Source organism: Nocardia jejuensis NBRC 103114 (assembly GCF_001613145.1).
Taxonomy (GTDB): Bacteria; Actinomycetota; Actinomycetes; order Mycobacteriales; family Mycobacteriaceae; genus Nocardia; species Nocardia jejuensis.
This window is the reverse complement of sequence record NZ_BDBU01000006.1, coordinates 1-57,671: the sequence shown is the minus strand read 5'-3', so window position 1 is coordinate 57,671 and position 57,671 is coordinate 1. Positions and strand designations below refer to the sequence as shown.

46 protein-coding genes, 3 pseudogenes and 1 riboswitch are annotated in these 57,671 nt (G+C 68.6%); of the genes and pseudogenes, 27 read left to right on the top strand and 22 right to left on the bottom strand.

Annotated elements, in window-relative coordinates; translation table 11 throughout:
- Window positions 1-111 precede the first annotated feature (111 nt).
- The 4 genes from NJ1_RS05195 to NJ1_RS05180 all read left to right on the top strand — a co-directional run bounded on the left by NJ1_RS05195 (window position 112) and on the right by NJ1_RS05180 (window position 7,153).
- Window positions 112-1,956, top strand: coding sequence for a serine/threonine protein kinase (locus NJ1_RS05195; RefSeq protein ID WP_067688052.1), 1,845 nt, complete (start codon window positions 112-114; stop codon window positions 1,954-1,956).
- A 65-nt stretch (window positions 1,957-2,021) separates the two neighbouring features.
- Window positions 2,022-3,620: a serine/threonine-protein kinase gene (locus NJ1_RS40120; RefSeq protein ID WP_067688049.1), complete on the top strand. Its 1,599-nt coding sequence runs from the start codon at window positions 2,022-2,024 to the stop codon at window positions 3,618-3,620.
- 141 nt (window positions 3,621-3,761) lie between these two features.
- Complete coding sequence (locus NJ1_RS05185) at window positions 3,762-4,535, top strand: ABC transporter ATP-binding protein (RefSeq protein WP_067688046.1); 774 nt, start codon at window positions 3,762-3,764, stop codon at window positions 4,533-4,535.
- Window positions 4,535-7,153, top strand: a complete 2,619-nt coding sequence (locus NJ1_RS05180) for an ABC transporter permease (RefSeq protein ID WP_067688043.1) — start codon at window positions 4,535-4,537, stop codon at window positions 7,151-7,153. The genes NJ1_RS05185 and NJ1_RS05180 overlap by 1 nt, the downstream gene beginning before the upstream one ends.
- 57 nt (window positions 7,154-7,210) lie before the next feature.
- On the opposite strand, the gene NJ1_RS37805 is transcribed toward NJ1_RS05180, so the two are convergent.
- From NJ1_RS37805 to NJ1_RS05155, 5 genes are all read right to left on the bottom strand, one after another.
- Window positions 7,211-8,857 (bottom strand): serine/threonine-protein kinase, encoded by a 1,647-nt coding sequence (locus tag NJ1_RS37805; protein WP_245717224.1) that lies wholly within the window; start codon window positions 8,855-8,857, stop codon window positions 7,211-7,213.
- Between the two features lie 111 nt (window positions 8,858-8,968).
- Complete coding sequence (locus tag NJ1_RS05170; protein ID WP_067688041.1) at window positions 8,969-10,141, bottom strand: VWA domain-containing protein; 1,173 nt, start codon at window positions 10,139-10,141, stop codon at window positions 8,969-8,971.
- A 196-nt stretch (window positions 10,142-10,337) separates the two neighbouring features.
- A complete protein-coding gene (locus tag NJ1_RS05165; protein ID WP_245717223.1) occupies window positions 10,338-13,055 on the bottom strand; it encodes a DUF5682 family protein in 2,718 nt (905 codons plus the stop codon).
- The gene (locus tag NJ1_RS05160) at window positions 13,055-14,152 is read right to left on the bottom strand and encodes an ATP-binding protein (protein ID WP_067688038.1); all 1,098 of its coding nucleotides are present in this window, start codon (window positions 14,150-14,152) and stop codon (window positions 13,055-13,057) included. Before NJ1_RS05160 ends, NJ1_RS05165 begins: the two co-directional genes overlap by 1 nt.
- A complete protein-coding gene (locus NJ1_RS05155; protein WP_067688035.1) occupies window positions 14,149-17,082 on the bottom strand; it encodes a DUF5691 domain-containing protein in 2,934 nt (977 codons plus the stop codon). Before NJ1_RS05155 ends, NJ1_RS05160 begins: the two co-directional genes overlap by 4 nt.
- Before the next feature lie 81 nt (window positions 17,083-17,163).
- Between NJ1_RS05155 and NJ1_RS05150 the strand changes: the two genes are divergently transcribed.
- Window positions 17,164-17,451 carry an Rdx family protein gene (locus tag NJ1_RS05150; RefSeq protein ID WP_067688032.1) on the top strand — a complete coding sequence of 96 codons (288 nt, stop codon included), beginning with the start codon at window positions 17,164-17,166 and terminating at the stop codon, window positions 17,449-17,451.
- A 32-nt stretch (window positions 17,452-17,483) separates the two neighbouring features.
- Here the strand turns inward: NJ1_RS05150 and NJ1_RS05145 are convergent, their stop codons facing one another.
- Window positions 17,484-17,708, bottom strand: coding sequence for an FmdB family zinc ribbon protein (locus tag NJ1_RS05145; RefSeq protein WP_067688029.1), 225 nt, complete (start codon window positions 17,706-17,708; stop codon window positions 17,484-17,486).
- A 98-nt stretch (window positions 17,709-17,806) separates the two neighbouring features.
- Here NJ1_RS05145 and NJ1_RS05140 point away from each other — a divergent pair, with 98 nt between their 5' ends.
- On the top strand, window positions 17,807-19,369 hold the full coding sequence (locus tag NJ1_RS05140) for a carboxylesterase/lipase family protein (RefSeq protein ID WP_067688026.1): 1,563 nt from the start codon (window positions 17,807-17,809) through the stop codon (window positions 19,367-19,369).
- 13 nt (window positions 19,370-19,382) lie between these two features.
- Here the strand turns inward: NJ1_RS05140 and NJ1_RS05135 are convergent, their stop codons facing one another.
- The 3 genes from NJ1_RS05135 to NJ1_RS05125 all read right to left on the bottom strand — a co-directional run bounded on the left by NJ1_RS05135 (window position 19,383) and on the right by NJ1_RS05125 (window position 23,006).
- Window positions 19,383-20,678, bottom strand: a complete 1,296-nt coding sequence (locus NJ1_RS05135) for a cytochrome P450 (RefSeq protein WP_422615735.1) — start codon at window positions 20,676-20,678, stop codon at window positions 19,383-19,385.
- 100 nt (window positions 20,679-20,778) lie between these two features.
- Entirely contained in the window at window positions 20,779-21,495 is a 717-nt protein-coding gene (locus NJ1_RS05130; protein ID WP_067688020.1) for a TIGR03089 family protein, read from the bottom strand.
- Window positions 21,483-23,006, bottom strand: a complete 1,524-nt coding sequence (locus NJ1_RS05125; RefSeq protein WP_439957666.1) for an LCP family protein — start codon at window positions 23,004-23,006, stop codon at window positions 21,483-21,485. Before NJ1_RS05125 ends, NJ1_RS05130 begins: the two co-directional genes overlap by 13 nt.
- Before the next feature lie 220 nt (window positions 23,007-23,226).
- Here NJ1_RS05125 and rfbD point away from each other — a divergent pair, with 220 nt between their 5' ends.
- The 3 genes and pseudogenes from rfbD (at window position 23,227) to manB (ending at window position 25,755) form a co-directional block, all read left to right on the top strand.
- Window positions 23,227-24,123 carry a dTDP-4-dehydrorhamnose reductase gene (gene rfbD / locus NJ1_RS05120; protein WP_245717222.1) on the top strand — a complete coding sequence of 299 codons (897 nt, stop codon included), beginning with the start codon at window positions 23,227-23,229 and terminating at the stop codon, window positions 24,121-24,123.
- A gap of 17 nt (window positions 24,124-24,140) precedes the next feature.
- A pseudogene (locus NJ1_RS05115) lies at window positions 24,141-24,643 on the top strand (glycosyltransferase); the annotation flags it as partial.
- Between the two features lie 20 nt (window positions 24,644-24,663).
- Window positions 24,664-25,755 carry a mannose-1-phosphate guanylyltransferase gene (manB, locus tag NJ1_RS05110; RefSeq protein ID WP_067688017.1) on the top strand — a complete coding sequence of 364 codons (1,092 nt, stop codon included), beginning with the start codon at window positions 24,664-24,666 and terminating at the stop codon, window positions 25,753-25,755.
- A gap of 127 nt (window positions 25,756-25,882) precedes the next feature.
- Here manB and NJ1_RS05105 read toward each other — a convergent pair whose 3' ends face one another.
- Together NJ1_RS05105 and NJ1_RS05100 are read right to left on the bottom strand one after the other, a co-directional pair.
- Entirely contained in the window at window positions 25,883-26,101 is a 219-nt protein-coding gene (locus tag NJ1_RS05105; RefSeq protein ID WP_067688015.1) for a DUF4287 domain-containing protein, read from the bottom strand.
- 53 nt (window positions 26,102-26,154) lie between these two features.
- Window positions 26,155-26,598, bottom strand: coding sequence for a DUF4267 domain-containing protein (locus tag NJ1_RS05100; protein ID WP_067688012.1), 444 nt, complete (start codon window positions 26,596-26,598; stop codon window positions 26,155-26,157).
- 88 nt (window positions 26,599-26,686) lie between these two features.
- Between NJ1_RS05100 and NJ1_RS05095 the strand changes: the two genes are divergently transcribed.
- Window positions 26,687-27,265: a TetR/AcrR family transcriptional regulator gene (locus tag NJ1_RS05095; protein WP_067688009.1), complete on the top strand. Its 579-nt coding sequence runs from the start codon at window positions 26,687-26,689 to the stop codon at window positions 27,263-27,265.
- A 248-nt stretch (window positions 27,266-27,513) separates the two neighbouring features.
- The gene (locus tag NJ1_RS05090; RefSeq protein WP_067688485.1) at window positions 27,514-28,962 is read left to right on the top strand and encodes a phytoene desaturase family protein; all 1,449 of its coding nucleotides are present in this window, start codon (window positions 27,514-27,516) and stop codon (window positions 28,960-28,962) included.
- Here the strand turns inward: NJ1_RS05090 and NJ1_RS05085 are convergent, their stop codons facing one another.
- From NJ1_RS05085 to NJ1_RS05055, 7 genes are all read right to left on the bottom strand, one after another.
- Window positions 28,963-29,637 carry a hypothetical protein gene (locus tag NJ1_RS05085; protein WP_067688006.1) on the bottom strand — a complete coding sequence of 225 codons (675 nt, stop codon included), beginning with the start codon at window positions 29,635-29,637 and terminating at the stop codon, window positions 28,963-28,965.
- Between the two features lie 297 nt (window positions 29,638-29,934).
- Window positions 29,935-30,855 carry a cation diffusion facilitator family transporter gene (locus NJ1_RS05080; RefSeq protein ID WP_067688003.1) on the bottom strand — a complete coding sequence of 307 codons (921 nt, stop codon included), beginning with the start codon at window positions 30,853-30,855 and terminating at the stop codon, window positions 29,935-29,937.
- A 116-nt stretch (window positions 30,856-30,971) separates the two neighbouring features.
- Window positions 30,972-31,892, bottom strand: a complete 921-nt coding sequence (locus NJ1_RS05075) for a cation diffusion facilitator family transporter (RefSeq protein ID WP_067688000.1) — start codon at window positions 31,890-31,892, stop codon at window positions 30,972-30,974.
- Between the two features lie 57 nt (window positions 31,893-31,949).
- Complete coding sequence (manA, locus tag NJ1_RS05070) at window positions 31,950-33,185, bottom strand: mannose-6-phosphate isomerase, class I (RefSeq protein ID WP_067687998.1); 1,236 nt, start codon at window positions 33,183-33,185, stop codon at window positions 31,950-31,952.
- Entirely contained in the window at window positions 33,185-34,357 is a 1,173-nt protein-coding gene (locus tag NJ1_RS05065; RefSeq protein ID WP_067687996.1) for a tobH protein, read from the bottom strand. Before NJ1_RS05065 ends, manA begins: the two co-directional genes overlap by 1 nt.
- A 73-nt stretch (window positions 34,358-34,430) precedes the next feature.
- Window positions 34,431-35,807, bottom strand: a complete 1,377-nt coding sequence (locus NJ1_RS05060; protein ID WP_067687993.1) for a phosphomannomutase/phosphoglucomutase — start codon at window positions 35,805-35,807, stop codon at window positions 34,431-34,433.
- Between the two features lie 68 nt (window positions 35,808-35,875).
- The gene (locus tag NJ1_RS05055; protein WP_067688482.1) at window positions 35,876-36,271 is read right to left on the bottom strand and encodes a DUF3499 domain-containing protein; all 396 of its coding nucleotides are present in this window, start codon (window positions 36,269-36,271) and stop codon (window positions 35,876-35,878) included.
- A gap of 117 nt (window positions 36,272-36,388) precedes the next feature.
- Here NJ1_RS05055 and NJ1_RS05050 point away from each other — a divergent pair, with 117 nt between their 5' ends.
- The gene (locus NJ1_RS05050; RefSeq protein ID WP_169813086.1) at window positions 36,389-36,868 is read left to right on the top strand and encodes a metallopeptidase family protein; all 480 of its coding nucleotides are present in this window, start codon (window positions 36,389-36,391) and stop codon (window positions 36,866-36,868) included.
- A gap of 170 nt (window positions 36,869-37,038) precedes the next feature.
- Here the strand turns inward: NJ1_RS05050 and NJ1_RS05045 are convergent, their stop codons facing one another.
- Window positions 37,039-37,296 carry a WhiB family transcriptional regulator gene (locus NJ1_RS05045; RefSeq protein WP_169813093.1) on the bottom strand — a complete coding sequence of 86 codons (258 nt, stop codon included), beginning with the start codon at window positions 37,294-37,296 and terminating at the stop codon, window positions 37,039-37,041.
- Window positions 37,297-37,914: 618 nt separating this feature from the next.
- On the opposite strand from NJ1_RS05045, the gene cofD reads away from it, so the two are divergent.
- The 4 genes from cofD (at window position 37,915) to NJ1_RS05025 (ending at window position 41,966) form a co-directional block, all read left to right on the top strand.
- A complete protein-coding gene (cofD, locus tag NJ1_RS05040) occupies window positions 37,915-38,874 on the top strand; it encodes a 2-phospho-L-lactate transferase (protein WP_067688479.1) in 960 nt (319 codons plus the stop codon).
- Between the two features lie 73 nt (window positions 38,875-38,947).
- Window positions 38,948-40,333, top strand: a complete 1,386-nt coding sequence (locus tag NJ1_RS05035) for a coenzyme F420-0:L-glutamate ligase (RefSeq protein ID WP_067687987.1) — start codon at window positions 38,948-38,950, stop codon at window positions 40,331-40,333.
- A 148-nt stretch (window positions 40,334-40,481) separates the two neighbouring features.
- The gene (locus NJ1_RS05030; RefSeq protein WP_067687984.1) at window positions 40,482-41,000 is read left to right on the top strand and encodes an NUDIX hydrolase; all 519 of its coding nucleotides are present in this window, start codon (window positions 40,482-40,484) and stop codon (window positions 40,998-41,000) included.
- Between the two features lie 271 nt (window positions 41,001-41,271).
- A riboswitch (FMN riboswitch) is annotated at window positions 41,272-41,439 on the top strand.
- A gap of 80 nt (window positions 41,440-41,519) precedes the next feature.
- Window positions 41,520-41,966, top strand: a complete 447-nt coding sequence (locus NJ1_RS05025) for a 6,7-dimethyl-8-ribityllumazine synthase (protein WP_067687983.1) — start codon at window positions 41,520-41,522, stop codon at window positions 41,964-41,966.
- A 228-nt stretch (window positions 41,967-42,194) separates the two neighbouring features.
- On the opposite strand, the gene NJ1_RS05020 is transcribed toward NJ1_RS05025, so the two are convergent.
- Window positions 42,195-43,586, bottom strand: a complete 1,392-nt coding sequence (locus NJ1_RS05020; RefSeq protein WP_067687981.1) for a cation:dicarboxylate symporter family transporter — start codon at window positions 43,584-43,586, stop codon at window positions 42,195-42,197.
- A 150-nt stretch (window positions 43,587-43,736) separates the two neighbouring features.
- Here NJ1_RS05020 and NJ1_RS05015 point away from each other — a divergent pair, with 150 nt between their 5' ends.
- The 6 genes and pseudogenes from NJ1_RS05015 (at window position 43,737) to NJ1_RS40365 (ending at window position 50,368) form a co-directional block, all read left to right on the top strand.
- Entirely contained in the window at window positions 43,737-45,338 is a 1,602-nt protein-coding gene (locus NJ1_RS05015) for a sensor histidine kinase (RefSeq protein WP_067687979.1), read from the top strand.
- Window positions 45,335-46,027: a response regulator gene (locus NJ1_RS05010; protein ID WP_067687977.1), complete on the top strand. Its 693-nt coding sequence runs from the start codon at window positions 45,335-45,337 to the stop codon at window positions 46,025-46,027. Before NJ1_RS05015 ends, NJ1_RS05010 begins: the two co-directional genes overlap by 4 nt.
- A 159-nt stretch (window positions 46,028-46,186) precedes the next feature.
- On the top strand, window positions 46,187-47,377 hold the full coding sequence (locus NJ1_RS05005) for an alkane 1-monooxygenase (RefSeq protein ID WP_067687975.1): 1,191 nt from the start codon (window positions 46,187-46,189) through the stop codon (window positions 47,375-47,377).
- 137 nt (window positions 47,378-47,514) lie between these two features.
- Window positions 47,515-48,987, top strand: a complete 1,473-nt coding sequence (gene ahcY, locus NJ1_RS05000; protein WP_067688476.1) for an adenosylhomocysteinase — start codon at window positions 47,515-47,517, stop codon at window positions 48,985-48,987.
- Window positions 48,988-49,120: 133 nt separating this feature from the next.
- Window positions 49,121-49,519 (top strand): annotated as a pseudogene (locus tag NJ1_RS40940) (IS1096 element passenger TnpR family protein); the annotation flags it as partial.
- A 168-nt stretch (window positions 49,520-49,687) separates the two neighbouring features.
- Window positions 49,688-50,368, top strand: a complete 681-nt coding sequence (locus NJ1_RS40365) for a hypothetical protein (RefSeq protein ID WP_245717221.1) — start codon at window positions 49,688-49,690, stop codon at window positions 50,366-50,368.
- Window positions 50,369-50,452: 84 nt separating this feature from the next.
- Here the strand turns inward: NJ1_RS40365 and NJ1_RS04990 are convergent, their stop codons facing one another.
- Together NJ1_RS04990 and NJ1_RS04985 are read right to left on the bottom strand one after the other, a co-directional pair.
- Window positions 50,453-50,746: a hypothetical protein gene (locus tag NJ1_RS04990; protein ID WP_157573762.1), complete on the bottom strand. Its 294-nt coding sequence runs from the start codon at window positions 50,744-50,746 to the stop codon at window positions 50,453-50,455.
- Window positions 50,747-51,015: 269 nt separating this feature from the next.
- On the bottom strand, window positions 51,016-52,089 hold the full coding sequence (locus tag NJ1_RS04985) for a glycerophosphodiester phosphodiesterase (RefSeq protein ID WP_067687969.1): 1,074 nt from the start codon (window positions 52,087-52,089) through the stop codon (window positions 51,016-51,018).
- A gap of 155 nt (window positions 52,090-52,244) precedes the next feature.
- On the opposite strand from NJ1_RS04985, the gene NJ1_RS04980 reads away from it, so the two are divergent.
- The 5 genes and pseudogenes from NJ1_RS04980 to NJ1_RS40115 form a co-directional block, all read left to right on the top strand.
- Window positions 52,245-52,892, top strand: coding sequence for a dTMP kinase (locus tag NJ1_RS04980; protein ID WP_067688473.1), 648 nt, complete (start codon window positions 52,245-52,247; stop codon window positions 52,890-52,892).
- A gap of 78 nt (window positions 52,893-52,970) precedes the next feature.
- A complete protein-coding gene (mtrA, locus tag NJ1_RS04975) occupies window positions 52,971-53,648 on the top strand; it encodes an MtrAB system response regulator MtrA (RefSeq protein ID WP_067687963.1) in 678 nt (225 codons plus the stop codon).
- Window positions 53,649-53,692: 44 nt separating this feature from the next.
- The gene (gene mtrB / locus NJ1_RS04970) at window positions 53,693-55,633 is read left to right on the top strand and encodes an MtrAB system histidine kinase MtrB (protein ID WP_084477761.1); all 1,941 of its coding nucleotides are present in this window, start codon (window positions 53,693-53,695) and stop codon (window positions 55,631-55,633) included.
- Entirely contained in the window at window positions 55,630-57,450 is a 1,821-nt protein-coding gene (lpqB, locus tag NJ1_RS04965) for an MtrAB system accessory lipoprotein LpqB (protein ID WP_084477760.1), read from the top strand. The genes mtrB and lpqB overlap by 4 nt, the downstream gene beginning before the upstream one ends.
- A 17-nt stretch (window positions 57,451-57,467) precedes the next feature.
- A pseudogene (locus NJ1_RS40115) lies at window positions 57,468-57,671 on the top strand (ComF family protein); the annotation flags it as partial.

Sequence of the window (57,671 nt, the reverse complement as noted above, 5' to 3'; positions counted from 1 at the left end):
GCTATGGTTTCGGTGTTTTCCGGATCGGCCCGAGCATTTTCACGCCGATCGATCGCGGTATGCCGCACGCTGGTGGGTCCCGGCGTGCGATGTGGGAAGTGGGAGCCAGTCATGCTGTCCAACGGTGATATTTTCGCCGGCTATGTCATCGAGCGACAGCTCGGCCGCGGTGGCATGGGGTCGGTATATCTGGCCAAACACCCACGCCTGCCCCGGATGACCGCCATCAAGCTCCTGAACCGGGAAATGGTGTTCGACAAGGAGGTCCGCGCGCGTTTCGAACGTGAGGCCGACCTGGTCGCCCAGCTCGATCACCACAATATCGTCACCGTCTACGACCGCGGCCTCGAAGACGGCCAGCTCTGGATCTCCATGCAGTACATCGACGGTGTCGATGCCGCGAGCGTGAATCCGCAGACGCTGCCGCCCGAGCGCGCCGTGCAGATCGTCTCGGAGATCGGCGACGCCCTGGACTACGCGCACCGCAACGAGGTGTTGCACCGCGACGTCAAGCCCGCCAATATCCTGCTGGCCCGGTCCACCGGCGGCAAGGGCGAGCGCGTCTACCTCACCGACTTCGGCATCGCGCGCCTGCGCGACGAGAGTCAGCACCTGACCCAGACCGGCACCTTCACCGCGACCCTGGCCTACGCCTCACCCGAGCAGCTGACCGGCTCCGCGCTGGACGGACGCTCGGACCAGTACTCGCTGGCGTGCACCCTGTTCTGGCTGCTGACCGGGGTCGGCCCGTTCCAGGCCACCAATCCGGCGGCCGTCATCCAGGGCCACCTGCAGAATCCGCCGCCGCCGCTGAGCAACTCGCGGGCCGGGCTGCCTCCCGGCTTGGACCAGGTGCTCGCCACCGCGATGGCCAAGCGGCCCGAGGATCGCTTCGCCAGCTGCAGCGACTTCGTGGCCGCCGCCCGTCGCTCGCTCACCTCGCCGAGCGCGCCGGCCATGCCGCTGGTGGGTCAGCGCACCGCGCCGCCCACGCCGGTGATGGGCCAGTACACCGGCGGGCAGAATCCGGTCACCGGGCAGATGACCGGCGGACCGGCGCAGGTCTCGGGTGCGCGTGCGTACACCGCGCCGCCGCAGGCGTATCAGACCGCCAATTCCGCGACCCCGCCTCCGCAGCCGGTGACGAACAATTTCACCGGGCAGCGGCCGACGAACCAGTACACCGCGCAGCAGCCGAGTCAGTTCAGCGGGCAGCAGCCGAATTACACGCAGCCGCCGGCGTACGCCTACAACAATTCGGGCGGGCAGCTGCCGCCCGGCGGTCCCGGCGGTCCCGGCGGCCCGGGTGGCCAGCGGCCGCCGATGCCGCCCAAGAAGTCCAACACCGGTCTCATCGTGGGGTCGATCCTCGGTGTGCTGCTGCTGTTCATCGTGGGCGCCGTGGTCCTGGTGGGCATGAGCGATTCCGGTAGTGACACCGCGGGCACGACGACCGCGAGCAGCACCGCGCCGAGCTCGGCCGCGTCCGGTCAGGACAAAGCGGTCGACTGGTCCAGCGTGAGCAAGGAGTTCCCGCGCCTGGTCCCGGCCTCCAAGACCGGCGACACCGGCTACAACGGTGCGACCTGCTGGCTGGCCGACACCAGCAGCCCGCCGGACAAGTCCGAGGGCGAGCCCGATTTCGGGGACTGGGCGGTGCAGTGGCGTTGCTTCGGCGGCGGCAACAACGCGGATCCGTTCTACCGGATCTACGCGTACTCCTCCTCGGCCGAACTGCAGTCGGTGCTGAGCGGACTGAAGCCGGACAAGAAGTCGCAGGACTCCAACGGCGGAAAGACCTACAGCAACTACCAGTTCAGCGACAGCAGCCGCCCGCGTATGGTGACCGCGTTCACCGGCGACTCGAAGCGGACCCAGTACCTGATGTACACCGACGGCGTGGTCGGCAGTCTGGACGAGGTCCTGACCTGGTGGCGTTCGGCACCTCTGAACTGACGTTATGGCATTCGACCCGGTAGGCGGTTAGGGTCCGGCTTCAGGAATCGGATGAAGGGGACGGCTTGCTGCGCAGCGGAGACGACTTCGCGGGCTACCTGATCGAACGCGAACTCGGCCGCGGCGGCATGGGATCGGTCTACCTGGCCAAACACCCACGCCTGCCGCGGTTGATCGCGTTGAAATTGCTGAACCGCGAGCTGTTCGGCGATATCGAGGTGCGCAAGCGCTTCGAGCGGGAGGGCGATGTCGTCGCCCGGCTGGATCATCCCAATATCGTGCCGGTGTTCGACCGCGGTTTCGACGACGACCGGCTCTGGATCGCCATGCGCTGGATCGACGGCGGCGACGCGGCCGGACTCGAGGCGGCGAGCCTGGAACCGCGGCAGGCGATCCACATCATCGCCGAGACCGGGCGGGCGCTGGACTACGCGCATCGCAAGGGCATCCTGCACCGGGATGTGAAGCCCGCCAACATCCTGATCGAGCGCGCCGAAGGCGAGGAGCGGGTCTTCTTGGCGGACTTCGGCATCGCCCGCATTCGCGAGGAGTCCACCAAGCTCACCCAGACCGGTTCCTTCACCGCCACCCTCGCGTACGCGGCCCCGGAACAGCTCGCGGGGCATCAGCTCGATCATCGCTGCGATCAGTATTCACTGGCCTGCACGCTGTTCCGATTGCTCACCGGCACAGTGCCTTTCACCGCCGAGCATCCGATCGCGGTGATGCAGGGGCATCTGAACACTCCGCCGCCGCCGGTGAGCTCGCTGCGGGCGGGGCTGCCGCCCGCGCTGGACGCGGTGATGGCGCGGGCGCTGGCCAAACATCCTGGGGCGCGGTTCGATTCGTGCACCGAGTTCGCGACGGCGGCGCAGCAGGCACTGACCGCTCCCGCCGGGCCGCCGCCGGGGTATCGGTATCCGCCGGGGACTGCGGCGCCACGATTCTCAGGCGCTCCGGTCGGTGGATCGGGGCAGATCGGCAAGGCCGGTCAGGGCAATGGAACCGGCCCCGGCGCACCGGGATTCGGCGACGCGCGGCCGGCGACGCCGGTGCGCGGCGGGACCGCGCAGTACACCGGAGCCGCACCTGCGCAACCCTTCGCCTCGAGCGCGCCGGGGCAGCCGCTGCACTCGGGCAACAGTGCCGGACATGCGGCACAGTCGGGCGGCAACCCGGGCCGGCCGCCGCGCTCGGGGGTATTCACCTCGGCCCCAAGGCAATCCGGGACCGGCGCACCGGTCCGGCAGCCGGCGCCCGCCGCGCCTGTTGCGCCCGCCGCTCCGATGCGCGCACCCGCACCGCGTCCGGACGCGTCGTCGGCGCCGGGTCGCGTCGCGGTTCCGGCGGCCCGCAAGAGCAGTCCGCGTGCGTTCGCCCCGCGGCGGAAGCGCAAATCGCGGCTGCGGGGTTGTCTGCTCTGGCTGCTGGTGATCATCGCGATACCGTTGCTGGTGGTCGCCGGAATCGTCATCGCCTATCTCGATCGGTCGGGCGGAACCGGACCGTCGGTGGGGACCACTCCGGAGTTTCCGGTGGAGACCACGGTGCAGGAGTACGCGCCGCCCACCGAGGAGGAGACCTACGCGCCGACCGCGACGCCGGAGCCCACCGAGAGCAGTGCGAATGCGAGGCCGCAGTACGTGACTGGGCCGGTGCACTGAAAGACCCGTCGGTTTCATGGGCTGGCGCCGGACCGATTCGGACTGATCCCGAGGTCAGCCTTTGTGTGGACTCTATGAGGGTGCGCGCATCGGGGTGATTCCGGATGGCGAACGGACGCCAACCTCTACACACTGGACACCATGACTTCGAACGTCTCGGATTCCGCCACCCTGGACCAGGGCACGGCCACGGTCGCCGCCAGTGCGACCGCGCTAGTCAAGCTCTACGGAGCGGGCGATACGCAGGTCCGCGCCCTGGACGGGGTGACAGCCGAGTTCGCGAAGGGTGAGTTCACCGCCATCATGGGCCCCTCGGGCTCGGGCAAGTCCACCCTCATGCACTGCCTGGCGGGTCTGGACGCCGCCACCGGCGGGGCGGTCCACATCGGCGACACCGATCTGACCCAGCTCTCGGACAAGCAGATGACCCAGTTGCGGCGTGACCGCATCGGCTTCGTGTTCCAGGCCTTCAATCTCGTCCCCACCCTGACCGCGCTCGAGAACATCACGCTCCCGCTCGATATCGCGGGTCGCAAGCCCGATGAGGAATGGCTCTCCACCGTCGTCAAGCGGCTCGGTCTGGGTGACCGGCTCACCCACCGTCCCAGCGAACTGTCCGGCGGTCAGCAGCAGCGCGTGGCGTGCGCCCGCGCCCTGGTCGGCAAGCCGGAGATCATCTTCGGGGACGAGCCGACCGGCAATCTGGACTCGCATTCCTCCGGCGAGGTGCTCTCCATCCTGCGTGCCGCGGTCGACGAATTCGGTCAGACCGTCGTGATCGTCACCCACGATCCCAGAGCCGCCTCCTACGCGGACCGGGTGGTGTTCCTCGCCGACGGACACATCGTGGACGAATTGCGTTCGCCCACAGCAGATTCCGTGCTCGACAAGATGAAGTCGCTGGAGACCCGCTGATGTCCGGAAGTCCGATGCGCAAGGTCGCCTTGCGCAACCTCGCCGCGCACAAGGTGCGACTGGCGCTCACCCTGCTCTCGGTGGTGCTCGGAACCGCCTTCATCGCAGGGTCTTTCGTGTTCACCGACTCACTGCAGAAGACCTTCGACGGAATCTTCGCCAATCAGGCCAAGGGGGTGGACGTTCGGGTCAGCCCGAAAGAGCGCCAGTCCCTGGGTATTCCGAACGACGACGTGGTCAAGATCTCGGCCATGGACGGGGTGCGGTCCGTCGCGCCGAGCGTGACCGGCCCGGTGGTGCTGCTCAAGGACGGCAAGGCCGTGCAGACCGGTGGCGCGCCGACCTTCGGCACCTCCTACCTGCCGCCGGACCGGGCCGTGGGTGATCCGGTCAAGTTCGTGCAGGGCAGTGCGCCCAGCGAGACCGGGCAGGTGGCAATCAACTCCGGCGGCGCCGATCACGCGGGGCTGCATCTGGGTGACAAGACCAAGGTGCTGGTCCCGGCCAAGGGCAATATCGACGTCACCATCAGCGGCATCTACGACATGGGCACCACCAACACCGGTGGTTTCATCAATCTGCTGTTCGACGACGCGCAGGCGCGGGATCTGTTCACCGACGGCAAGTACGTCGCGTACGTCGACATCGCCGCGAAATCCGGTGTGCAGGCCGACACGCTGCGTGATCAGATCTCGACGGCCCTGCCGGACTACAAGGTGCAGAACGGCGATCAGGTCCGCGCCGATCTGAAGCAGGAGATGAGCGACAACCTCAAGTTCATCAACTACTTCCTGCTCGCGTTCGGCGCGATCGCGGTCATCGTCGGCACCTTCATCATCTACAACACCTTCAGCATGCTGGTGGCGCAACGACTTCGGGAGTTGGCGCTGCTGCGCGCGGTCGGCGCGAGCAGGCAGCAGGTCGGCGGGCTGGTGGTGTCCGAGGCGTTCGTCATCGGAATCCTCGGCAGCGCACTCGGATTGGCGGCGGGCGTCGGACTGGCCTTCGGGCTCTCGGGTGCGCTCAACGCGTTCAATGTCGGCCTGCCGACCGGCACCATGTCGCTCGAGCCGCGCACCGTGCTGGTGGCCCTCGGCGTCGGCGTGCTGGTGACGGTGGTGAGCGCCTACGCACCCGCGCGCCGGGCCGCGACCATCCCTCCGGTGGAAGCCATGCGCGAGGAGACCGGATCGGGCGAGGGGCCGCGGCGGCTCGGCTCGGTCGGCAACGGCCTGATCGGCGGGCTGCGGGCGATCGGGTTGGGCGGTGACGGAGTGCAGAGCGTGCTCTCCTCCAAGCTGTTGCGGCCCGCCACCGGTGTGGCGCTGGCCGTCGTGGGTGTGGTGCTGGTGATCCTGGGTGCGCAGCACACCGGTGGCGATGCGGCCAAGACCGTCGGAATCGGTGCGCTGGCACTGATTCTCGCGGTGCTGCTGGCCTCCCCGGCGCTGTCGCGGCCGATCATCGGCGCGCTCGGAATCCTGGTGCGGCCGTTCGGTCCGGTCGGGCAGATGTCGCTCAACAATGCCCGTCGCAATCCCCGCCGCACCGCCGCGACCGCGTTCGCGCTGACGCTGGGCGTGATGCTGGTGGCGGCGATCAGCATGCTCGGCGCGTCCGCCAAGGCCAGCATCGATTCGGTGATGGACAAGGGCGTCAAGGCCGACTACATGCTGGCCGGTCCGCCGGGAAGCATCATCGGTGTGCCGCTGGCGGCCGGTGCGGCGGCCCAGCAGGTGCCGAACATCAAGGACGTGGTGCAGTTCCACGCGGTCGCGGTGAAGGTCGGCGACGATCAGCTCATCGGGACCGTGCCGGAGGGTCCGCTCGATCACGTGCTCGGCTACGACATCACCGCGGGCACCGACAAGCTCGGCGACACCGGCATCATGGTGTCGGAAAAGACCGCGTCGGAACAGAATTGGCGGGTCGGGCAGAACGTCGAGGTGACCAGCCTGGACAAGAAGAAGTACACGGTCACCGTCGAGGGCGTCTACAAGGACACCCAGCTGCTCGGCCCCATGGTCGCGCCGATGGCCCTGTACGACCAGGTGATGCCGGTCAGCTACCGCACCAACATCATCGTGCTGACCACCGCGCAGCCCGGCGCCGACCTGAAGGTCATGCGCACGGACATGGAGAAGGCCATGGAGCCGTTCGTGGTCGTGCAGGTGCAGGACCGTGAGGACTTCAAGGGCGCGCAGGGCCAGCAGATCAACACCATGCTCGCCATCCTCTACGGCCTGCTCGCGCTCGCGGTGGTGATCGCCATCCTCGGCATCGTCAACACCCTCGCGCTCTCGGTGGTGGAGCGCCGCCGCGAGATCGGCATGCTCCGTGCGGTAGGCATGCAGCGCCCCCAGGTGCGCCGCACCATCTACCTCGAATCCATGCTCATCGCCATCTTCGGCGGCGTGGTCGGTGTGGTCCTGGGCCTCGGCCTCGGCCTGGGCTTCCTGCGCACCCTCCGCGACCTGGGCCTGGCCACCATCGACATCCCCTGGACCCAGGTGGTGCTGATGCTCGTGGCCTCCGGCGTCATCGGAGTCCTGGCCGCCCTCTGGCCCGGCATCCGAGCCGCCCGAACCCCACCCCTCGCGGCCATCGCCGACGTCTGACCCACCCCACCCGATGGGCCCCGCCACCCGGCGGGGCCCATCGTCGTCTCTGCCGCGCTATCGGTTCCCGCTCGCGGAAGCCGGGCCGGGGTGGGGCGAGTGCAGGGAGAGGGTGACGGTGTCGGGGGTGAGGGGGAGGGATTTGGACTTGTTGCTGTTGACGATGATGGCGACGGTGATGATGAGGATGATCAGAACCGCCACCACGCCCGCGACTATCCAGCCCGCGGGGCTCGAATTGCGTTGCGGGGGAGGGTAGTTGGGGGTCGGGCGGTTCGGGTAGGGGGTGGGGGTGCTGAAGGCCGCCGACGGGGGCTGGTTCGGGTAGGACTGGGCGGGGGGCTGCTGGGCGGGGACGTACGACTGGCCCTGGGCGGGAGGCTGATTCGGGTACGGCGAGCCTGCCGACGACTGCTGGTTGGGGTACGGCTGACCTGCCGACGACGGGTTCGCGTACGGCTGGGCCGCCGAGGACGACTTCGGGTATGGCTGGCCCGCCGAGGCCTGCTGGTTCGGGTAGGCCGGGCCCGAGGCGGGGGGCTGGTTCGGGTACGACTGGCCCTGGGACGGAGGCTGATTCGGGTAGGACTGGCCCGATACCTGAGGTTGGCTGTGCGAGGAGCCCGAGAGGTTGGGATGGGCGGGGCCGGACATCGGCGGCTGGTTCGAGTACGGCTGGCCGATGGGCGGGCGGGCCTGGGTACCGGGGTAGCCGGTCTGGGGTACCACCGGCTGCGGGCGAGCCGGGGTCGGCTGACGCGGCGGCGCCACGATCGGCTGGGGATGGTTGGGGGTGGGCTGGCGGGGAGCGTTCACGATCGGCTGCGGATGCGCGGGCGTGGGCGGGCGCGGGGGGATGCGGGGCACGATCAGGGCGCGTTCGGCGGCGGCCGCGAATTCGGCGCAGGAGCGGAAGCGATCCTGCGGACGCTTGGCCAGGGCACGACCCAGCACGCCGTCGAGCGCGCGCGGGAGTTCCGGGCGTTGCGAACTGGCGGAGGGCGGGGGTTGCTGCAGGTGCCCGCGGATCACCGCGGCTGGGCTGGTGCCCTCGAACGGGACAGCGCCGGTGAGCAATTGGAACAGCGTGCACGCCAGCGAGTATTGGTCGGCGCGCCCGTCCAGCGTGGTCCCGGTGAGCTGCTCGGGGGAGGCGTAGGCCAGTGTCGCGGTCACCGTGCCGGTCTGGGTCAGGTGTCCGGTGTCGTCGCGGAGCCGGGCGATACCGAAATCGGTGAGGTAGACGCGCTCCCCGCTGGGACCGCCGGATCGGTTGGAGGAGCGGGCCAGCAGGATGTTCGCGGGCTTCACGTCGCGGTGCAGGACCCCGCGGCCGTGCGCGTAGTCCAGGGCCTTGGCGGTCTCGGCGATGACCTGCACGGCCCGCAGCGGCGGCAACTCCCCGGCTTCGACGGCGGAGGCGTTCACGCCGTCGATGTACTGCATGGAGATCCACAGCTGTTCGCCCTCGGTGCCGCGGTCGTACACGGTCACGATGTTCGGGTGATCGAGCTGCGCCACCAGATCCGCTTCCCGGATGAACCGGGCGCGGATCTCGTTGTCGGTGAACATCTCCTGATTGAGCAACTTCAGAGCGGTGAGACGCGGCAGTCGCGGGTGTTTGGCCAGATACACCGACCCCATACCGCCGCGACCGAGCTCGCGTTCGATGACGTAACCGGCGAACACATCACCAGAGCGCAAAACGAGCCCCCGTTCACACGAGACAGATCCAGCTCCGCAGCCTACCGTGTTCGCCTGCGCCACCACCGCGATGCGATCGGCCGCGACCGGGCGAACGGTGTTCCCCGCCGGTCACCCGGCCCGCCCGGCATGGATATTCGCCCAGGCCCGCACGTCGCCGCGATCGAGGGCAACGGCCAGCAGATCCGGGAATCGATCCGGCGTGCAGGCGAAGGCCGGGACGTCCAGGGCCAGCAGCGCGGCGGCGTTCTCACGGTCGTAGGCCGGCGCGCCCTCGTCCGAGAGCGCCAGCAGCACGACCACCTGGACCCCGGCCTCCTTCATCGCGCGCACGCGGCGCAACATCTCGGCGCGGATCCCGCCCTCGTACAGATCGGAGATGAGGACGAACAGCGTGTCGGCCGGACGGGTGATCAGCGATTCGGAATACGCGATGGCGCGATTGATATCGGTGCCGCCACCCAGCTGCGTGCCGAACAGGACATCGACCGGATCGGCCAGCTTCTCGGTGAGATCGACGACGGCGGTGTCGAACACCACCAGCGAGGTCTTCAGCGACCGCATCGAGGCCAGCACCGCGCCGAACACCGACGCGTACACCACACTCGACGCCATCGACCCGGACTGGTCGATGGCCAGCACCACATCGCGCCGCACCGCCTGCGATTTGCGGCCGTAACCGACCAGCCGCTCGGGCACCACCGTGCGATGTTCGGGCAGATAGTTGGCGAGGTTCTTGCGAATGGTGCGGTCCCAGTCGATGTCTCGCAGCTTCGGCCGCGACACCCGCGCCGCACGATCGAGCGCGCCGCCGACCGCCGCGACCGTCTGCGCCGCGACCCGGCGCTCGATCTCGCGCACCACCTTCTCCACCACCGTGCGCGCGGTGGCCTTGGTGGTTTCGGGCATCACCCGGTTGAGGCTCAGCAGCGTGCCCACCAGGTGCACATCCGGCTCGACCGCCTCCAGCAGTTCCGGCTCCAACAGCAATTCGGTGAGGTTCAGCCGCTCCACGGCGTCCCGCTGCATCACCTCCACCACGGTCGAGGGGAAGTAGTTGCGGATATCGCCGAGCCAGCGCGCCACCGACGGTGCGGAACCGCCGAGCCCGCCCGAGCGTCTGCCGCCCCGCCCGGGCTGTGCGTCCGCGTCGTACAGCGCGCCCAGCGCCCGATCCATCGCCAGATCGTCGGGCGCCTGTAAGCCACCGCCGAGCCCCTCTTCGGCCGCCGCCCCGAGCACCAGCCGCCACCTGCGCTCCGGCGCACGGTCGTTCTCGCTCATGCCGAACCCCTCGTCGTCCGTACCGCGGTCGTGCGCGGTGAATGCCGATGCCCCACCGCCGGACCGGGTGCGCGGCGCGGGAACGCGCCGCCGAACCGAGGTCCCCGGCTCACGGTGTCGCGCCCGCTCCGGTCGGCATGGCTGCTGAATCGTGTGCCGCCGAGTCCGCGCTGGAGGAGGGCGATGCGTGCCGATGTCATACGGCGACTCCGAGGATCTCCGCTGCCGCGCGCAGGGCCAGTGCACCGCGCGCGCTGTCGAATTCGGTGGTGATCGCCGGTGCGGCCGGCGCTCCGTGGCGCACCGCGTGCCCGATGGCCTGGCGTTCGCCGGAGTCGAAGGCGCCGAAGGTGCGGCGCAGCAGGGGGAGGGTGGTGACGAACTGCTGTTCGTCCAGGCCGCGCAGCCAGGAGTCGATGAGGCTCAACAGGGTTCGGTCGTGCACCAGCAGCAGACCGCGGCCGCCGAGGAAACCGTCGATCCAGGCCGCCTTGTCGGCGGCGGAATGGCCGACCGAGAGGGCCGCGGCGAGGCGGCGACCAGATTCGGCGGAGTCGATGAGTTCGGCATCGCACAGCAGGCGGACCGCGCGGCCGACCAGGCTGCCGTGCACATCGTCGCGATCGGCCAGAGCGCGAAGCGATGTCAGCCAGGTAGCGCTCGCCCACTCGTTGTCGCGAGCGGACAGCGCCAGGTGCACGGCGTCGACGAGACCACGCATCTCGGCGGCGGCGTCGCCGTCCAGACCGGTGACGGCACTGGGCAATCCGGCGCAGCTGCGGACCAGGAGACCATCGGCCACCCGGGCGAGGGCCGCGGTGTCGGTGCCGCGCACATCGCCGTAGCGCTGGGTGCGCAGCAGTCCGGGCAGGGCGGCGAGCAGATGCGTCACGTCATGGTCCAGCGCCGCCACCGATTCCAGGCGGCGGATCAAACCCGCTGTCGCGCCGCTCAGGTCGGCGAGCAGGGCCGCCTCGAGCGCGGCGGAGACCTTGCCGACCGTCGCGTCCTGATAGGCGATGACGTCGAGGATCTTGGCCTCGGCGGCGGTGCGCAGGGTGGTTCCCCAGCGCGACGCCTCCACCACCGAGATGGACAGTTCGGGTCGCCACTGCAGTTTCCAGGTCTCACGGAAGGTTCCGGTATTGCGGACCTGACTGTCCGCGACCTCACCCCACTCGATGCCGAGCAGTCGAAGCCGGTGCAGCAGGCGCGATTTCGCGACATCGCGTTCGTTGCGCAGATCCAGGTCGATGGTGCGCTCGAGGGCCTCGAGCTTCATGCGCAGGGTGCGGCACTGCTTGCGCAGGTCGGCCTCCAGTGGCACGGTCGGCGTCCCGTCGGGGACCGCGCCGAGCGCTTCCCCGATCACCAGTTCGGTGCTGACCAGACGCAGCAGGGTCTCGTCTCCGTCGCACAGCACCGCCCGCGTCGCCTCGGTCACCTCCGACAGCCCCGCCAGCGGGCGCTCCCGCAGCGTCGCGAGAGTCTCCGCGAGCCGCACGGATTCGATGATGTGCGCACTCGACACCGGCAGATCGTGCGCCCGCAGCGTCCCCGCCACCCTGGTCAGCCAGCGTGCGATCGGCTGCTGCGGCGTGGTGAACAAATGGTGGTACCACCCCGGTGAGGTGATCCCGGCCCCGTACCCCGACGAACTCGCCAATCGCGAATGCGTCCACGGCACCCACGTCAACGTCGCCTTCCCCTTCGGCAACCCCTTGATCACCCGGGCATCCGCCACGGCAGGCCCCAGCTTCCCCTCCAGCGCCGGTGCGTGCCACGCCCCGCACACCACCGCGAGCCGAACCGCCCCTTCCTTCACCACCTTCCGCATCACCAGTCGCATGTACGCCTCACGCCGCAACGTGTGCGCGTCCACCACGATCCGCGCCCGCCGCACCGTGTCAGCGGGACTCGGCGGGGTCGATTCACCGCTGTCCCCGGTCGGCTCTGCCGTCGTATCGAGGGTGGGATCGGACGTCGTGTCGTCGGTCGGCTCGGACGTCATGTCACCGGTCGGCTCGGCCGCCGAATCGCCGGTCGGGTCCGAGTCACCTACCGCCGTAATGTCGACTGTCGGCGGGACCGAGTTCGCCGCGTCCTCGGTCGATGCCGGATTCACGGCTTCGGTCGAGTCGGCGGCCGGTGCCGAGTCGTTCACTGCCGGTGAGCTGCCGGTCGTTCCGCCGTGCGGTGTCGCAGAACCCTCACCGGACGGGGTGGGCCGGGTTTCTTCGGGCCGTGCTGGATTGCTATCTCCGGCAGGGGAATCGACGTCGTCCGGATGCTCGTCGTCCGTTGTCTCGGCGTACTCGCGCAGGGCGCGCATGGCCTCGTTGACGGCGGTGAAAATGTCCGCGTCCGAAGTGGATTCGACGATCGCGTCCCACCAGCGCTCGGCATCGTCGTATCCACCGGCGGCGGCCAGCAGGCCGAGCGGGTCGGTGGCGTCGCCGGGCTCGTTCTCCATTGCCAGCGTGGTCGCGGCGGGCAGATCGCAGAAACCCACGCGCACATCGTTTTCCGCGGCGTACACCATCGCCTGCCACTCCGGCGAGAACACCGCGAAGGGCCACATGGCGGCCCGGGACGGTTCGTCGGGGTGGTAGCCGAGAAGCGCCACCGGCGGCTCCATCCCGTTCGCCGCGACGAACGCCAGCAGCGGATCGGCGTCGGCGGGACCTTCGATCAGAATCGCATCGGGCCGAAATCGCTCCAGCGCCAGCCGAAGGGAACGCGCCGAACCTGGTCCATGGTGACGAATGCCGAAGACGCGGGTCTGCGGGAGTTCCGAATCGGACGCGACGCGTATCGTACCGTCGGATCCCCCGCGGAGGCTCTCGGGAGAGCGACCGGTCGCGGGCTCGGTCGATCGAGACGGCTCGATCGCCGCTTCGCCGGCGCCGGGCATCAGCTCACCTCGCGGCAGGCGCGGTAGAAGTCGGACCAGTCGGGGCGTTGGCGGACAACGGCTTCCAGGTATTCGGTCCAGACGACGCCGTCCGCCACCGGGTCCTTGATGACCGCTCCCAGCACCGACCCCGCGATATCGGACGGGCGCAGGATGCCGTCGCCGAAGTGGGCGGCCAGCGCCAGACCGTTGGTGATGACCGAAATGGCCTCGGCGGTCGACAGGGTGGCGGTGGGGGACTTGAGCTTGGTGCGGCCGTCGGCGGTCATCCCGGAGCGGAGTTCGCGGAAGACGCGGACCACACGGCGGACTTCCTCGGCGGCCGCGGGCACGGCGGGCAATTCCAGTGCGGCGCCGAGCTGTTCGACACGGCGGGTCACGATGGCGACCTCTTCGTCCTCGTCGACGGGCAGCGGCAGCACCACGGTGTTGAACCGGCGGCGCAGGGCGGAGGACAGTTCATTGACGCCGCGGTCGCGATCGTTGGCGGTGGCGATCACGTTGAACCCCTTGGCCGCCTGCACCTCGGTGCCGAGTTCCGGTACGGGCAGGGTCTTTTCGGACAGCACGGTGATGAGCGCGTCCTGCACGTCGGACGGGATGCGGGTGAGCTCCTCGAGTCGCGCGATGGACCCGGCGCGCATGGCGGTCATGATGGGGGAGGGCACCAGCGCGGCCTCGCTCGGTCCCTCCGCGAGCAGGCGGGCGTAGTTCCAGCCGTAGCGGATCGCCTCCTCCGAGGTACCGGAGGTGCCCTGCACCAGCAGCGTGGACTGCCCCGACACCGCGGCCGCGAGGTGTTCGGACACCCAGGTCTTCGCGGTGCCGGGCACGCCGATGAGCAGCAGTGCGCGATCGGTGGCGAGGGTGGAGACGGCGACCTCCATGAGGCGGCGCGGCCCCACGTACTTGGGGCTGATCACGGTGCCGTCGGCCAGCGTGCCGCCGAGCAGGTAGGTGACCACGGCCCACGGCGACATCCGCCACGACGGCGGGCGGGCGCGATCGTCGGCCTCGATCAGCGCGGCCAGTTCGTCGGCGAAGGCTTGTTCGGCGTGCGGGCGCAGCAGGGCGTCCCGCTCCTGAGTCGTGGTCACTGCAACTCCTCGAGCATCGACGTGCGTTGGAAAAGATCATCGGCGAGCTGGTCGAAAGCCTGCTCCCAGTAGGGATCTCCGCAGGTGCGGGCGATCCCGGACACCATGTCGGCGGCGGTCACGGGGAAATGCGCGGACGCCGCGCGGAACAGCGTCCGATACGAACCGGGCACCAGGCTGGGTGCGCCCGGGCGGTCCGCGCACAGCTGCGCGCGCTCGAGCAGCAGCCGCAGCACGTGCTCCGCCATCGGACCCGGCCACGGATGCGGCAGTGCGCGCAACAGTGATTCGATCTCCGCGAGCCAGCTGGAATCGAGGGTGCGCAGATGCCGCACCTGATCCTGCAGCGGTTGCAGCGCGAAGAGTTCGCGCAGTTTCTCGCTGTCGTTCTCGCCCGCCCGCTGCCCCGCGTACGCGCCGAACAGCGCTCGCGCCCACTCCGAATCGCGCTGTGCCAGTGCGGCATCCGACAGTCCGGCGAACATCGGCCCGCGGACCGCCTCGTTCATCGCCGTGCGCACGGCCTGCTCGGGCCGCCCGAGCACACGTTCCCAGTGCCGCAGCGGGGTGCCCGCCACCACCCGATGCAGCCACTCGGCCGCCAGATCCGGTGCGCCGTCGGCCCGGTAGGCGGTGTATCCGTAGGAGTCCCCGACTCCGTCGCGGCGAGCCGCGTCGTCCAGAACTCCCGGACCGGTGGTGCTCAGCTGGGGTCGCGCCAGGACCCGCCCGAAGGTGAGCCAGGCCGCGGCGCGGGCCGTCATGCGCTGCGCGAACGCCGAATCCGGCAGTCTCCCCAACAGATCCGCCGCCACTCGCCGCACTTCGGCCCGTCGATCGTCGAGCGCGGATTCCAGCAGTGCCTCGTCGGCCGGTGCGAGGCCGTCGCCCAGAATCCCCAGCAACTCGGCCTTGCCCGGTCCGGACTCGCGGCTCCACGATCCGGCCAGCGCCGCCCGCGCGGCCTCCGGATCGCTGTGCCGCAACTGCGCCAGCCAGATGCGCCGTTCCGCGGCTCGTCCGTGCGACCACACGCTCTCGTCCTCGACCGCGGCCCGCACCAGCGACTTCCATCCCGGATGCTGCCCGGCCAGCCACCGCCCCCGCACCCCCGCCAGCCGCAACAGCGGCTCACGATGTGCGGCAAGCGATTTCGCGCGATCCAGCAGGAGGCTGCACAGCGCGTCCGGAGCCCGGAAATCCCGGGGCCCCGCCGCCGCGAACCACTCGTCGAGGAACGGTGAATTGTCCGCCAACATCGCCGCCAACCGGGCCGAGGCGGCCGGAGGCAGCAACGGGCGCACATCGTCGTCCGCGACCTCTCCCCGTTTCGCGATGCCCGGGCTCACTCCACCCCGCGTGAAACACTCTTGCAGCGCAGCGGCTTCGAGCAGTTTCACCGCGGGATCCCCGGTCGACCCCGTGACCGCCGCGGCGACCGGCCCCGCCAACCCGGCCGGGTCGGCACTGCGCCGCCCCGTCCCGATCAATGCCGCCGACACCAACTCGGCGCTCCCGCCCGGGATCTCGCTCGCACCACCCGCCGCGCTGCTCGAGTCTCCCTCCGTCGCACCGATATCCACCATCTCCCCGCCGGCCGGCGCGGCGATCGGCGCCAGTCCGTCCACGGTCCACTCCCCGACGACCGTCACCGGATACCCGCCCGACAACCCCAGCAGCCGCCACGGTTCCCCGTCCGCGATCGACAGCGGAATCGCCTGGCCATCGGCCTCCACCAGCTGCCACCCACCCTCGCCCCGCACCGGCACCACATCGACCAGCAGGACCGGCCACGACCGCAGGAACGGGTCGGCCCCCAGTGCCCGCGCATGCGAATCCAATGCGGCCGCAATGGTTCCCGCGCGCACTGCCCCGCTGCTCGAGGGTGCCTCGGTACCGGCGCCCTCGGCGGTACCGAGAGTTCGCCCCGACAGCATGAGGGTCGTGAAGGGTTCCGGCAGGCCGTGGCGGGCACCCCAGAGGGCGCGCAGCGCAGCGGCAGCGGGGTAGAAGTGCAGATCGGCGTCGAGCTGGAATCCGGGAGGCGGGGTATCGGCGGGAAAGGCCGCGCTGCCGTAGTGATGATCGACGAGCAGGGCCCAGCGGCCGGTGGTGCGGCCGCGCAGCCAGACTCGCCTGGTGTAGAGGCTCTCCTCGACCGTGGTGCGCAGGCCCAGGACCTGCCATTGGTCCCGCAGTGGTGCTTCGGCGCGGACGGAGTCGACGGGCGTGGGGTACCCGACGTGCGTGCGGACGGCGGCTCGCAGAGCGGGGGAGAGGGTGTCGAGGCGGCGGTGCGCGGTCGCCAGCAGATGCAGGCGGGCGTATTCGGTCAGCAGCAGCCGCGGCCACTCCCGGCGGGATGCCAGACGCGGGAGGCGGCGCAGAACCGCGGCCACGGCGGGAGCCTGCGCGTCGACCATGCGGGCGGCCACGGCCTCGTACGCGCCGTACGTGCGATCGGACTGGGCCAGGCCGGTGCGAATCTGATCGGTGAGCCACATGTCGAGGTCGGCGAGACCGGACGAGACGCGCGCCCGGCGTCGCTCGGAGCCGGCCACCGAGCGTCCCGGCTTCTCGTCGGACGCGGCCCGCTTCGCCGCGCGCACGGTACGGCCGCCGAGCCATTGCGCCGCGTAGTCCGCGACCTCGCCGGCCGCCGGGATATCGCCCTCGGCCCAGGTCAGCAGCAGTGACAGGGCGTGTTTGCAGGGGAACTTCCGGCTCAGGCAGGTGCACTTGTACGCGGGCTCGGCCAGGTCGACGATGGTTTGATAGGGGCGGCTGCCGCTGCCCCGGCACAGTCCCCACAGTGCCGTGCCGTGCTGCCCGCCCTCGCTCCAGGTGCCGCGCAACCTGCGCGCGGCGGTGAGCGATGCGGCGTCCGGTGCGAGTGCCGCGATCTGCTCGGCGGTCCAGGGTGTGCTCAACGATCCCCCTCGTTCTGTCTGCCCCTGATTTCTATCGGAGGGCACCGACAAGCGGGTGACTTACGTCTGTAGGGTTCGGGCATGCCCCGCGTCGCGATCGAATACTGCACGCAGTGCCGCTGGCTGCTCCGTGCGAGCTGGATGGCTCAGGAACTCCTGACCACCTTCACCACCGACCTGTCCGAGGTCGCCCTGGTCCCCGGCGAAGGCGGCATCTTCCGCATCACCGTCGACGAGGAACAGATCTGGGAACGCAAGGCCGACGGCGGCTTCCCGGACATCACCGTCCTCAAGCAGCGTGTCCGCGACCGCGTCGCCCCCGGCCGCTCACTGGGCCACTCCGATCGGCAGGCGGTCGAGGCGGAATAGCTACTTGGTCGCGCGAGTGAGGTCCAGCGAGATCAGCAGCAGCCTCCGCCGCCGCAGCAGCCGCCACCGGACGGGGCCTGCGGCACGGACGGCAGTGCGGTTCCGCCGCCCCGGGAGACCGTTCCGAAGGTGGTCAGCAGCTTGACGGTGTCGTCGTGGCCCCGGGGGCAGGCGGTCGGCGCGGACGCCTCGGCCATCGGGCGGGACTTCTCGAAGGTGTCTCCGCAGCTGCGGCAGCGGTACGCGTAACTCGGCACGGGCTCAGGGTAGAGGACGACGGCACGCGGTGACCGGACTCCGCATGCGTAGCGACGCAGTCGGTACTCTCGATTTACGGAGTACGAGGAGGTGTCCGATGAGCACTCGAGTCTTCGACACGCTGCCCGACGAGGCGGCGGGTCCGGTGGTCCGGACCGAGAACGGCGACGTGCGGGGCCGTCAGGAGGGATCGGTCGGCGTCTGGCGGGGAATTCCGTACGCCGCCACAGCCGGTGGCCCGAATCGATTCAGGCCACCGCAGCCCGCGAAGCCCTGGGAGGGTGTGCGCGACTGCTACGAATTCGGGGATGTCGCACCGCAGAGCGCGGGATTCGTGCCGGTGGACTCGGGTCTGCAGGTCGGCGAGGACTGTCTCTGGCTGAACGTCTGGGCCCCCGTCGGCTCCTCCGACGAGCCGCGCCCGGTCATGGTCTGGATTCACGGCGGCGCGTTCTGTCTCGGCACGGCCGCGCAGGCGGTCTACGACGGGCGCAGGCTGGCCGAGACCGGCAATGTCATCCTGGTCAGCGTCAATTACCGGCTCGGTGCGCTGGGATTCCTCGATCTGTCCTCGCTGGGCGGTGAGTTCACCCCGAACCTGGGTCTGCACGATCAGATCGCCGCCCTGGAATGGGTGCGCGACAATATCGCGGGCTTCGGTGGCGACCCGGACAATGTGACGCTGTTCGGGGAGTCCTCCGGGGCCGGATGCGTGACCGCGCTCATGACCGCTCCGCGTTCGGCCGGGCTCTTCCATCGTGCGATAGCCCAATCACCGCCCGCCACAACAGTTTTCGGCCCGGAACGGGGCGCCGTGGTGGCGAAGAGGTTCCTGGAGATCCTGGAGCTTCCGGAGGATCGGGCGGCCGAGATTCTGACCATGCCGATCGAGCGGATCTCCACTGCCGCAGGCATTCTGCTGGACGAGGTGCCCGCCCGCGAACCCGGTCGTCTCGCCGCCGCCCCCGTGGTGGACGGGGACCTGCTGCCCGGATATCCGAGCGAGAGTTTCCAGCACGGCCGCTCGCACCGGGTGCCGCTGCTGATCGGCACCAACAAGGACGAGGCCTCGCTGTTCCGGGTGTTCCGTTCGCCGATCATGCCGGTCACCACGGACGCGGTGAACACCATGCTGCGCGAGGTGGCCGGACAGCATCCGGGCATGTCCCCGGAGCGGATCGCCGAAATCGCCTCCGCCTACGAGAATGTGAGCAACCTGCGCGGTGCGCTCAACCTCTCCACCGACGCCGCGTTCCGCATGCCCTCGCACTGGGTCGCCAACGCGCACTCGGAACATTCCCCGACCTGGATGTACCGCTTCGACCACGCCACCCCCATGTTGAAGGCGGCCCGGGTGGGCGCGGGCCATGCCACCGAAATCCCCTACATATTCGGCACTTTCGGCTCCTTCGACCACGACCCCACCTTCTGGCTGGGTGGCCGCAAGATCGCCCAGGAGATCTCGGGCCGCATGATGCGCCGCTGGGCCGCCTTCGCCTGGTACGGCGTCCCCGCCGCCATCGACGGCTCCAAACACTGGCCGCACTACCACGCCGCCGACCGCAAGACCCTGCTCATCGACGCCGCCGACCGAGTCGTCGAGGACCCCGATCACGACCGCAATTCGGTCTGGGGCGATCAGGTGGTCGGCTTCTTCTGACCCACAACGGATTTCACGCCGTGACGTGTGCGCGATGACCTAGATCGGCGGGCATGTGGGAATAGCCGTGCAGGGTGAACAGGGGCCGGCGTTCGGGGGCTCCCGCCAGGGACAGGTCCGGGAAGCGGTCGAAAAGTGCTCGCAGGGCGTACATCCCCTCCATGCGCGCCAGGCTGGCACCGAGACACATGTGAATTCCGCTCGAGAACGTCAGGTGCTCTTTGGCGTTCGGGCGGGTGATGTCGAATCGGTTGGGGTTCTCGAACTTTCGCGGGTCGCGGTTGGCGCCGGCGAGGGACATGATGACGGCGTTGCCCTTGTGCAGGGTCGTGCCGCCGATCTCCACGTCGCACAGGGCTTTTCGCGCGGTGGCCTGCACGGGTGGATCGAAGCGCAGGATTTCCTCGACGGCCTGCGGCCACAGCTCCGGATCCTCGCGCAGCAGGGCCAGCTGGTCCGGGTGGGCCAGGAGCTGGAAGACGCCGTTGCCGATCAGATTGACGGTGGTCTCGAAGCCCGCGCCCATGAGCAGGCTCGCGGTCGCCTTCAGCTCCTGGTCGTCGAGTTCCCCGGCCGACACCAGACTGCTGAGGATGTCCTCGCCGGGCGCGCGCCGCAGCTGGGCGAGGTGCCGGTTCAGGTAGACGTCCATGCTCTCCATCGCGAGCAGGGCGTTGCGCCAGGTGCGCCACGAGATGCCGAAATCCAGCAGCGGGCTGGCCGCATCACCCCACTCCAGGAACTCCTCGCGCGATTCGTGCGGGAAGCCCAGCATCTCGGCGATGATGGCGATCGGGATCCGCGCGGCGTAGTCCGCGATCAGATCCGCCGATCCGTCCGAGGGCAGTGCCTCGATCAGCTCCCCGGTGACCGCCTCCACCCGATCGCGCAGTCGGCCGATGGCGCGCGGGGTGAACGCCGCCGACACCGATTTGCGCAGCCGAGTGTGCTCGGGCTGATCGGTCATCAGCATGGACGGCGGCTCCACCGGGTTCGGCGGCATCTCGGCCTTCTTGGTCTGCGTGCGCAGCCAGTCCGGCATCTCGAATCCGTCGGGACCGAAGATGCCGAACCGATTGTCGCGCAGGACGCTTCGGCTCAATTCGTAGTCGACCGTGCCGATGCTCAACGGTGTGCGCACCAGCTGCCCCTGCGCGCGCAACCGCTCGATGTACGGGTAGGGGTCGTCCAGGGCGGCTTTGCTGCCGAAAAGCTGAGCGAAGGCGTCACCCCTGCGCGCCTGCAGGCGTAGCCCCGCTCGGGTGGCTCCGTGCTCGACCATCCACCGGACCCAGTATCGCGGGCTCACCATCGCAGACTCCCTCGTCGTCGGATGGTTCCACGGTACGGAAGTCCGCGGCCGGGCAGAACATCCCGAGGAGGGAACGGCCGCTCCTACCGGGGTAGGACTAGGAACGCTGCGCGGTGACCCGTTCGGAGGAGATCCGCTTCTCGCGCACCGCCGGGTCGGGGTTGGTGACCTGCACCAATGACGCGCCCACCACCATCGGAGCGAGGAAGCCGTCGATCAATTCGGCCGGGGTTTCCCACGGTGTGCTGGACAGCACCCGATCCTCGGCGGTGAAGCCCTGCCGCCCAGCCGATTTGCGGGCCGCCTCGAGCGCCTCGGCGACGGACATGCCGTCCAGCGCGCAGCCGATGCCGCCGGGCCGGAACTGATCGCCGTGCACCCGCACCGAGGTGGCGTAATCGGTGACGCCGATCGGCAGATCCCGCACCGGCGGGCCCATCGGATCCAGCGACAGCGCCGCCACCTCCGGGATATCGCCGGTCTCGTCGAGCCGGGCCGCGGTCACCAGCGCCAGTTCGGCGTCCTGATCCGCGTGCAGCACCACTTCCGCCCCGGCCCACCAGCAGCCGAGCAGCACGGCCGCGGTCTGCCAGTGCGCGGGCAGCAGTACCGCCACCCGGCTGCCCGGTGAGAGGCCGAATTCGTCGCGAATCATATTGGCGGTCTTGGCCGCCCAATTGGCCAGCGTGAGCGCGGAGAGCTCGATCCGAGCGCCGGTGGCGTCGTCGTAGTGGGTGATGCGGGGCCCCGCCGGATCGCGGGCGAGGATGGGTTCGAGCACCGCGTCGGTGAGGGTGTCGTTCAGTTCACGCATTTCGGTCCGTTCTGGCCGCCGGCATCGATGGGTGCGGCGGGTGGCACCGGCGTCGCCGTGGTCGAACTTCCGGAGAAGTCGAACGGCCCGCCGCTCACCGCCGAACCGGGACCAGAGTAGTCACTCGCCAGCACCACCCGGACCGCCCCCTCGGTCATGCCCGCCTCGGCGAACACCGGCAGGCCGCCCAGCGTCGCGGCCACCGCCCGCGCCTTCGCGTCGCCGCTCGAGGCCGCCAGCACCCGGCTGCTCTGCACGCCGCCGCCGATCCAGTTGTCCACCGTCCCGGTGCGGAAACCCTTGGCCACCAGCGCCTGTGCGGCCTGTGCGGCCAGCCCGCCGACGCCGCTGGCGTTGTACAGATCCACCGTCACGGTCGAGGGATCCACGCCGCCGGTGTCCTCGTGCGCGTCGTTGTCCTCACCGACCATCTTGGCCACGTACTTCTGCACGGCGACCGGATCGACCAGCACCACCGATTCGCCGTTGTCGGTCCAGCCGTTGAGGTCCTTCACCGGGATGGTCTCGAACTTCACCTGGCCGCCGGACAGATCCTGCAGCTGATTCATGAATTTCAGGACGTCCCAGTCGGAGTCGAGCACCACGGTGCGCCCGACCGCGTCGCTGAGTTCCTTCATCCGGCCCGGACTGGTGAGCGTCTTGGCGCTGAGCACCTGATGCACCAGCTGCGCCATATAGACCTGCTGGCGCACGATGCGGTCCAGGTCCCCGCGCGGCAGATCGTGCCGCTGACGCACGAAGCTCAGGGCCTCCGGGCCGTCCAGACGCTGGCGTCCGGCGGGGAAGTCCGCGCCCGACATCGGCTCGTACACAGCGTTGTTCAGGCAGACGTCGACGCCGCCGACGGCGTCGGTGAGCAGCACGAAACCCAGCAGCCCGACCTCCGCGTAGTGGTCGACGGTGATGCCGGTGAGGTTCGCGACCGATTTGATCAGGGCCTGCCGCCCGGCGAGCGTGGATTTGTGATCCGCGTCGGTGGCGCTCGCGCCCTTGTCGAGCAGCTTCTGCTGCTCGGTGAACTTGGTGACGCCATAGGCGGAGTTGATCTTGCCCTTACCCTGTCCCGGAATATCGACGTAGGCATCGCGCGGAATCGAGATGGCCGTCGCGGAGGAGCCGTCGTTCGGCACCCGGATGAGCACGATGGTGTCGGTATTGAGGCCGACCTCGTCACCGGCGTGCAGCATGGCGCGCTCGTCCTGGCTGAGCGGATCGCCGTGCGCGTCGGTGCGGCTGTCGATGCCGACCATCAGGATGTCCACCGCGCCGTCCGAACCCCCGCCCAGGCCCAGATCGCCGATCCGCTCGATGCTCGAGACCAACTGATCGACGCTGTGCCAGCCCAGTCCGGTGACCCCGAGCACCAGCACCGCGGCGATCGCCGAGAGCGCTCGCAGCGGAGTGCCGGGCCGCTGCCGCCCGCCTCGCGCTCGTCGCGTCGCCGGGCGGCGCGACGGTAGCGGTGCGGATGCCCTCCTGCTCTCCGGCAACCTGGAAATCCTTTCCGCGCGGTGTTCGACAGCACCTCGAAATCGAGGTGATGCCGGTGGAATACCCCCATAGGCAGGCTAGACGCGCGGTCGAGAATGTCGGCGTAGCCGAGGCTCCGTGAGTCGTGCGCCGCCGGACTCTGCCGCTCGATGTGCTCGCGTCTTCGCAGGTGGAACGGGGTGTGCGCGCGGCGGAATCGGTCGTGTCACACTGGCCGCCGTGACTTCGCATCCCGTGACCTCGGCCACCGCCGGTTCCGATCCCGTCGCCGCGCGGCTGGTGGTGACGGGGGCCGGAGGCCAACTCGGGCGGGCGCTGCTGCTTCTCGCGCCCGGAGCACGCGGATTCGGGCGGAGCGAGCTCGACATCACCGACTCCGATGCTGTTCGGCGCGTGCTGAATCCGGGCGACGTGGTGCTCAACTGTGCCGCGTATACCGCCGTGGACCAGGCCGAAACCGAGGTCCGGGCGGCGTTCGCGGTGAACGCCACCGGCCCGGCGGTGCTGGCCGCGGCCTGCGTCGAGACCGGCGCGCGGCTGATCACGGTGTCTACCGACTACGTTTTTCCAGGCAACTCACAGCAACCGTACGAACCGGGTGATCCGACCGGGCCCGCCACCGTGTACGGCCGCTCGAAACTGGCCGGGGAGCAGGCGGTTCTGGAGCTCGCGCCCGACGCGCACATCGTCCGGACGGCCTGGGTGTACACCGGGCGCGGCACGGATTTCGTGGCCACCATGCGGCGGCTCGAACGCGAGCGCGACAGCGTGAACGTCGTTGCCGACCAGATCGGTTCACCCACCTACGCCCCGGATCTGGCCGCCGGACTGCTGGAACTCGCGGCTCGCGCGCCGCTGCCGGGTGCGGCGGCGCGAATCCTGCACGCCACCAATGCCGGACAGGTCAGCTGGTTCGAACTCGCCCGGGCCGTGTTCGCCGGAGTCGGCGCGGACCCCACGCGCGTGCACCCGTGCACGACCGCCGATTTCCCGAGACCTGCTCCGCGCCCGGCATATTCGGTGCTCTCTGGCGCCGCGTGGGCCGCGGCGGGACTCACTCCGCTGCGGGACTGGGACGTCGCGCTGGCGGACGCGCTGGCAGCGGCCGGCGGTTAGGCTGAATGGATCCGTGGTCCGCGCGCTCGGTCCCCGGACTGCTCGACGGTGCGGGCCACGCCATCCTCGGCACCGTGTGGAGCGGCAATTCGTGGAACCGCCGGTACCGGCGGGCCGATGCGCGGATCTCCGAGCGTACCGTCGGCCTGCTGTCCGGCTCCTGCCTGCTGGTGCGCCGCGCCGCCTTCGATTCGATCGGGGGATTCGACTCCCGCTACTCGATGTACATGGAGGATGTCGACTTCGGTGACCGCTTGGGCAAGGCGGGCTGGCACAATGTGTTCGTGCCGTCCGCCGAGGTCACGCACGCCAGGGGACACGCCGCGGGACGCCATCCCGAGACGATGCTCCCGCGCATCACGCGAGTGCGTACCGTTTCCAGGCCGACCGGCATCCGCACTGGTGGCAGGCTCCGCTGCGGGTCGCGCTGAAGGCCGGACTTGCGATCCGCTGCACGCTTGCGGTTCGATCCGCTCTGCGTGCACGTGATCGGGCGACCGGCGCGCACGCAGACCACTGACACATGACACAGGGGAGACGATGGCGAACAGCGGCACTGGAGCCGGGTCCACGGACGCGGTGATCCTGGTAGGCGGTCAGGGCACCCGCCTGCGACCACTGACCCTGTCCGCCCCGAAGCCGATGCTGCCCACAGCCGGTTTGCCGTTCCTGCAGCACCTGCTGGCGCGCATCGCCGCGGCCGGAATCAAGCACGTCGTCCTGGGCACCTCGTACAAGGCGGAGGTGTTCGAGGAACACTTCGGCGACGGTTCGCAATTCGGGCTGGAGCTCGAGTACGTGACCGAGAGCGAAGCCCTCGGCACCGGCGGCGGCATTCGCAATGTGCTGCCGAAGCTGCGCGCGGACACCGTCATGGTGTTCAACGGTGACGTGCTGGGCGGCACCGACCTCGGCGGCGTGCTGGACACGCACCACTCCAGCAATGCCGACGTCACCCTGCACCTGGTCCGGGTCAGCGACCCGCGCGCCTTCGGCTGCGTGCCGACGGACGAGAACGGCCGTGTCACCGCGTTCCTGGAGAAGACCCAGGATCCGCCGACCGACCAGATCAACGCGGGCTGCTACGTCTTCCGGCGCGAGTACATCGAGAAGATCCCCGCCGGCCGTCCGGTCTCGGTGGAGCGCGAGACCTTCCCGTCGCTGCTGGCCGAGGGCGCGCACATCCAGGGGCACGTGGACACCTCGTACTGGCGTGACATGGGCACCCCGGAGGACTTCGTGCGCGGCTCCGCGGACCTCGTGCGCGGCATCGCCCCGTCCCCGGCGTTGCCGGGGCAGCGCGGCGAATCCCTGGTCCATCCGGGTGCGGGTGTCGCGCCCGGGGCCCTGCTGATCGGCGGCACCGTGGTCGGACGCGGCGCGGAGGTCGGTGCGGGCGCACGGTTGGACGGCGCGATCCTGTTCGACGGCGCGGTCGTGGAAGCCGGTGCCACCGTGGAACGTTCGATCATCGGCTTCGGCGCCCGGATCGGCCCGCGCGCCCTCGTGCGTGACGGCGTGATCGGTGACGGAGCCAATATCGGTGCGCGCTGCGAACTGCTGCGCGGAGCCCGCGTCTGGCCCGGCGTCACCATCCCCGACGGCGGTCTGCGCTTCTCCACCGACGTCTGAGTTCGTCCGGCGCGAACTATTCGACAGCTCAACGAGATTCGGCCGCCCACACACTGTGGGCGGCCGAATCTCGTTGGGGGAGCGGATGCTCTCGCGGCTCATCGTCGGGGCGGTCCTCGGGTGAGGCCTATCGCTCCCACTTGCCGGGGTTCAGGTGGAACTGGACCAGCGCGCTCGCGTGACCATGCCCCATCTCATGCTCCGATTTGAGCCAATTCACCAGGTCTTTATGGGAGGTGATCCCGGTGTCGGCGAGGAGGGCGAACCAGTCGTCCACCGTGCGGCCGTATTTGGTTTCGATGGTGGGGAAGTACGAGGCCGGGCCGTGCGGCTTGGTGGTCGCCATGGGGTGCTCCTCGGGATGCGGTTGCCGGTAAGGACGACGCGGCCCGCCGAGAATCATCGCGCTGTGACGGGGCTCATGGCCGGGGGCGCCGCGACGGCGGATTCGATACCGGCGGTGCGGGGTTCGCGGATCAGCAGGAACCCGGTGAGGGCGACCAGGGCGGCGGTCAGGCCGTGGATGCCGAACGCGGCGGCGGTGGAGCCGTGGTAGCTCAGGACCGTGGTCATATCGCCGATCGGGATGAGGGCCAAGACCAGCATGCTGATTCCGAGGGCGAAGCGCTGACGGGCGGCCAGCAGCGCCAGGATCAGGATTCCGGAGGCGGTGTCGCGCACACCCTTGAGGTTCATGAACGCGGCGGCCTCGCCGGTCGGCCAGGACGGCAGTCCGAAACCGGTCGCGGTGGCCTCGGGGGCGATCAGGTAGCTCAGGCCGATGTAGAGGATGAAGGCGGCGCCGATGAGGGACAGGACGGTGGCGATGCGGGAGATGTTCATTGTGGCTCCAAAATCTAGCGGTGCTAACTGATGGGTGCAACGCTAGATTATCGATAGGTAGTTTGTCTAGCGGTGCTAGAGTTTGTTCATGTCAGTCACTCAGACCCGCAAGGAACGCGAACGCGCGGAACGCCATCAGCGCATCGTCGACACCGCTCGCGCGATCGCCGAGACCGACGGCTGGGACGCCGTCACCGTGCGACGCCTCGCCGAGCGCATCGAATACAGCCAGCCGGTGCTGTACGGGCACTTCGCCGGCAAGGACGCCATCGTGACCGCCGTCGCGGAGCAGGGCTTCGTCGAATTGGGGGTCATGACAAGGGAATTGCGCGAAGCCGCGCCGGATCCGGAGGCCGCGCTCACCGCCGTCGCGGAGGGGTACCTGCGGTTCGCTCGAGAACGGGCAGCACTCTACGACGCCATGTTCCTGCTGCGCACCGAACTGACTTTCGGGCCCGACGCGCCGCAACTGCTCAAGGACACCTTCGTCGAACTCCTGCTCACCTTCGCGCCTTTCGCGGCGCCGCACGACGAGGAAACCTTCACCGAGGTGTGCTGGAGTGCGCTGCACGGCCTGGCCACCTTGGACCGAGGGGGGCGGCTCCGACCCGATTTTCGGACCCAGCGACTGGAAATCCTGGTGTCCCAATGGATCTCACCGGCCTGAGTGCCCCGGTCCGCGCGGCCTCGAAGCCCGGCCCGGCCGCCCCGGCCACCGAAAGGCCGGCCTGAACTGCGACGGCTCGAATGTGCCACCCGGTGCGCCGACCGGACTCGTCCGACCCGCCGTACCGTGCGCGATAGATCCGCCGACCTCGGATCTCCGGGGCCGTCCACGCGGTGATATTCGGCCTGGATCATCGGGTTCGTCACGGTGGCGGTGGTAGGCGCCCGAGCGCGCCTACTGTGGAGATCATGGCTGATGCGGTGGTGGTCGGGTCGGGGCCCAATGGGCTTGCGGCGGCTGTGATCCTGGCTCGGGCGGGGCTCGAGGTCGAGGTGTACGAGGCCGCGGACCGGATCGGCGGGGGATGCCGGACCGGGGAGGTGACCCTCCCGGGGTTCAAGCACGACCTGTGCGCGGGGGCCCATCCGATGGCGGTGGCGTCGCCGTTCTTCCGGGCGTTCGACCTGGCCGCGCACGGGGTGGAACTGCTCACGCCGCAGGTGTCGTACGCCCATCCGCTGGACGGCGGCCGGGCCGCACTGGCCTGGCGGGACCTCGAGCACACCGTCGACGGTCTCGGGCGGGACGGCCGGGCCTGGCAGCGGCTGTTCGGGCCGCTGGTGCGGCGCTGGGAGGACCTGGTCGACCTGATCATGTCCGATATGCGGCACCCGCCGGTCGAGCCGGTGGGTGTGCTGCTCGGCGCCCGCATGGCGGAGCTGTCCACGCCGCTGTGGAACGCGCGCTTTCGCGAGGATCTGGCGCCCGCCCTGCTGACCGGGGTGGCCGCGCACGCGATCCGCCCGCCGCGCAGCGCTCCCGGCGCGGGCGTCTCCCTGCTGCTGGGCACCCTCGCGCACGCGGGCGGCTGGCCGGTGCCGCGCGGGGGCAGCCAGGTGATCGTGGACGCGCTGGCCGAGGATCTGACGCGGCACGGCGGACGGATCATCACCGGGCATCGGGTGGACGACCTCGGCGAATTCGGCAGCGCCGCGGCGGTGCTGCTCGATACCGCGCCCGCCGAACTCCAGCGCGTCGCGGGGGAGCGGTTGTCCGGCGGATACGCCTACGCACTCGACAAATTCCGGTACGGCGGCGCGGCCTGCAAGGTGGATTTCGCGCTGTCGGGTCCGGTTCCGTGGCAGGCGCGGGGGTGCGAGCGGGCCGGCACGCTGCACCTGGCCGGATCCCGAGCGGAGATCGTGGCGGCCGAAAAGGCCGTCGCCGCAGGGCGTCACGCGGAACGGCCCTACGTACTGGCGATCCAGCCGGGCGTCGTGGACTCCACCCGCGCCCCCGCCGGGAAGCACACCTTCTACACCTACGCCCACGTCCCCAACGGTTCCACCGACGACCTGACCGAGACCATCACCGCCCAGGTCGAACGCTTCGCCCCCGGTTTCCGTGATCTCGTCCTCGCCACCAACGTGCGCACCGCCGCCACCATGCCCGCGCACAACGCGAACTACATCGGCGGCGACATCTCCGCGGGCGCGATGACCCTGCGCCAGACGCTTTTTCGCCCGGCTCCCCGCTGGAACCCCTACCGCACCCCCCTCCCGGGTGTCTACCTGTGCTCCGCCGCCACCCCACCCGGCCCCGGCGTGCACGCCATGAACGGCCTGCACGCCGCCCACCACGCCCTCCGCCGCGAATTCGGCATCCGCACACACCCTCTCGACCTGCTGCGCGCCTGACTACGACGCCGACAGCGGCCACTCTCCGGTGTCCTCGCGTGCCTGCCTGAGCCGGGCGCAGAACTTGCCCGCCAGATCGGCGGGGAGGTCGCAGGTGCGCCCGATCAGCCAGCGCCGGTACAGCCGGTCCTCGTAGTCGGGGTCCTGCGGGTGGGCGGGCTCGTTCAGCAGTGGCCCGAAGGCGTGCTCGACCAGCGGCAGCACCGATGCCTCCGCACCGCGATTGCGTTCGAGCAGATCGGTGAGATAGAGCCCGAGCAGACGGCCCAGGTGCGAGTTCAGGTCGCCGGCCGCGGCCCGCAGGGCCTGCTCGTCCAGTGGACCGTGATCGAGCAGTTTGTTGAGCCCGATCTGAGAGTCGAACAGCGCCAACGCCATTGCGGCGGGCACCGCCACCGACGCGGTTCCCGGATCGAGGGTGCGCCGCTGCGCGGTCTGTGGTTTCTCCCCGCGCCAGTACGCCTTGGCCGCGCTGCCGCTGTGCCAGTCCAGGGAGGTGTCCAGGCGGCGGAACGTGACCGGCTTGGGGGTCGGGCCGAGGGTGGCCGCCTCGACCCGGACCAGGGTCCGGCGGGTCGGTCCGCCCGCGGCGATGACGTCGTCGAGACTGAGATTGAGTTCTCGACGCCGCTCGCGAACGCACGCCGCGAGGAACCCCGCATACTCCGGCTGCATGTAAACCAAATTTACCCTAGGGGCCGCGACGAACGCCGCGACACTCTCCCCGAGATCCCTGTTGCCGCACTCTACTACCTTCCGTACGTGGTCAGCGGGTGAATCGAGATCCAAACCTTTTCTACTGATTTTTCTTGCTCCGGTGTAGGAATCGCCCTAGGCTGTAGGGGCCTCGCGCGGATCGGAGTTCGATCGTGCCCCGCGGGCAGTGCTTTCGGAGGGGCGCACCGATCTGTAACGGAGGGGAGGGATCGGCATGCCCCTCCGAAGGTCCACTCCCGCAGTGGATCCCGGCCATCACTCGCGACGGCTGCGGTGCAGATCCGGTTCGATGTAGATATCACCGGCGGCCGGAACCACCTGGCGCACACGAGCTTCCGCGGCGTCGATCGCCGTGGCCACGGTCGAGATGTCCAATCCCGCGACCATGGTGACCTTCGCGGCGATCAGCAGGTCGTCCGGCGCGAGATACTGCGTCTTGAGCTGCAGCACACCGTCGATCCGATTGACGTCGACGAGGCTCTCCCGAATGCGGCGCTCCTCGTCGGGAGTCGCGCCCTCGCCGATCAACAGGCTCTTCATCTCCACGATCAGCACGACAGCTATTGCGCCGAGCAGGATTCCGATGGCGACCGTGCCGATCCCGTCCCAGATCGGATCGTCGGTGAGCACGGTCAGCCCGACGCCGAGGAACGCCAGGACCAGCCCGATCAGCGCGCCGGTGTCCTCGAGCAACACCACCGGCAGTTCCGGATTCCGAGTGGTGCGGATGAACCGCCACCAGCTGTTGCGACCCTTGAGCGGTGCGGACGCCTCGCGGGCGGTGGCCAGGCTGTAGCCCTCCAGGCACATGGCGATCACCAGAATCCCGATCGCGATGCCCGCGGATTCCAGCGGCTCCGGTTCACGGATCTTGTGGATGCCCTCGTTGATCGCGAACAGCGACCCGAGCGTGAAGATGACCAGCGCCACCACGAACGAGTAGAAGTAGCGATTGCGGCCGTACCCGAAGGGGTGCAACTGATCCGGCGCCTGTTCCGCGCGCCGCCGCCCGACCAGGAGCAGTCCCTGATTGGCGGTGTCGGCCAGCGAATGCATCGCCTCGGCCAGCATGGATCCCGATCCGGTCAGGATCGCGCCGCCGAATTTCGCGACCGTGATGCCGGCGTCGGCGGCGAACGCCGCCAGCACCGCCTTCCTGCTGTCACCCGAAGACATGGGATCAACGCTACGTGCGATACCGGTGGAACGTCCGGCGATACGCGCCGGACGATCCGATCGTCACGATCACCACGGTCGGCGCGGCGCCCTGCCGGGGGCAGCCGGGATCAGCTTCACGCGGCCTGCGTGCGGTACAGGTCGGGTTCGAGGTAGATGACCCGCGCGGCCGGAACCGCTTCGCGCACGCGGGCTTCGGCCGCGTCGATGGCCGCGGCGATGTCCGCGATCTCCAATCCGGGCACGATGGCGATCTTGGCCGCGACGAGCAGTTCCTCCGGTCCGAGGTATTGGGTGCGCAGATGGATGACGCGGTCGATGCGCTCGTCCCCGGCCAGGCATTCGCGGATCTTGCGATCCTCCTCGGGTGTCGCGCCCTCACCGATCAGCAGGCTCTGCATCTCGATGATGAGAATGACCGCGATGATGCCCAGCAGGATGCCGATGGCCAGCGTGCCGATGCCGTCCCAGACCGGTTCGCCGGTCAGTTCGGTCAGCGTGATGGCCACGAATGCGAAGACCAGGCCGATCAGCGCGCCGGTGTCCTCGAGCAGCACCACCGGCAGTTCCGGATTGCGCGAGTTGCGGATGAACCGCCACCAGCTCGCATCGCCCTTGAGCGGCTTGGATTCCCGCATGGCGGTGAAGAAGCTGAAGCCCTCCAGCGCGATCGCGATGCCCAGGATGACGATGGCCACGATGGCGTTGCTCAGCATCTCCGGATGCTGGATCTTGTGGATGCCCTCGTAGATCGCGTACACCGAGCCGAGCGCGAAGATGACCAGCGCGACCACGAACGAGTAGAAGTAGCGATTGCGGCCGTACCCGAAGGGGTGCAGCTGATCCGCCTGCTGTTCGGACCGGCGCTGGCCCAGCAGCAGCAGACCCTGGTTGGAGGTGTCGGCGACCGAGTGCACGGCCTCGGCGAGCATCGACGCCGATCCCGTGATCGCCGCGCCGATGAACTTCGCCACCGCGATGCCGGCGTTCGCGCTGAGCGCCGCCAGGATCGCCTTCTTACCGCCACCCGCAGACAATGTGCAGTCCTTCCAGAACGTCCGTTACGTCGCGTACAACGCGCACGGGAGGACAGCCTAGTTCGAGCTCACCGCCGCGCAGAAAAGCTGAGCCGAGCCGTCGATCGCCTGGGCGCGAATCTCCCCGTCGGTGGCCGAGATCCACGCCGCGTGACCACGTTGCACGGCCAGCTCGTGCCGGCCCTGCAGCAGGCGCACCCGCCCGTGCGTGCACAGCGTGATGCCCGGCCCGGCGCGCAGCACAGTCACCGGTTCGTCGCCGACGGCCAGCTCGAATCGGCTGAGCGTGAATTCCGGTGCGGGCGCGGGATATCGGTACACCCCGTCGCCCATCGCCTCGGACTGCACGATCGGCAGCTCGAGCGGTTCGAAGTCCAGTACTCGCAACAACTCCGGCACGTCCACGTGTTTGGGCGTGAGTCCGCCGCGCAGCACGTTGTCGGAGTTGGCCATGATCTCCACGCCCATGCCGCGCAGATACGCGTGCAGGTTCCCGGCGGCCAGGTACAGGCCCTCACCGGGTTCGAGGGTGATCCGGTTCAGCAGCAGCGCGGCCAGTACTCCCGCATCGCCCGGATACGCCTCCGCCAGTTCCAGCGCGGTGCGCACCTCGGCGGTGAATTCCTTGGGCACGCCCTCGAATCCGGCATCGCGCTCGGACAGGTAGCGCACGCACGCGTCGAGCACCTTGGGCAGCAGGGTGCTCAGCGCGGCCTGCGGCAGTGCGATCCAGGTGGTGAACAGGGTGCGCAGCCCGGCCGAGTCGGGCTGCGCGGCAAGCAGTTCCGCGTACGGATTCAGCTCCGCCACGTCCAGGGCGCGCAGCAGCCGCACCGTGCGCAGCGGATCGCGGAAACCGGCGAGCGCCTCGAACCGATTCAGCGCCACCACCAGCTCGGGCTTGTGGTTGGCGTCGCGGTAGTTGCGCATGGGGGAGTCCATCGACAACCCGGCGTGGTTCTCCTTGTCGAACCCGGCCTGCGCCTGCGCGAGGCTCGGATGCGCCTGGAGCGAGAGCGGTTCCTCCGCGGCGAGGATCTTGAGCAGGAACGGCAGCCGTCCACCGAATTCGCTCGCGACCGAACCGAGTTCGCCGCTGGGGTCGGCATCGACCACCTCCAGCAGCGAGCGGCTGTGGCCGTTGATCTGGACCCGGGCCGGGTCGGCCGGATGCGCGCCGAACCAGAGTTCCGCTTCCGGATGCGCGGAGGGAACCGGTCGTCCGCACAGCTGAGCGAGCGCGGTGCGCGAACCCCAAGCGTAGGAACGCAGCGCACCAACGAGTTCGTGCACTAGAAGTTGCCCCCGTCGTAGCGTCCCGGACCGGTGGCCGGGCGGGAACCCAGTAGTCGTAGGTAGGCCGCCGCCATGTCGATTCGGAGCGTGAGGATCGCCAACTGCTCCAACTCGCTGGGAGGCGCGGCCTGGCCCCCCGGTTCTCCGGCGGCCGCGGGGTTCGCGGCCTCCACGTCGACGTTCACCAGATCGGCGTCGACCATTCCGGAATCACCGCTGAACACGCCCAGCCGCCGGCGCACCGACATCTCGGTCTGTGTGCTCAGCACGAACACCCGCACCTGCTCCACCGGGGCCGGACCGTCGAGCTGTTCGTCGTGGAACAGCGGATCGAAGCCGGGTGCGGACACGCCCGCGGCCTCCACCAGACGCGCCTGCGCCGCAATGGTTTCCGACAGGTTGGTCGCGGTCGAGATCTGCCCGGCCGAGGCCAGCAGGATCTCGGCGGCGTGTTCGGCCAGCTGGATCGCGGCGGGATTGTCACCGGCCAGCACGATCCGCTTGCGCTGCTGCAAGCGGGTGGCCAGGCTCTTGGCGGGATTGTGGAACGCCTCGTTCTGCGGTCCGTCGCTGAGCGCTTCGGCATCGAGCAGATCGGCGAGGGTGTTCAGATCGGGGATCAGCGCCGAGGTGCGATGCGGGTCGATGGCGGCCACCACGGCCATCCCGACCGACAGATAGCGCAGCAGCCGATTGTGATCGAGCACGGGCACCCGCGGCGGCAGCATGGCCGCGCGTCCGGCGGCCGCGGCGCGCATCGGTCCCTCGTCGGGCGCGGCGACGATCACCTCCGCGCCGCGGCGCAGTGCGCTGTCCACGGATTCGGCCAGGCGCGGATCGCCCGAATCGTCTCCGGCCACCAGCACCACATCGAGCGGGCCGACCCACGGCGGGATCGAGGTGGCTTGCACCAGCGGCATACTCGTGCGGTCGCCGAGCGCGGCGACGAGCAGGCCGGCGGCTCTCGACGCTCGTCCGGAACCCGAGACCAGCACGAGGCTGCGCGGTCTCAGATCGGCCAGGCGCGCCAGCGCGTTCTCCGAAACGGCCGCCGCGGTCGCTCGCACTTGAGCACCGCCGGATGCGGCAGAGCGCAAGGTGCCCCCGGCGTCCGCCGCCTCCAGCGAGGCGACGTCATCGAGGTCGAGTACAGGTGTCCCAGCGATCATCGGGCGTTGCCACCTCCCCTCATCGGGTCACCAGACGCTGGTGAATCCAAGCTCTGTGATTCCACTATTCCAGTCAGGCGCGGACGATGCTCAGGATCTCGGTTACGAGTCCGTCTACTTCCTCCTGCGATCGGGCTTCGACGTTGAGCCGCAGCAGCGGTTCGGTATTCGAGGCCCGCAGGTTGAACCAGGCGCCGTCGGGCAACTGCACCGTGACTCCGTCCAGCCGGTCCACCGATTGGGCCCGCTTGCCGAATGCCTCGACCACCGCCACCGTGCGCGCCTGCGCGTCATCCACCGTGGAGTTGATCTCTCCGGAGGACGCATATGTTGCATACGCGGATCCGAGTTCGGACATCGGCTGCTCTTTTTCGCCCAGAGCGGCCAAAACGTGCAGAGCCGCGAGCATGCCGGAGTCGGCGCCCCAGAAGTCGCGGAAGTAGTAGTGCGCGGAGTGCTCGCCGCCGAAGATCGCTCCGGTCGCGGCCATCTGCTGCTTGATGAACGAGTGTCCGACGCGGGTGCGTACCGGGTTGCCGCCCAGCTCGGTCACCAGCTCCGGCACGGCGTGCGAGGTGATCAGATTGTGGATGACCGTGGCGCCGGGCTCCTTGATCAGCTCGCGCTCGGCAACCAGTCCGGTGACCGCGGACGGGGTGACCGGATCACCGTTCTCGTCCACAACGAAGCAGCGGTCCGCGTCGCCGTCGAAGGCCAGGCCGATGTCGGCCTTGGTCTCGCGCACGAAGCGCTGCAGATCCACCAGGTTCTTCGGATCCAGGGGATTGGCTTCGTGATTGGGGAAGCTGCCGTCCAATTCGAAGAACAGCGGTTCGATGGTGAACTGCGGCAGCGTGCCCAGCACGGCGGGCACGGTGTAGCCGCCCATGCCGTTGCCGGCGTCCACCGCGATGCGCAGCGGGCGCGACCCGCTCAGGTCCACCAGCTTGTGCAGATACGCCGCGTAGTCCGAGAGCAGATCCTGCTCGGTGGCGGTGCCGCGCGGACCGTCGAACGCGGGCACGCCCGCGATGACCTCGTCGGTGATGGTGCCCAGCCCGGTGTCCTGGCCGACCGGCAGCGCCTTGGCCCGGCACATCTTGATGCCGTTGTACTTGGCCGGATTGTGGCTCGCGGTGAACATCGCGCCGGGACACTCGAGGTAGCCCGAGGCGAAGTACAGCTGATCGGTGGAGGCCAGGCCGATCTGCACCACGTCGAGCCCCTGGGCCAGCACGCCGTCCGCGAAGGCGTCGGCGAGCCCGGGGGAGGAGTCACGCATATCGTGGCCGATCACGACCCGCTGCGCGCCCTCCTCGCGCATCAACCGCGCGAAGGAACCGGCCACGTCACGCACGAAGTCCGCGTCGATCTGTTCGCCGACCACACCTCGTACGTCGTAAGCCTTGATGACTGCATGAACGGACTCGGCGGTGCGGGCGTCTGTCATGCCGACCACATTAGTGGCTCCATCGGCAGATGGCCGAGCCTCCCCGTCCGCACCGGTCCCACTCCCAGCTAGTTGGGGGGATCGGGCAGGACCCGGAGGTGACCGCGGCGTCCGGTGCGGCCCGCGGTTCGGGTGGGGCGCTGGGGAGCCGGTGCGTAATCGGCGGGGTAGCCGCGCGGATCGGGCTCGGTCGCGCGCCGGCGCATCCCGGCTTCGCGGACGGCCTCGGCCAGTGCGGTCAGATCGTCGTCATCGGGGGTGCCGGAGGAAAACCCGCCCTCGTGACGGACCATCTCCCATCCCTTGGGCGCGGTGATCCGGGAGCCGTGCGTTTCACACAGGTCCCAGGAGTGCGGCTCGGCGACCGCGGCCAGCGGACCGACGACGGCCGTCGAGTCCGAGTAGACATAGGTCAGCGTCGCAACGGCCGGGTTTTTGCAGCCTGGACGGCAGCAACGACGCATGGGAATCACGCCATGCAGGGTAACCCTCCGCGCGCCGTCATGTGGACAGACACGCTCAATGGGACCGGGCTCCGTCCGCTTCGGCATCGCTCCCGGCCGTGCGGTTAGATTCGTGGTATGACCCGTTCACGAAAGAGGCGATCGCCCACCGCGCGATCGGTGATCCGCCGCGGGCGGGGTGTGCGCGGTCCCATGCTGCCGCCGACGGTGCCCGCTCGGCGCACTCGCGGTCAGCAGTTCGATCGATTGGTGCTGGAGGCGTTCGCGCCGCTGGAGGGGCGCTGGCGCGATCAGCTCACCGGTCTCGATATCGCCGTGGACGACGTGCCGAAAATCCGCCCGCTGCACCCGGATTCGGTCACCTGGCCGGACGAGGTTGTCGCCGACGGGCCGGTGCCGCTGTCCCGGCTCATCCCGGCCGGGGTCGACCGCTACGGAATGCCGACCCGCGCCCGAATTGTCTTGTTTCGCAAGCCTTTGGAACTCCGCGCCGGTGACCCCGACGATCTGGTCGATCTGCTGCGCGAGGTGCTCGTTCAGCAGATCGCCACCTACCTCGGCGTCGAACCCGACGTGATAGATCCTGAGCCGGAATAACCTTTTCCGCCGCAACGGGTTTCGCGCGGCGGCCGCGCTCGCCCGAGTGAGCCGCAGATACGGCGAGTCCCCAACGTCCACGGGTCCGTGGGCTGTTGGGGATCTCGGCCGTACGCGCAAGGGCGGGCGGGTCTTTCACGCTTCGCCGCGCCGGACGCAGCGAAGCGGGCTCAGATGATTCCGCGCTTGAGACGCCGGCGCTCCCGCTCCGACAGACCGCCCCAGATTCCGAAGCGTTCGTCGTTGGCGAGGGCGTATTCGAGGCATTCGTCCCGGACCTCGCAGCCCAGGCAGATTCGTTTGGCCTCGCGGGTGGAGCCGCCCTTCTCAGGGAAGAACGCCTCCGGATCGGTCTGAGCGCACAGCGCTCGTTCCTGCCACTGCTCAGCCTCGGTCAGGTGCTTGCCCTTCGCGAAGCTGTCGAACATATCCTCCACACCGGTGACGATGAGGCTCAGCCGTGGTGATTCTGGCTGAAACTGCGCACGCGGCCACTGGCCTCCCCCCGGTCGCATCGTCGTCGGTTCACCCCCCTCGAACCCGTTCCGTTCGTCGGCGCAGAAATCTCGAGCTGCGCCAGCTGTGGAATCGGATTGCGATACACCGCCCGGAATGCCTGACGGGGCCGGTTCATCGACCATCGCGCCGCCTCCTCACTGTGTGTTAGCGCAGAATGATTACTCCGTCGGAGCCGATCTCACCGACGGCCCAACCCCGCGATGTAGTCCCGCGGACATCCCCGAGCTGCACGTCGTTCCGATGCCTCGCCGGTCTCCAAAGAACCGAACGCATGTTCGAAAACCTGTCCGCGCCTTGAACTCTCGCGCGGACCCGGAATGACATGCCTGTGATTAGACACGCCGGGCCTGTCGATGGTCAAGCTGTCGAAGCTATTCCGTTACCATCCCCGACCCCCGTTCTGGAAGGTTCCCGCAGATCAAACAGCAAATATGCAGCAAATAAGCCGCGAATCATCTTCGCGCATGAACCGCATAGGCTGTGCGGATGTGACTCGAGAACAAGCGGATATCGCACCCGGGACAGGTCTGCGGATCGCGGTACTGGTCGGTGGAGTCGGCGGCGCGCGCTTCCTTCAGGGAGTGCGCGAACTGTTGCCGGGAGCCGAAACCACAGCCATCGTCAATGTCGGTGATGACGTCTGGATGCACGGGCTGCGTATCTGCCCTGACCTGGACACCTGCATGTACACCCTGGGTGGCGGCATTGATCCGGAGCGCGGCTGGGGGCATGCGAACGAGACCTGGCACGCCAAAGAGGAGCTGGCGAAATACAACGCTCAACCCGATTGGTTCGGGCTGGGTGATCGGGATATCGCCACTCATCTCATTCGCACCGAAATGCTGCGTCAGGGTTATGCGCTCTCGGCCGTCACCGAGGCGCTCTGCGCGCGATGGCAACCCGGTGTGAAACTGCTTCCCGCAACCGACGACAGGTGTGAAACGCACGTGGTAATCGGGGACCCGGAGAACCCTGGCGAACGTCGCGCGATCCATTTCCAAGAGTGGTGGGTTCGCTATCGGGCGAACGTGGAGACGCATGGATTCGTGACTATTGGTGCGGACCAAGCAAAACCGGCGCCCGGTGTGACAGAAATCATAGCCGCCGCTGATGTGATCCTGCTTGCTCCGTCGAACCCCGTCGTGAGCGTCGGGGCCATCCTTTCGGTGCCCGGAATCCGGGGCGCGTTGCGCACCACATCGGCCAAGGTCATCGGGCTCTCGCCGGTGGTCGGTGGAAAGCCTTTGCGCGGCATGGCCGATGAATGCCTGTCGGTGATCGGCGTGGAGACCACCGCCGAGGCCGTCGGCAACTACTACGGCGCGCGCACCGCCACCGGCATCCTGGACGGTTGGCTCGTCCACAGCACCGACTCCGCCGACGTGCCCGGGGTCGAGGTGCGCAGCGTGCCCCTGCTCATGACCGATCCGGGGGCCACCGCGCAGATGGTGCGCGAGGCGCTGGACATCGCCGGGGTGAAACCGTGAGCACGGCAAGGGAATCGGAGGACGGGCTCGCGGGCGCGGCGCTCGTCGAAAAGGACATCACGGGAGTTGAATCGTGACGACGGACCCGAACGTTCACGCCGGGGCGGGGACCGCCGCGCTCGGCGATCATGCCGGTGGTGGCGAACTGCGCATTCTGCCGATTCCGGGCTTGCCGGAATTCCGGCCGGGTGACGATGTCGCCGAAGCCATTGCGGCGCAGGCGCCCTGGCTGCGGGACGGCGACGTGCTGGTGGTCACCAGCAAGATCGTGTCCAAGGCCGAGGGCCGCATCGTGAGCGCGCCCTCCGATCCCGAGGAGCGCGACGCCGCGCGCCGGGAACTGGTGCTGCGGGAGTCGGTGCGGGTGCTGGCGCGCAAGAACCGCACCCTCATCACCGAGAACAAGCTCGGCATCGTGCAGGCCGCCTCGGGTGTCGACGGGTCCAATGTCGAACAGGGCGAACTGGTTCTGCTGCCGGTCGATCCGGACGCCAGCGCCAAGGCGTTGCGCACCGCGCTGGCCGAGAAGCTCGGAGTGCGGGTCGCGGTGGTCATCACCGACACCATGGGCCGGGCGTGGCGCAACGGCCAGATCGACGCCGCCATCGGCTCTTCCGGCCTGCGGGTGCTGCACGACTACGACGGCGCGATCGACCGGCAGGGCAACGAACTGCACGTCACCCTCGTCGCCGTCGCCGACGAACTGGCCGCCGCCGCGGACCTGGCCAAGGGGAAACTCGGCGGGGTTCCGGTCGCCGTCGTGCGCGGTTTCCAGCACACCGACGACGGTTCCACCGCCGCCGATCTGCTGCGCGGCGGTGCGGACGATCTGTTCTGGCTCGGCACCCAGGAGGCGGTCGAACTGGGCCGCGAACAGGCTGTGCTGCTGCGTCGTTCGGTGCGCGCGTTCGCCGACACGCCCGTCGATCCGGAGCTGATCCGAGGTGCGATCGGAGCCGCGCTCACCGCGCCCGCGCCGCATCACACCCGCCCGGTCCGCTTCGTCTGGGTGCGCACGCGCGCCGTGCGCGAGCAACTGCTCACGGCCATGGCGCAGAAGTGGCGCGAGGACCTCACCGCCGACGGCCTCGATCCCGAACGCGTGGAGCGCCGCATCGCCCGGGGCGACATCCTGTCCGCCGCACCCGAAGTGATCATCCCGTTCTGCGTTCCGGACGGCGCGCACGAGTACCCGGACGCCCGTCGCCGAGCCGCCGAATCCACCATGTTCACCGTCGCCGTCGGCGCGGCCGTGCAGGGTCTGCTCGTGTCCCTCGCGGTGAAGGGCATAGGCAGCTGCTGGATCGGCTCCACCATCTTCGCCCCCGACGTCGCCCGCGAGGTCCTGGGCCTGGAGTCCGACTGGAACCCGCTGGGAGCCATCGCCGTCGGCTACCCCCTCGAGGAGCTCGCCCCGCGCGATGCCCGCGAGCCGGGAATCGGTCTGGTGGAGCTGTGAGGCGGATGTCGCCGGCCGGGGCTCGGGCGGGTGGATCGAGGGTGCGAGTGCCGACTCGGCGCCGGACGAGCGGCGCCGTGCCGCAGGGGCCGTCGATCGAGACTCCGGTCGGTGCGGCTGTGGCCCATGGGATGGTCGGGGGAGGGCGGTGAGCGCCGAGTCGTTGCACAGGTCGGCTGTGGAGTTGCTCGAAACCTGGTCGCCGGCAGCGGGTCCGGAGGGCTCGCTGCGGGAGGCGATGCTCGCGTTCCTCGGCTCCGCCCCGCGCGGTTGCCTGCGCGAGCACGCCGCCGGGCACATCACCGCCTCGGCGGTGGTGCTGTCCCACGACGAGAGCGACGTCCTGCTCACCCTGCACCCGCGAGTCGGCCGCTGGATCCAATTGGGCGGGCACTGCGAGGAATCCGACGACACCGTCGCCGCGGCCGCCTTCCGCGAGGCCACCGAGGAATCCGGCATCGAGGGCCTCACCCTCGAACCCGGCCTCTACGGAGCCCAGGCCCACCCCATCACCTGCTCCCTGGGCTTGCCGACCCGTCACCTGGACCTCCTGTTCAAAATCAAAGCCCCCGAGGGCGCGGTCCCCGTCCGCAGCGCCGAATCCACCGACCTGCGCTGGTGGCCCGTCGACGCCCTCCCCGCCGACGCGGACGTCCTGCTGCGCTGAGCACGCGCTCGACGTCCGACGACGACCGGTGATGCCCGGCTCCGCCGAACCCGGTGGGCGGGGCGTCCGGCTCGGTGGCGGTGGGACGCGTTCGGTCCCGCCGGTACGTACTCGACGGGGCGATGGCGGCCCCGTCGAGTACGCGGCGTCCCACCGCCGAGGTGGCGGTGCGCGACTCGGTGAGTAGGCGCGGACCACTGCCCGGGGAGTTTCGCGATGGGTGATCGCAATGGTTTTCCCGGGTTCGGGGACGGTGTTAGAGTCCGGTCGTACACGTTCTCAGGGCGGGGTGGAATTCCCCACCGGCGGTGATGGCGTCCGGACCGATCCGGTGCGCACGAGCCCGCGAGCGCTGTGATCCCCTCGGGGATCGCGGGTCGAGCAGATTCCGGTGAGATCCCGGAGCCGACGGTCAGAGTCCGGATGAAAGAGAACGCGACCGTACTGCCTGTCCGCTCACGCGGTTGGGTCCGTTCGCGTCGCCTAAGCCCTGGGTGACATCGCGAACAGGAGATACCCATGTCACCCACTCGGAATCGAATCGCCATCGTCGCCGCGCGCTGGCATGCCGAGATCGTCGACAATGCCGTGAACGCCGCCCGGGACACGCTCGTGCAGCACGGGCACCCGGACATCGACGTGATCGAGGTGCCGGGCGCGTTCGAAATCCCGCTGCGGGCAAAGCGACTCGCGCTCAGCGGCCGCTACGCCGCGATCGCGGCCGCCGCACTCGTCGTGGACGGCGGCATCTACCGCCACGATTTCGTCGCCTCCACCGTGGTGGACGCCCTCATGCGCATCCAGCTCGACACCGACGTACCGGTGTTCTCGGCGGTGCTCACCCCGCATCACTTCCACGAGCACGCCGAACACCTCGAATACTTCTCGCGTCACTTCACCGTCAAGGGCACGGAACTGGCGAACGCCATCGCGGCCACCCTGAAGGTCGACGAGTCGCTGGGCTGAATGCGCTCGTCGGTTCGAGTGCGGCGCTGCCCGAAGGTTGGCGGGTGCGGCACCGGCCGAGGGCGGGCGGGTGCCGGACGCGTCGCACCGGTGAGGTGCGCTCCAGCCGACCGTGAGCGGCTCCGCGGGACAGGTCCGGCACGTCCTGTCCCGCGGAGCCGCGTGGAAAACCGCCGGCGCGCAGCGGAATTGCGCGCCGGCGGTTCTGGTCACCGCCCCGGGGGAGGGTCAGGCGGTGGCCAGGCTCTTGGCTGCCGGTGGCTCGGCAGCGGCGGGTGGGCCGACCGGGTGGTCGTCGACCATGGTGGTTTCGTCGAACGGGAGTTGGCGGTCCAGGACCGCGCGGACCCGGGCGGGCTCGATGGTGTCGGTCCAGGTGCCGACCAGGATGGTGGCGACCGCGTTGCCCGAGAAGTTGGTCACGGCACGGGCTTCGGACATGAACCGGTCGATGCCGACGATCAGTCCGACGCCGTCCAGCAGTTCGGGGCGATGGCTCTGCAGACCGCCCGCGAGGGTGGCCAGGCCCGCACCGGTCACACCGGCCGCGCCCTTGGAGGCCACGATCATGAAGACCAGCAGACCGAGCTGTTCGGACCAGGCCAGCGGCGTGCCCATGGCGTCGGCGACGAACAGGGTCGCCATCGTGAGGTAGATGGCCGTGCCGTCGAGGTTGAACGAATATCCGGTCGGCACAACCACTCCCACGGTGGTGCGCTCCACGCCCAGATGCTCCATCTTCGCGATCAGGCGAGGCAGCGCCGATTCCGAGGACGAGGTCGCCACGATGAGCAGGTACTCGCGGGCCAGATAGCGCACCAGCTTGAAGATCGAGACCCCGGCGACCGAGCGCAGCAGCGCGCCCAGCACCCCGAAGATGAACACCGCGCAGGTGAGATAGAAGGCGATCATCAACAGCGCCAGCTGTTTCACCGCGTCGAGCCCCGTGCGCGCCACCACGTTCGCGATCGCGCCGAACGCGCCCAGCGGGGCCAGCCACAGGATCATGGTCAGAATCCGGAAGATCAGCTTCTGCAGCAGCGCCACGCCGCGCAGCAGCGGTTCGCCCGTGGCGCCCATGGCCTGGATGCCGAAACCGACCAGCAGCGCCACGAACAGCGTCTGCAGCACCTTCCCGGAGGTCAGCGCCGAGACCATGGTGGTCGGCACGATGTCCTTGACGAAATCCCAGGTGCCGCCCGCGCCCTGCGCGTCCTTGACGTACTTCGCACTCTCGGTGGCGTGCGAGGCGATATCCAGTCCGGTGCCCGGATGCAGCAGGTTGCCGACCACCAGGCCGATCGCCAGCGCGACCGTCGACATGATCAGGAAGTAGCCGAGCGCCAGCCCACCGACCTTGCCGACCTTCGCCGCCGCCCGCACCGATCCGATGCCGAGCACGATGGTGCAGAAGATCACCGGCGAGATCATCATCTTGATCAGGTTCACGAACAGCGTGCCGAGCTCGCCGACCTGCTTGCCGAAACCGGGGGCCAGCCAGCCCACCAGAATGCCCGCCAGCACGGCCAGGATTACCGCCAGGTACAGCCAGTGGGTACGGTCTCGCCGCTGGGTATCAGCAGTCACGGCTCGCCGTGGGGTTGTTGTCACTTCACTCATCTCGAATGCCTTCGATTACCGGTGTGAGCCCGCTCACGTGGTCATGTGATGAATGATTGCCCCGAGAGTGACGCGGGTCACTGTTTCGTAAGTTTTGTTCATGCGCGGAGGGCACAGGTGCTGAGTCGTTCAACGGAGAGGGGCCGAGCCGTGCGGCGCGGTCGCAGCCTCGCCGGGCAGGTGTTCGTGGCGCAGCTGGTGGTGCTGGCGCTGGTGATCGGCGCCAGTACCGTGCTCGCGGTGCTGCAGGCCCGCCGCGCCCAGGACGAGGCCACCCGCGCGCAGGTCACCGATATCGCGGTGAGCGTCGCGCGCGCTCCGTCCACCGTGGCCGCGGTCCGCGCCGCCGATCCGACCGCGCTGCTGCAACCGGTCACCGAGAGCATCCGGACCAGCACCGAGGTCGACTTCATCGTGGTGATGGCCCCGGACCGCACCCGCTACACGCACACCGATCCGACCCGCATCGGGCAACCGTTCAGCGGCACCATCGATCGCGCGCTGGCGGGAGAGACCTTCACCGAAACCTTCACCGGCACACTGGGACCCTCGATTCGCGCGGTCACGCCCGTGCGCGCCGCGGACGGCACGATCATCGCCCTGGTGTCCGCGGGCGTCACCCGCGCGCACATCGGCGACCAGGTGCGCGAGCAGCTGCCGGTGATCGGGATCGCCGCCGCGATCGGCCTGTTGCTGGTGACGTTCGGTTCACTGCTGTTGCGCCGCAGGCTGTTCCGTCAGACCCACGGTCTGGGCCCGGCCGAACTCAGCGCCCTCTACGAGCACCACGACGCGGTGCTGCACTCGGTGCACGAGGGGCTGCTGGTGTTCGACAGGTCCGGTGAACAGGCAGACGTGGTCAATGTCGAGGCACGCCGCCTGCTCGATCTGCCCGAGGGCCCGGTGCGGCGCACCGATCTGCCGATCTCGTTGCAGCGACTGGGCACCGGCGTGGTCCGTGACGAGATGCACGTGACCGCCGATCGGGTCCTGGTGGTGAACCAGGACGTGGTCGAGCGCGAGGGCCGCCGGATCGGCACCGTGCTCACCGTCCGCGACCACACCGAACTGCGGGACGTCTCGGTCGAATTGGCGTCGGTGCGCGGTTTCGCGGAATCGCTGCGCGCCCAGGCGCACGAGGCGGCGAATCGCCTGCACACCGTCGTCACCATGGTGGAGCTCGGCCGCTCCCGGGAGGCGGTGGCCTTCGCGACGGCGGAACTCGAACTGTCCCAGGCCCTCATCGACCGGCTCACCGGCGCGGTGGCCGAACCCGCGGTGGTGGCGCTGCTGCTGGGCAAGGTGGAGAAGGCCGCCGAATACGGCGTCGAGTTGACCGTCACCGGCGATACCCTCGCCGATTCGGTGGACCCGCTCACGCCGAACGAAATGGTCACGCTGCTGGGAAATCTCATCGACAACGCCCTGGACGCGGTCGGTCGCGACGAGGATGCCTGGGTCGAGGTGACGGTGCGGCACAGCGCCGTTCGCGATGATGGTGAACCCGAGCTGTACGTGCGGGTGGCCGACAGCGGACCGGGCATGTCCGCGGAGCTGTTCACCCGCGCCACCGAGCGCGGGTACTCCACCAAGACCGATCACAACGGTCTGGGACTGGCCCTGGTGCGGCGGCTGGTGGCCAGGCACGGTGGTGAGTTGCGTGCGGTCCGGGAACCGGAATCCGCTGTGGTCGTGACGTTTTCGCGGGGGCCGCAGAGCGCGGAGTACCCGGATTCCCTGGAGGTTCGATGATCCGCGTCCTGATAGTCGAGGACGAGCCGACCCTGGCGCAGGCGCATCGCCTCTACCTCGAGCGACTGCGAGATTTCCAGGCCGTGGCCGTCGTGCACACCGGACGCGACGCCATCGCCGTCGCGAAAAGATCACAATCTTCCGGCGCCCCCATCGATCTCGTGCTCATGGATATCGGCTTGCCGGATATGAGCGGCCTCGCGGTGGCGGCCGCATTGGCCGGTCTCCTGCCGCGTCCCGACGTGATCGCGGTGACCTCCGCGCGTGATCTCACCATGGTGCGCGCGGCCGTCGCGCACGGCGTCGTGCTGTATCTCTTGAAACCGTTCACCTTTTCGGCATTCCGCGAGAAGCTCGATCGCTATCTCGAATACCGCCAGGCCCTGCCCGCGGGGGAGTCGGCGGTCTCGCAACAGGACATCGACCGCGCGTTCGGCGCGCTGCGTACGCCCGAGCAGCGCGCTAGCTCGCCGAAAGGCATTGCGCCGCAAACGATGGAGGAGGTGTCGCGCGCGGTTCGCGGTGCGGCGGAAGGAGTGTCGGCAGGGGAGGCCGGGCGCGCGGTCGGCGTTTCGCGGGTTACCGCATGGCGATACCTGGAACGTCTCGCCGAAGACGGTGTGGTGGAGCGGCGAACGGACTACGGTCGGACCGGTCGGCCACAGATTCGCTATACGTGGTTGCACTGAGCTCGAATTCACTGCCGGTTTGCCCGTGAGGTGCGGTGATGGGCGTCACAGGGCAGGTTGCCCGAGAACCGACTGCTCACCATGTAACGGTTGCCACCTTTGGCGTCCAGCCGGTGCTGTAACAGCGCTAAAGTCTGTACATATCTACCTGCGAAGTTCATGAGGTATCTAATTAGCGGGGCAAACGTGCAAAAGGTCGGCAAACGGTCGGGTTCGCCGGATCCCAAACGACACCTCTGGGTGTTGGGGCTCATCGCCCCGGGGTGTGCCTTACTCCCCTCGCAGCTGGTCCTGCACACGGGTTACGAGGTGTTCTGGTGGATCGGTCCGATCATCGTTCTGATCGTGATCCCCGTCCTGGACTGGGTCGTCGGGGAAGACGGCACCAATCCCAAGGACGAGGACTACGAGCTACTTTCCGGTGACCGCTACTACCGCTGGTGCACCTACATGTTTCTGCCGATTCAGCTCGCCGGGCTGATCATCGCAGCGTGCATGTGGGCCGGAGACGATCTCTCGATCGTCGACAAATTGGGGCTCGCAGCCACATTGGGGTTCGTCAGCGGGATCGGCATCAACGCGGCGCACGAGCTCGGGCATCGGGTCGAGAGCCTGGAGCGCTGGCTGTCGAAAATCGCGCTGGCGCAATCGGCGTACGGGCACTTCTTCGTCGAGCACAACAAGGGGCATCACGCCCGCGTCGCCACCCCGGAGGATCCGGCCAGCGCCCGCATGGGCGAATCGCTGTGGGAGTTCCTGCCGCGCAGCGTGATCGGCGGCTTCCGCTCCGCCATCAGCCTCGAGAAGGGCCGTCTGCACCGGCGCGGACTGCGCTGGTGGAGTGTGCGAAACCACATCCTGCAGGCGTGGGCTATGACCGTGGTCCTGTTCGGTTCGCTCATGGCGATCTACAGCTGGACCATCCTGCCGTACCTGTTGCTGCAGGCCGTGATCGGCGCCTCACTGCTCGAATCTGTGAACTACGTGGAGCATTACGGGCTGCTGCGCCGACGCCGCGCCAACGGGAACTGGGCGCGCTGCTCCGAGCGCGACAGCTGGAACAGCGACCGGCTCGTCACCAATATCTTCCTCTTCCATCTGCAGCGGCACAGCGACCACCACGCCAACCCCGGCCGCCGCTACCAGACCCTGCGGACCTTCGAACAAGCCCCGCAGCTCCCGGCCGGGTACGCGAGCATGATTCTGCTGGCCTACTTCCCGCCGCTGTGGCGCATGGTCATGGACCCGCGCCTGCGCGCGCACTATCACGGCGACATCAGCCTCGCGAACATCCAGCCCCGCAAACGCGACCGAATCCTGGTTCGGCACGGCATGGCCTCGGCGGCCTGAACCCCTGTCGCGCGGCCCTCATGCGTACAGGTGTACGCATGAGGGCCGTTTCGCGTCGTGAATCGGGGAGGAGCCCCTGGACGGTTCCGGTTGTTGGACTAGCCTTGCCGGAGAAGTACGCCGACCAGGAGAGGCAGATGACGACCGCAGTGTCCAGCATGATGACGCCCGACGTTCGCAATGGAATCGACTACAAGGTGGCCGATCTGTCACTGGCCGAGTTCGGCCGCAAGGAGATTCGCCTCGCCGAGCACGAGATGCCCGGCTTGATGGCGCTTCGCCGCGAGTACGACGACGTGCAGCCGCTGCGCGGCGCGCGCATCTCCGGTTCGCTGCACATGACCGTGCAGACCGCCGTCCTGATCGAGACCCTGGTCTCGCTCGGCGCGGAGGTCCGCTGGGCCTCCTGCAACATCTTCTCCACCCAGGACCACGCCGCGGCCGCGGTCGTCGTCGGCCCGCACGGCACCGAGGACGAGCCCAAGGGCACCCCGGTCTTCGCGTGGAAGGGCGAATCGCTCGAAGAGTACTGGTGGGCCGCGGAGCAGATGCTCACCTGGCCGGGCGAGCCCGCCAACATGATCCTCGACGACGGTGGTGACGCCACCATGCTCGTGCTGCGCGGCGCGCAGTTCGAGAAGGCCGGCGTCGTGCCGCCCGAGGACGAGACCCACTCCGCGGAGTACAAGGTCTTCCTGAACCTGTTGCGTGCCAGCCTCGAAGCCGACGGCACCAAGTGGGGCGCCATCGCCGACTCGGTCAAGGGTGTCACCGAGGAGACCACCACCGGCGTGCTGCGGCTGTACCAGTTCGCGGCCGCGGGTGAGCTGTCGTTCCCGGCGATCAACGTCAACGACTCGGTCACCAAGTCCAAGTTCGACAACAAGTACGGCACCCGCCACTCCCTCGTGGACGGCATCAACCGCGGCACCGATGTCCTCATCGGCGGCAAGAAGGTGCTGATCTGCGGCTACGGCGACGTCGGCAAGGGCTGTGCCGAATCGCTCAAGGGCCAGGGCGCGCGCGTGCAGGTCACCGAGATCGATCCGATCAACGCGCTGCAGGCGCTGATGGACGGCTTCGACGTCGTCACCGTCGAGCAGGCCATCGCCGATGCCGACATCGTGGTCACCTCGACCGGCAACAAGGACATCATCACCCTCGAGCACATGCGGGCGATGAAGGACAAGGCCATCCTCGGCAATATCGGCCACTTCGACAACGAGATCGACATGGCGGCCCTGGAGGCCTCGGGCGCGGACCGCCTGAACATCAAGCCGCAGGTCGATCTGTGGACGTTCGACACCGGCCGCGCGATCATCGTGCTGTCCGAGGGTCGTCTGCTCAACCTCGGCAACGCGACCGGCCACCCGTCGTTCGTCATGTCGAACTCCTTCTCCAACCAGGTGATCGCCCAGCTCGAGCTGTGGCTCAAGCCCGACGAGTACGACAACGAGGTCTACCGCCTCCCCAAGCACCTCGACGAGAAGGTCGCCCGCATCCACGTGGAGGCCCTGGGCGGCACCCTCACCAAGCTCAGCAAGGACCAGGCCGAGTACATCGGCGTGGACGTCGACGGCCCGTACAAGCCGGAGCACTACCGCTACTGAGGTTTCGAACCACCCGCCAGCACCCACGATCGGGCCGGTCGCAGCTGCGACCGGCCCGATCGTGTGCTAGGGGTGAATCCGATCGACCGTACAACCGCGCTTCGCCGCACGCTCGGGCGACTAGCCTTCCGTCATGCGGTCATGCGCGAAGGCACTCACCTATCGGGTGCGAGTCGAATCCGTGAAAAGCAGCGGGCGGGCCTGGCGTGAGCTCGAGGTTGCCTCGGATCTGTTTCTCGATGACCTGCACGAAGTGCTACAGGTGTCTTTCGGCTGGAAAGACAAGCAGCGGTATCGGTTCGGGAAGATCGGGTCGGGCACCGAACAGTATCTGTGTCCACTCGAAGTTCGCGAGAGGGCGGCCGGGGTTCCTGGGGATCGAGTGCGGATTGCTGAAGCGCTCGTCGGGGTCGGGGATGAGTTGCGGCACCGGTATGGGCGGGTCGAGCAGTGGCAGCGGGTGATTCGGCTCGAGGGGATCGAGGAGCACGGAGAGGCCGCGCCGCGAGCCCTGTGTGTCGGCGGGCCGCGGAGCGCGGATATCGAAGCGTTGAATCTCGAGTTGATGGGGTTCGGGCAGGGGGCTGATCGGAAGCCGGAGTTCGATCGCGATCGACTGCCTGATGCGCTGGCACGCGCTGTGGACACGTTGGCGGATGGGGCTGTTCGGCGGCGGCTGCTGAATGTGATGAGCCAGGCGATGATCGGACAGCGTGTGCGGGTGAGCGACGCCGTCGCCACCGACGCCATGTGGCCGTACCTGTGTCTCATCGAACTCGTCGGGACCGACGGGGTGATCATGCTCGGGGCGGAAGCTCTGCCGCCCGACAAGAGCCGGTCACTTCTGAACGAATTGAAACTGGAGACATTTTGGTCTTCGGCGGATGGTGAGCCGTTTCCGGTGACCGAACTACGGTGCACTGCTGAGAAACTCGGGATTCTCGAGCGTGTGGGAGATCGGTTGATGCTGTCGGAGTCCGGGTTTCGGATGCTCGTCGAGCCCGAAGCGCTGTGGTGGTATATCGCCGAATGGGTTCCGGAATCGGCTCCCAGCGCGCTGGTCGAGCGTGACGCAGCGGTGCTGTTCATGCTGGCGTCGGCCACCGATACCGGCGATGCCGCGGAGACGGCCGCTCCGTATTTCGATGCCCTGGGACACTACCCGGACGGCCGCATGATCAGCACCGGTCGCGATGTGATGTATTGGATTCCGGACTTGATCAGGGTCCTGCGCTGTCTGCGGATGGCACCGTCGAACACCGTCGCATCCGGCGAGCGCCGGCACCCCGCGACCCAATTGTTCGCACGAGCCGTGCTGGAGCGATGGACGCCGGGTGACTCGGATGCGTTCCCGTCGGCTGTCGAGGGCGGGAAGGCTTGAATATCGTTCCGGACACTGAAAATGCCGGTGCCCGCTGATCTGTTCGGATCAGCGGGCACCGGCGTGGTGGGCCGAGGGGAGGCCCTACTTGATGCAGATGTCCAGGATCGGGATCCACTTGCCGCCCTGGATCGTGCAGATGGCGATCTGGATCAGCTGGCTGGCGGAGGAGCCGGTGCCCGCGGAGTTGGAGCTCGAGGAGCCCGAGCCGCCGGAACCGGAGTTGGCGTTGGCCTGAGGGGCGGCGTCGGCGACGGGGGCCGGCTCGAGGGTCACCGGGGCGGCGGTTGCGGTGCCACCGGCCGCGATGGCGGCGGCGACGGCGAAACCGGCCACGGCTGTGCGCGAGAGCCGGCGTGTAACAGTGGTTTTCGGCATGACGAAATCCTGTTCGAAACGTAGCGTCCGGAAAGGGGTGGAGCGGGTGCTCTCCTTGCAGGGGGAGTGGTCGCACCATACAAGGTGTGAACCGGTCGCGTTTCGGATTTGGAGATCATTTTTCGGGCGGATATTCGCCCATGAAGGAAGTAAATGGTTCAGCCGGAAGGCGCGGGCGGTCCGGCCGCTGCCGCGACCGGACCGTGTGGAGTCGTTGTTCGGACACGACCGACCCGGGTGCGGGCGACGTGGCTGGTCGGCGGCCCGGCTCACCGGCGGAACGCGGGCGGCAGGGGATAACCCTTCTCCCGCATCACCTCACGCGCCCGGTTCGGGTAATCGGTGATGATGCCGTCCACGCCCTGATCCAGCACCAGGGCGATGGTGGACTTGTCGTTGACCGTCCACGGAATCACCTTCAGGCCGAGTTCGTGTGCCTTCGACACGTATTCGACCGTGGTGGTGAGCGTGAAGTCGGCGTCACCGGCCTTGGCTTCGCTGTCCCACGGATTCACGTAACTCGGGGAGGCGATATCCGCGCCGAGGGTTTTTATCGCGCCCAGGGCGTTGTCGGCGTAGTCCGGGTAGTGAATCGGGCCGAGCCATGGACTGTCGGTCTTGAAGGTGGAATCGTCGTAGAGGGCGACGGTGCTGATGCTGGAATCCTTCGCCTTCACCAAAGGCAGACTGCGCCAATCGAAACTCTGGATCGCCACCCGGTCGGTCGCTCCGGCTTTGTCGACCACCCCGAGGATGACGTCGACGAATTCGGCCGGGGTCGCGGACTGTTCGGGCTTCGCGGCCTCGATCTTGGTTTCGATGTTGTAGCGCAGCGTCTCGAACGCCCCCGGATAGCTCTTCGCCAGAGCGAAGACCTCCGGCAGCGTCGCGATCTTGTTTCCGGGGAGCTCCTGCGCCTCGGGGAAACCGGCCAGTTTCATGCCGCAGTCCAGCGTCCGGATCTGGGCGTAGTCCAGATCGTGTGCGAGCCTTCCGACGTACGGGAACAGCGGATCCTCGGGCGTCGCCGGCGCGGTATCGGCGCACTTCTCGGCCTGGATGCTCGGATCGTGCCAGACGAGCGGCACTCTGTCCCTGGTCAGGACGATATCGAGTTCCAGGGTGGAGACGCCGAGTTCGATGGCCTTGGCGAAGCCGGGCAGCGACTCCTCCACGGTCATGCCGCGCCCGCCGCGATGCGCCTGCAGATCGAAGGCTCGGTGCGGATTCGCGATCGCGGTGGTGGTGGGTGTCGAACCCTGCTCGGGAGCGCTCGCGCAGGCGGCCGATCCGAGAACCGCAACCGCCACTCCGACACCCACGAAAACCCGCGTGAACTGCATTGATTTATCATCTCCGACAGTCATGTGGCGGACTATAGCAACCTAATGGCAAACAGGAGACCGCGCTTCGGTGGTCCCGGAGCGGGCGGTGGGGCGGCGTCATGTCTGCCCACGCCGGTCAATACCGCAGGTCATTAGGTACGCTCGCCATCATGGTGGGCGTACTGGTTCCGGTGGAAGGGCTCGACGGTGCGGGTAAACGCACGCTGACCGACGCCGTCCTGGCCGGTCTGCGAGCCCGCGGACTGCGTGTCGCGACGCTCGCGTTCCCGCGCTACGGCGTCTCGGTGCACGCGGATCTCGCGGCCGAGGCCCTGCGCGGCGCGCACGGCGATCTCGCCGCCTCGGTGAACGCCATGGCGCTGCTGTTCGCGCTCGATCGTGCCGACGCGCGCGACGAACTCTCGAAACTGCTGGCGGACAACGACATCGTGCTACTGGACCGCTACGTCGCGTCCAATGCCGCCTATTCCGCCGCTCGGCTGGAGCAGGACGCGCGCGGCGAAATCGTGTCCTGGGTCGCGGAATTGGAGTTCGAACGCTTCGCACTGCCTGCCCCGAATGTCCAGATTTTGCTGGATGTCCCGGTCGCGGTGGCCGAGGAACGCGCCCGGCTGCGCGGCGAGGCGGACCACACCCGAGCCCTGGACGCCTACGAGAAAGACGGAGGGCTGCAACGGCGGACCGGAAACGTCTATCGTGAACTCGCCGAAATCAACTGGCACAGTACGTGGTGGGTGCATCGGAGCGGTGACGATCCGGCAACACTCGTTGCGCGCCTCGCGGAAATTGTTGCTGGATAAGGTTGGATGTGCGCGGACAGGTCACGAGTCTTGGCGTGGCGGCCGAATCTGAGTGCGAGAGGTGACAAACTAGTTCTTATGAAGCCGAAGATTCTGGTCGTCGACGACGATATGGCTCTCGCGGAGATGTTAACGATCGTCTTGCGCGGTGAGGGATTCGATCCCCATGTTGTCGGTGACGGCACGCAGGCGCTGAGCGCGGTCCGGGATTTACGCCCGGACCTCGTATTGCTCGATCTCATGCTGCCCGGCATGAACGGCATCGATGTATGCCGAGTGCTGCGGGCAGATTCGGGTGTGCCCATCGTGATGCTGACGGCGAAGACCGATACGGTCGACGTCGTCCTGGGTTTGGAGTCGGGAGCTGACGATTACATCGTCAAGCCGTTCAAACCGAAAGAACTCGTCGCCCGGGTGCGGGCCCGCCTGCGCCGCACGGAAGAGGAGCCACAGGAACTGCTGTCCATCGCGGACATCGTCATCGATGTGCCCGCGCACAAGGTGACTCGCGGCGGAACGCAGATCTCCTTGACTCCCTTGGAGTTCGATCTGCTGGTGGCGCTGGCTCGCAAGCCGCGCCAGGTGTTCACCCGCGAGGTGTTGCTCGAACAGGTCTGGGGCTACCGGCATGCCGCCGATACCCGCCTGGTCAACGTGCACGTCCAGCGGTTGCGCGCCAAGGTCGAGAAGGATCCGGAAAATCCTGAGATCGTGCTGACCGTTCGAGGTGTGGGCTACAAGGCCGGACCGCCGTGATCGCTGGCTCCAGAAACCGCGTCCAGCGGTTACTGGCAGTTACGGTGGCCTGGTTTCGCAATATCGGCGAACAACTGGGCCACGTATGGCGGCGTTCGCTGCAGTTGCGCGTCGTCGTGTCCACCCTCACCCTGTCGCTGATCGTGATCACGATTCTCGGAGTCGTGCTCACGTCCCAGATCACCGACAGGTTGTTGGACGCGAAGATCAACGCGGCCGTCGAGGAGATGAGCCGTGCGCGCAACACGGTGCAGAGCACGCTGACGGGTGTTCACGATTCGAGCACCCAGCTCGCCCGATTGGAGGATGCCCGCCGCGCCCTGGCCGGGGGCGGCGGCTCCCAATCGGGCGGCGCGGCAGGCAGTTACGACTCCGCGCTGGCCATGACCGGGGACTCCCAGGCCGAGCTCAACGCCGGCCCGATCCAGGAAATCCCCGCGGAGCTCCGGCATTTCGTGCAGGAGCGGCAGGTGAGCTATCAGTTCGCGACGGTCTCCGATCCGGACGGCTATCGCGGCTCCGCGCTCATCATCGGTTCTCCCGCGGCCGATATCCCCACGCTCGAGATCTATCTGATCTTCCCGCTCACCAACGAGCAGCGCAGCCTCTCGCTCATGCGCGGCACCATGCTCATCGGCGGCATCGTGCTGCTGGTGCTGCTCGCCGCGATCACCGCGCTGGTGACGCGACAGGTGGTGCTGCCCATCCGATCCGCCGCCCGCATCGCGAGCCGCTTCGCCGACGGACGACTCAAAGAGCGGATGCTCGTGCGCGGTGAGGACGACATGGCCAGGCTGGCCATGTCGTTCAACGAGATGGCCGAGAGCCTCTCGAATCAGATCACCCAGCTCGAAGAGTTCGGAAACCTGCAGCGCCGCTTCACCTCCGACGTCAGCCACGAACTACGCACCCCGCTGACCACGGTGCGCATGGCCGCCGACCTCATCCACGGATCCAGCGACGATCTGGATCCGGCGCTGGCGCGCTCGGCCGAACTGCTCGTCAACGAGCTCGATCGCTTCGAGGGCCTGCTCAACGATCTGCTCGAAATCTCCCGGCACGACGCGGGTGTCGCGGAACTGCAGGTGGAATCGCTGGACGTGCGCATGTGCGCGCGGGCCGCGGTCTCCACCGTGCGGCACCTGGCCAAGGAGTCGGGCGTCGAGCTGGTGGTGGACATGCCCGAGGAACCCCTTGTCGCCGAGGTGGATCCGCGCCGCGTCGAACGCGTGCTGCGAAACCTGCTGGCCAACGCCATCGATCACAGCGAGGGCAAGCCGGTCCTCATGCGCATGCGCGGCGACGGGGACGCCAACGCGGTCGCCATCGTGGTCCGCGATCAGGGCGTCGGCCTGCGGCCCGGCGAGGAGAAGCTGGTCTTCAACCGGTTCTGGCGCTCGGACCCCTCGCGCATGCGGCGCTCCGGCGGCACCGGCCTCGGCCTGTCGATCAGCGTCGAGGACGCCAATCTGCACGAGGGCAAACTCGAAGCCTGGGGCGAGATCGGGGTGGGCGCGTGCTTCCGCCTGACCCTGCCGCTGGTGCGCGGGCGCAAGCTCGGGCTCAGCCCGCTGCCGCTGGAACCGCCCAAGCAGCAGCGCCCGGTGGTCGAACAGCTCGCACTGGACGTGGGCGAATCCGGGGGCGCCACGCCCGATTCCGAATCGGGAATCGTGGAAGCGGTGCTGGTCGAGTTCCCGAGCGGCGCGATCCTCGCCCGGTCCGGTTCCGCCGCGCCCGATTCCGAGCCGGACGATGCGCTGGACGATTCCGCGCTGGACGATTCCGCGCTCGATGATTCCGCGCTGGACGATCCCACCCTGGACGATCCCACCCTGGACGATCTGGCCCTGGATGATCTCGACCCGGGCGACGCCGATTCGCGCACGCGGTCCACCAACGGCGATCCCCGCCAGGGCACGCTCGACGATCCTCTGCTCACGGAAGCGGCGCCACCGCCCGGCGGCGAGGACGGGAAGGCATGAGGATGCGGTCTGCGCGTCGCTCTCCCGCACTGCTGGGCCCGGTGCGGGCACTGGTGGCCGTGGCCTGCGTACTGGGTCTCACAGCGTGCGCCAGCCTGCCGGACTCCTCCGCCCCGCAGGCGCTCGGCACGCTGGAGCGGCAGCCCGCCGACGCCGGTCCCAACCCGCCGATCGCCGGGCGCGAGCCCGAACAGCTGCTGCAGGATTTCTTCCAGGCCACCTCCGATCCCACCAACCGGCATCAGGCCGGTCGCCAATTCCTGTCTCCGGCAGCCAATGTGCGCTGGGACGACGCGGCGGGCACCACCATCGTGGAGCGGCCCGACACCCTGCGCGAGACCCGGACCTCCGACACCGCCACCTATGTCATCCGGGCGCGCAAGGTCGGCGAGCTCGCCGCGGACGGCTCGTACCGGGCCAGTGAGGGCACCCTGGAGAACAAGGTCGAAATGATCAAGGTCGACGGGCAGTGGCGCATCGACGACCTCCCGTCCGGCGTGATCGTGGATCAGAGCGCGTTCAACAAGTCCTACAAGCGGTACTCGCTGTTCTTCCCCAATCTGGCGGGCACGGCGATGGTTCCGGACCTGCGCTGGATCTCCGCGCGCAAGGAGCAGCTCCCGCAGAAACTGCTGGGCATGCTCGCCGAGGGAACGCAGGCGGCGCTCGCACCGGCCCTGCGCAATCCGCTCTCGGGTCAGGTCACGCTGCGCGGGCCGATCACCAAGATCAACGGCGAGACCGACGGTGTCGGCGTCGGAACCGGCGGCGTGCAGATCGACTTCGCCGGCGCCTCGACGCTGGACCCGAAGACCAGGGAACTGCTCGCCACCCAGGTGGTGCTGACCCTGTCGGGCGCGGACATCCTCGGGCCGTACGTGCTGCTGGGCGACGGACGACCACTCGACGACCGCTACGCGGCCACCGGCTGGAACCGCGCCGACGTCGAGTCCATGAGCCCGGATGCCATCGCGCGCAACCGGACCGGGCTGCACGCGGTCCGGGACGGTTCGCTGGTCGCGGTCACCGAGGGCGGGATCACCGCGGCGCCGGGCTTCTTCGGCTCCACGCACACCCTGCAGTCGGTGGCGTTGTCCCCGGACGGCACGCTGGTCGCCGCGGTCGCCAAATCCGGTCGGCCCGAACCGGAACCCGAACGCACGCTCATCATCGGCACCTACGACGGGCAGGGATTTCCGGTCGCGACGGGAAACACCTTCACCCGCCCGTCCTGGCCGGCCGACGGCGCGTCCGCGTGGACGGTGATGGACGGTGACCGGGTGATCCGGGCCGTGCACGACCGGGCCACCGGCAATGTCTCGCTGCAGGACGTGGACGTCTCCGAATTGACCGCGGCGGCGGCCAATTCGAACACCCCGCGCGGGCCGATCACCGAACTGCGCATCTCGCCCTCCGGTGCGCGCGCGGCCCTGGTCGCCAACGGCAAGGTGTACGTCGCGGTGGTGACGCCGCAGCCGGGCGGCAAGTATTCGCTGACCTCGCCGCTGCCGCTGGCCGTGGGGCTGAGCACCAACGCGGTGTCGATCGACTGGCAGACCGACGAGAAGGTCATCATCACCCGCGAGGGCAATGTCGATCCGATCGCCTCGGTGGTGGTGGACGGCTCCGGTTTCCAGCCGCAATCGGCCCAGAACCTGACGCCGCCGGTGCGGGTGGTCAGTTCCGCGCCCGATCACGAGTACGTCGCTGATTCACGGGCCGTGCTGGAGCTGACCCGCAATCCCGAGGGCGGCGAGTTCTACTGGCGCGAAGTTCCGGGTCTGGGGGCCAACGCGGTACCGGTGACGCCGGGCTAGGCGCACACTTGCCCGGCATGGGGGAGTTACTGGATCTGATCCTGCCGCGCGACTGCGGCGGGTGCGGGGCGGCCGGAACCGCTTGGTGCGCACGGTGTGCCGAGGCGCTGTGCGGCCCGCCGATCCGGATCCGACCGCGCGCCGCTCCCGGAGTGCCGTGCTGGGCGCTGGCCCCGTACCGGGGTCCGGCGCGCCAGGCCGTGCTCGCCGCCAAGGAACAC

Excerpts from the sequence above, each read along its gene's own strand:
- NJ1_RS05180 (WP_067688043.1), top strand. The coding sequence starts at position 4,535 with ATGTCCGGAAGTCCGATGCGCAAGGTCGCCTTGCGCAACCTCGCCGCG.
- NJ1_RS05105 (WP_067688015.1), bottom strand. The coding sequence starts at position 26,101 with ATGGCGACCACCAAGCCGCACGGCCCGGCCTCGTACTTCCCCACCATC.
- NJ1_RS05090 (WP_067688485.1), top strand. The coding sequence starts at position 27,514 with ATGGCTGATGCGGTGGTGGTCGGGTCGGGGCCCAATGGGCTTGCGGCG.
- NJ1_RS04985 (WP_067687969.1), bottom strand. The coding sequence starts at position 52,089 with ATGCAGTTCACGCGGGTTTTCGTGGGTGTCGGAGTGGCGGTTGCGGTT.
- NJ1_RS05045 (WP_169813093.1), bottom strand. The coding sequence starts at position 37,296 with ATGTTCGACAGCTTCGCGAAGGGCAAGCACCTGACCGAGGCTGAGCAG.
- NJ1_RS05050 (WP_169813086.1), top strand. The coding sequence starts at position 36,389 with ATGACCCGTTCACGAAAGAGGCGATCGCCCACCGCGCGATCGGTGATC.
- manB (WP_067688017.1), top strand. The coding sequence starts at position 24,664 with ATGGCGAACAGCGGCACTGGAGCCGGGTCCACGGACGCGGTGATCCTG.
- NJ1_RS05095 (WP_067688009.1), top strand. The coding sequence starts at position 26,687 with ATGTCAGTCACTCAGACCCGCAAGGAACGCGAACGCGCGGAACGCCAT.
- NJ1_RS05100 (WP_067688012.1), bottom strand. The coding sequence starts at position 26,598 with ATGAACATCTCCCGCATCGCCACCGTCCTGTCCCTCATCGGCGCCGCC.
- NJ1_RS05055 (WP_067688482.1), bottom strand. The coding sequence starts at position 36,271 with ATGCGTCGTTGCTGCCGTCCAGGCTGCAAAAACCCGGCCGTTGCGACG.
- NJ1_RS05005 (WP_067687975.1), top strand. The coding sequence starts at position 46,187 with ATGAGGTATCTAATTAGCGGGGCAAACGTGCAAAAGGTCGGCAAACGG.
- NJ1_RS05170 (WP_067688041.1), bottom strand. The coding sequence starts at position 10,141 with ATGAGCGAGAACGACCGTGCGCCGGAGCGCAGGTGGCGGCTGGTGCTC.
- ahcY (WP_067688476.1), top strand. The coding sequence starts at position 47,515 with ATGACGACCGCAGTGTCCAGCATGATGACGCCCGACGTTCGCAATGGA.
- NJ1_RS05165 (WP_245717223.1), bottom strand. The coding sequence starts at position 13,055 with ATGCCCGGCGCCGGCGAAGCGGCGATCGAGCCGTCTCGATCGACCGAG.
- NJ1_RS05195 (WP_067688052.1), top strand. The coding sequence starts at position 112 with ATGCTGTCCAACGGTGATATTTTCGCCGGCTATGTCATCGAGCGACAG.
- lpqB (WP_084477760.1), top strand. The coding sequence starts at position 55,630 with ATGAGGATGCGGTCTGCGCGTCGCTCTCCCGCACTGCTGGGCCCGGTG.
- NJ1_RS05185 (WP_067688046.1), top strand. The coding sequence starts at position 3,762 with ATGACTTCGAACGTCTCGGATTCCGCCACCCTGGACCAGGGCACGGCC.
- NJ1_RS05065 (WP_067687996.1), bottom strand. The coding sequence starts at position 34,357 with ATGATCGCTGGGACACCTGTACTCGACCTCGATGACGTCGCCTCGCTG.
- NJ1_RS05130 (WP_067688020.1), bottom strand. The coding sequence starts at position 21,495 with ATGCGTGAACTGAACGACACCCTCACCGACGCGGTGCTCGAACCCATC.
- NJ1_RS40365 (WP_245717221.1), top strand. The coding sequence starts at position 49,688 with ATGATCGGACAGCGTGTGCGGGTGAGCGACGCCGTCGCCACCGACGCC.
- mtrA (WP_067687963.1), top strand. The coding sequence starts at position 52,971 with ATGAAGCCGAAGATTCTGGTCGTCGACGACGATATGGCTCTCGCGGAG.
- NJ1_RS05085 (WP_067688006.1), bottom strand. The coding sequence starts at position 29,637 with ATGCAGCCGGAGTATGCGGGGTTCCTCGCGGCGTGCGTTCGCGAGCGG.
- NJ1_RS05060 (WP_067687993.1), bottom strand. The coding sequence starts at position 35,807 with ATGACAGACGCCCGCACCGCCGAGTCCGTTCATGCAGTCATCAAGGCT.
- NJ1_RS05020 (WP_067687981.1), bottom strand. The coding sequence starts at position 43,586 with ATGAGTGAAGTGACAACAACCCCACGGCGAGCCGTGACTGCTGATACC.
- NJ1_RS05140 (WP_067688026.1), top strand. The coding sequence starts at position 17,807 with ATGAGCACTCGAGTCTTCGACACGCTGCCCGACGAGGCGGCGGGTCCG.
- NJ1_RS05010 (WP_067687977.1), top strand. The coding sequence starts at position 45,335 with ATGATCCGCGTCCTGATAGTCGAGGACGAGCCGACCCTGGCGCAGGCG.
- NJ1_RS05025 (WP_067687983.1), top strand. The coding sequence starts at position 41,520 with ATGTCACCCACTCGGAATCGAATCGCCATCGTCGCCGCGCGCTGGCAT.
- NJ1_RS05080 (WP_067688003.1), bottom strand. The coding sequence starts at position 30,855 with ATGTCTTCGGGTGACAGCAGGAAGGCGGTGCTGGCGGCGTTCGCCGCC.
- NJ1_RS05150 (WP_067688032.1), top strand. The coding sequence starts at position 17,164 with ATGCCCCGCGTCGCGATCGAATACTGCACGCAGTGCCGCTGGCTGCTC.
- NJ1_RS04990 (WP_157573762.1), bottom strand. The coding sequence starts at position 50,746 with ATGCCGAAAACCACTGTTACACGCCGGCTCTCGCGCACAGCCGTGGCC.